Source organism: Pseudomonas sp. QTF5 (assembly GCF_000512695.2).
In the GTDB taxonomy this organism is placed as follows: domain Bacteria; phylum Pseudomonadota; class Gammaproteobacteria; order Pseudomonadales; family Pseudomonadaceae; genus Aquipseudomonas.
Genome location: NZ_AZRW02000047.1, coordinates 1 through 45,537 on the forward strand (window position 1 = coordinate 1; position 45,537 = coordinate 45,537).

Below are 45,537 nucleotides of genomic sequence, written 5' to 3' on the forward strand. Positions count from 1 at the left end.
GCCTTCAACAAAGGTTGAGTCGCCAGCGCGTGGGGCGCCGTAGGTGTAGAGGAGGATGTTGTAATCCTCATCCGGAAATCGACGGAGTGCTTCGGCCAGCAGCAAGGCGATGGCTCCACCGAGACTATGCCCGCAAATGATGATTTTTTGACCCGCATAGAATCGGTCCAAATAGCTATGTACGAACTCGCTGAGCGCCTGATATGCGCTGTAAAACCCCTTATGAACCTGCCCGACACCTTCCTCGAACGGAACCTGAAGCGCATGCACATCACGTAGTGCATCTTTCAGACTGGCCGTGCCGCGCACCGAAATCAAAACGCCTTCGTCGTGATGACACATGAACGCCTGGGTATCACCGCCATCTTCCTGATCATCGAAAAAATGCTGGTTGGCCGGGTGTTCCTGATCCTTGCCTTTGTCCGGGTGGTTTTGCTCATACAGCGTCGGGTCGAACGGCAGGATTTCCAGCCGCTTTGAATAGGGCACGTCTTCGTACAACGGGTAAAACCTTTGGGACTGGCTCTTATCGATTCGCCAATTTTCCCGGTAGCTGGCCAATGCCTCGCCAAACAGATTGCCGATGCTCGGGTCCTCAGGAAAGCGCACTTTATCCAGCGGTTTTTCGCGCGGGTCCTGGGCGAAATCGGTGTAACTCAAGGTCGCCATCAACGCCAGTTGATAAAGGTTCAGCGCACAGAATTTGTCATCGGTGGACAGCAGTGGCCGCAAGGCGCGCATCGGCCGCACTTCCAGCACGTTGTGTTGGTTGGGGCTCAGCGCAATGCCGAACGAATGCTCGGGGCCGAAACCCAGTTCGCTCATGGCCCGAAGCAGTGCGCTTTGGGGTTCGTAGAAGCGCTGGGCCACCGGTGGCAAATGCGCGCCATCACGGACCAGGTCCCGCACCTCGACCTGGACAAAGACATCGGCGTCCTTGATGGCCGGGTTGTGTTCACGACGAAATCCGTCTTCGTGGAAAAAGCGGGTTTGTTCGGCGCGGTACTGGAGTTCGGTGATGGGGAGAGGGTAGTAGTCTCGTTTTATCAACCGTTCATAGGGTGTATCGAGTCCGCTGTACCGCTTGTCAAAGTTGAGTACGACAGCTCCTCGGTAATGGTTCTCTAGTTTTGCAAATCCCTCACCATCCAATCGTCCGGTATATTCCTGGCCGACACTGTCCACAACGGTGTAAGGCAAACCACCATAGGGTTTTCCGTCACCCTGCTCGTCAACTAATCGAAAGCTCGTCCAGTGCCCCCGTAGCGGGCAAACCAGCATTTTGCTGCTGAAACAAGAGTGATCTCGCTCCTGATGTGCCATATCTGATTTCCTTATTCAGTGCAGTTGGGGTAGACGGTGCACTCGCGACCATCCGGCATTTTGAAAGACTTGAAATCGACGGTGTTACCACGGCAAAAAGCGTCTTGATCCTCAAGGTTTTCACCCAGGCAACGTTTCCAACCTTGCGGAAAGCGGATCCAGGTGTCCTGCCCAAAGGGCCGCTCCTCGGCCGCCATCCCGAACACCATCCTCACCGTCCTGCCCGGCAACTGATCGCGCTGCAATACCCCGCCCGCCATGCGTTTCACCATCTGTCCACTCGCGTCGACAGCCCGGCAGTGCAGGATTTTTCGAATATTGCGTTTGTGCCCCATAGTGCGAAACAGCCACTGGCATTGCCCTTGAAACGCCTGAATACCGGAGGCTGGAAAATCTGGACGGTCATCTGCAAGTGCGTCGTAAAAGGACAGGCTGGCAAAATCATTACTGCCATCGAGCCGAGCCGGCCCCCATTTCCCTCGCAAATTCAACCTCAAACTACTCAACACCAACGGACAGCCGCCCGCGCGCGTCGTCAGCGGGATCTGAAACTCGGCCGTGCGCGCAATGCTTTGGAATTCGCTGGTGAAAAACTTGCGGTTGGGCGCCACCTTTCCGCGCTGACGCGGCGGCGCCTCACAGGTTTCGCCGCTGGCCGGCTCGTAATAGGCATCGGCCTTGACCCTGAAATCGGCCGGCACTTCGGCCTGCAAGGTAAAGCGCTCTGCCGGTGCAAAAACACAACCGCCAGCGGCAAGCGCCAGCGCAATGATTGCCAGTGCGCGAACAGATTGCCGGCTCGCGAAACACAACGAAGGAGCGTTGTTGAGAATTGGCTTTTCCCATTCCTGGAGTACCGTCACTTGATGCCCCTGTCAAAAAACCACGCTGAAAAACGAAGTATCAACAGGGGTATAGCCGTCATCCAGAGCTGTCTGAGGGGCCAGGAAACGTTTGGGACCGCGCCTACGCCAATCTCTGAAATATCTGACATTTGCAGCCCTGCCTGGGAGGGTTGTCACGCTCCTGAGCGAAACCTTTGGCGCTCGTCATCTCGCCGAACCGGCCGGTGGCCGCGCTGAAGGCTGGAAAGCTTCGTCAAGACGCTCGATGGGCTGGCGCCGAGCGTGCAGGAAGAAGCCTTTAAAGGCGCAATCGATGCGTTCAACCGCTTTACTGTACTGCTCGAACAGGCCTACGCCACCACCCCCGAACTCGCTCGATCACCCCGCCCTTGTAGGAGCGAGGCTTGCCCGCGAAGAACGATAACGCGGTCTGTCTGAAGTACCGCGTCGTACCATTCGCGGGCAAGCCTCGCTCCTACAGGTGACATTTTGATCTATGCTCGGGCCTCTCGCTCCGGAGGGCCTTCGATGACTGATTTACTCACGTCCATTCAAGCCGCACTCGGCTTGCCCCACACGCCAATCCCGTTCACCTCGGTTGGTGCCCTGCCCTCGGCGTTTGCCGTGACTGACCTGGCCTGCGCCAGCATTGCCGCCGCCGGTCAGGCTGTCAGTGAATTGCTGCAACAACACACCGGCCGTTTGCCTAACCTTGAAGTCGACCGCCGCCTTGCGTCGTTCTGGTTCGCCACCTCGATCCGCCCTGTGGGCTGGAGCGTCCCGCCGTTGTGGGACGCGGTTGCCGGCGACTATGCGACCAAGGACGGCTGGATCCGCCTGCACACCAACGCGCCTCATCATCGTGCCGCCGCTGAAAGCGTGCTCGGCGGCTGTGCCGACCGCGCCGCGGCGGCGGGCAAAGTAGCTCAGTGGGCGAAAAGCGATCTGGAACAGGCCGTGATCGAGGCCGGTGGTTGCGCCGCCGAGATGCAAACCTGGACACAATGGCAGGTTCACCCCCAGGGGCAGGCCGTGAACGCCGAACCGCTGATTCAGTTCAGCGTCGACGACAGCCAAAACGCCAAACCGTGGCAGGGTTCGGTGGCCCAACCGCTGGCAGGGATCAAGGTGCTGGACCTGACGCGGGTACTCGCCGGCCCGATCGCCAGCCGCTTCCTCGCAGGGCTCGGCGCCGACGTGCTGCGCATCGACCCGCCGACCTGGAACGAACCGGGCGTGGTGCCGGAAGTCACTTTGGGCAAACGCTGTGCGCGCCTGGATCTGCACGACAAGACCGATCGCGCAGTGTTCGAAAGCCTGCTCAAGGACACCGACATTCTGCTCCACGGCTACCGCGCCGATGCATTGGAAAGGTTGGGGTACGGCGTCGCCGTGCGTCAAAAACTGGCGCCGGGCCTGATTGATGTATGCCTCAACGCCTACGGTTGGAGCGGCCCATGGCAGAACCGTCGAGGGTTCGACAGTTTGGTACAGATGAGCAGCGGGATTGCCGAAGCGGGGATGCAGTGGAAGAAGGCGAACAAACCGACGCCGCTGCCGGTGCAGGCGCTTGATCACGCCACCGGGTATTTGATGGCAGCTGCGGCGATCAAGTTATTGGGATGTGGCGGGTCGGCCAGGTTGTCGTTGGCGCGGACCGCCAGGTTGCTGATTGAACATGGCGCGGGGACCGACGAGGCGTTGCGGGCGGAGGATCAAAGCGATCAAGGGATGTTGGTTGAGCAGACACCTTGGGGTCCGGCCCACCGGCTGCAGGTACCACTGAAAATCACCGGGACACCGCTGCAGTGGGCACTGCCGGCCGGGGAATTGGGTTCCCATCGCGCGCAGTGGTGGTGACTGTTCGGGCCCCTTCGCGAGCAAGCCCGCTCCCACAGTTGACCGAGTTTCCTTGGAGGAATGCGATCAAAATGTGGGAGCGGGCTTGCTCGCGAAGGGGGCCGAAAAGTCACCACACATCTCGGCTCAGTTCAATCCGGTCGACTCAACGATGTCCAAAGCACCTGCGCCGCATACCCTCGATAGGGCCGCCAAGCCTCGGCCCGCACCCACAACTCCCGAGCCGTCACCGCTCGACCTTCCAGCGCCACCAGCGAATTGATCAACCCCACATCCCCACTCGGAAACGCATCCATCTGCCGCAACTGCCGCAAGGCAATGTATTGCGCCGTCCAGTCGCCAATCCCGTGCAATGTCAACAACCGCGCCACACCGCCTTCCCGTCCCGGTTCAAACAACAGGGGATCATCCAGCAACGCCTGAGCCACGCTGGACAAGGTCCGACCGCGACTTTTCGGCATCCCCAACGTAGCCAGATCCGCTGCTGCCAATGCGCCAGCATCAGGAAACACATGACTCAACCCCGGCATCGGCGACTGCAATGGCTGTCCATATTGCACCACCAGTTTCCCCGCCAACTTGATCGCCGCGACCACGCTGATCTGCTGCCCCAACACCGCACGAATGGCCAACTCCAGACCATCCCAAGCCCCGGGCACGCGCAGCCCCGGACGTGCGGCAATCAAGCGTGCCATCAACGGATCAACCGCCAGTTGTCGATGAATGGCGGGCAAATTTGCGTCCAGATCAAACATCCGCCGTAGCCGCGCGACAATCTCCGGTACTGCCGCTGAATCAGGAAAATCCAGCGTCACTTCCAGCACATCGCCCACCCCTGGCCTGACCGAAATCACTCCGTGAATACCGTTCAATGCGATGCTGCGCGAGTACACCCCATCGACCACCGTTTCCATCCCCACCACCGCCCGCGCCGACAAAAAACCCAGCATCGCCGACCAGTCATAAGGCGGTTGATACGCCAGCAATAACCTCACAACGACAACAATCCGCTGTACAACCCATAGGCCGCCAACCCCGCCCCGGCAACCACACAGCTGAAAATCCCCTTCTCAACCAACGTAAACAGCGGTTTGCCCTGTTCCCGCTTGGCCTTGGCAAACAGTATCACCCCCGGTGCATACAACAACGCCGAGAGCAGCAGGTATTTCACGCCGCCGGCATACAACAACCACACCGCGTAACTCAGGGCGATGCCGCCGATCAGCAAGTCTTTCGTGCGCTCGGCCGAGGCATGCTCATAGGTTTCCCCTCGCCCGCTCAACAACACCGCATACGCCGCCGACCACAGATATGGCACCAGAATCATCGATGAGGCGAGGTAGATCAGGCTGGTGTAAGTACCGGCGGAAAACAGGGTGATCAGCAGAAAAATCTGGATCATCACATTGGTGAGCCACAGTGCGTTGACTGGCACATGGTTGGCGTTTTCCTTTTTCAGGAAGGCTGGCATGGTCTTGTCTTTCGCGGTGGCGAAGAGGATTTCGGCGCACAGCAACGCCCACGACAACAAGGCCCCCAGCAGCGAAACCGCCAGGCCGATGCTGATCAGCAGCGCGCCCCAAGGGCCGACGATATGTTCCAGCACCGCCGCCAGCGACGGGTTCTGCAACGTGGCCAATTCGGGTTGGCTCATGATCCCGAGGGATAACACGTTCACCAGCACCAGCAGCGCCAACACACCGATAAAACCGATAACCGTCGCCCGGCCCACGTCCGAACGTTTCTGTGCCCTCGCCGAATACACACTGGCGCCTTCGATGCCGATGAAGACGAACACGGTGACCAGCATCATGTTGCGCACCTGGTCCATCACGCCGCCGAAATTCGGGTTGCTGCGGCCCCAGATGTCGCGGGTGAAGATGTCCGCCTTGAAGGCCACGGCGGCAATCACGATAAACATGATCAGCGGCACAATCTTGGCCACGGTGGTCAGTTGATTGATGAACGCCGCCTCCTTGATTCCACGCAACACCAGAAAATGCACGGCCCACAGCAGCACCGACGCGCAGCCGATGGCGATGGGTGTGTTGCCCCGGCCGAAGACCGGAAAGAAATAACCGAGAGTACTGAACAGCAATACGAAATAACCGACGTTGCCCAGCCAGGCGCTGATCCAGTATCCCCAGGCAGACGAGAATCCCATGTAATCGCCGAAACCGGCCTTGGCGTAAGCGTATACACCGGAGTCCAGTTCAGGTTTGCGATTGGCCAAAGTCTGAAAGACGAAGGCCAAGGTCAGCATGCCAACGGCAGTGATCGCCCAACCAATCAATATCGCCCCGGCATCGGCACGCGCCGCCATGTTTTGCGGCAAGGAAAAAATCCCACCGCCAATCATCGATCCCACCACCAAAGCGATCAGCGCACTCAGGCGAAGCTTTTGCGTCGGTTGCGACATTCGTGCATCTCCATTTCCCTGTCGCGCTATGGCCGCGAGATCTTCACATAGTCGGTTTTTAACTAAATAGATAAAGCGTAATAACGTTTATCAATTAACGCTAATATTTGTCTTTATTTATAACTGACCACGCTATTGCAGCCATCCGAAAATAGCGGTTTTGTCGGTAGATCCTAATAAATCAATATCACTGCAAAATCAAATGACCAATACTTGCCAAAACAAAAAAACAAACTAGCGTCTAAACCTCAACTGATACGCTTTATTTCTTTAACTTTTATCAGAGGTCTCTGCACAGGGCTTTGCGGGCAATAGCCCTATGCCTATAAAAGACCCATAAGTCTTTAATCAACAACGGAATGTGACCATGCATTGATCCAAGTCAGATGATTGAACAGCGAACGAAACTAACCTGTTTTCTCTCTTCTCCTGCACTGGAGTCATGCAATGTCCGAATCCCCCGGAAAACTGAAACTCGGCGCCCTGGTTGCATTGGTTGTCGGCTCAATGATTGGTGGCGGGATCTTCTCTTTACCCCAGAACATGGCCGCCAGTGCAGACGTCGGTGCCGTTCTTATCGGTTGGGCCATTACCGCGGTGGGCATGTTGACCCTGGCCTTCGTCTTCCAGACCCTCGCTAATCGAAAACCTGATCTGGACGGCGGTGTTTACGCCTACGCCAAAGCCGGTTTCGGCGACTACATGGGTTTCTCGTCTGCCTGGGGTTACTGGATCAGTGCCTGGCTGGGTAACGTTGGTTACTTCGTTCTGTTGTTCAGCACCCTCGGTTACTTCTTTCCGATCTTCGGCGAAGGCAACACGGTTGCTGCCGTGATCGGCGCGTCTGTGCTGCTCTGGGGCGTACATTTCCTAGTGCTGCGGGGCATCAAGGAAGCGGCATTCATCAACCTGGTGACCACCGTCGCCAAAATCGTACCGCTGCTGCTGTTTGTCCTGATCGCGATTTTCGCGTTCAAACTGGACATCTTCACTGCCGACATCTGGGGCGTGAAAAACCCTGACCTGGGCAGCGTGATGAAGCAGGTGCGCAACATGATGCTGGTCACCGTCTGGGTGTTCATCGGCATCGAAGGCGCGAGCATCTTCTCGGCCCGTGCGGAAAAACGCAGCGACGTGGGTAAAGCCACCGTCATCGGTTTCATCACGGTTTTGCTGTTTCTGGTGCTAGTGAACGTGCTCTCGCTGGGCATCATGACCCAACCGGAATTGGCAAAACTGCAGAACCCGTCCATGGCCGCGGTGCTGGAACACGTGGTCGGTCATTGGGGCGCGGTGCTGATCAGCGTCGGCCTGATCATTTCGTTGCTCGGTGCGCTGTTGTCGTGGGTGTTGCTGTGCGCGGAGATCATGTTCGCCGCCGCTAAAGACCACACCATGCCGGCCTTTTTGCGCAAGGAAAACGCCAACCATGTGCCGGCCAATGCGCTGTGGCTGACCAACGCCATGGTCCAGCTGTTCCTGATCATCACGCTGTTCTCGGCCAGCACTTATCTGTCGCTGATCTACCTCGCCACCTCGATGATTCTGGTGCCGTACCTGTGGTCGGCGGCTTATGCGCTGCTGCTGGCGGTGCGCGGCGAGAGTTATGAAAACGCCGCGGCCGAGCGCAGGAAAGACCTGTTCATCGGCGCCGTCGCGTTGATCTACGCGGTCTGGCTGATCTATGCCGGCGGCGTCAAATACCTGCTGCTCTCCGCCCTGCTCTATGCGCCCGGCGCGATCCTGTTTGCCAAAGCCAAACTTGAAGTCAACAAACCGGTTTTCACCAACGTCGAGAAGCTGATTTTCGCAGCGGTCGTCGTGGGCGCCCTGGTGGCAGCTTACGGGCTGTATGACGGCTTCCTGACTCTGTAACACCTGACCCATTTGTCATCTGGAGGATCACTGTAATGACCACCGAAAAAGTTAAGTACGGCGTCCATTCCGAAGCCGGCAAACTGCGCAAAGTCATGGTTTGCTCCCCCGGCCTGGCCCACCAGCGGCTGACCCCGAACAACTGCGATGAACTGCTTTTCGATGATGTGCTGTGGGTTGCTCAAGCCAAGCGTGACCACTTCGACTTCGTCACCAAAATGCGCGAGCGCAACGTCGACGTGCTGGAAATGCACAATCTGCTGACCGACATCGTCGCCATTCCAGAAGCGCTGGACTGGATTCTGGAACGCAAGATCACCGCCAACTCGGTCGGCCTTGGGCTGGTCAACGAAACCGCTTCCTGGCTGCGTAGCCTGGAGCCGAGAAAGATTGCCGAGTTCCTGATTGGCGGCGTCTCCGCCGATGACCTGCCGGACAGCTTCGGCGGCAAGACCATTCAGATGTTCCGCGAATTTCTCGGTCACTCCAGCTTCATTCTGCCGCCGCTGCCCAACACCCAGTTCACCCGCGACACCACCTGCTGGGTCTACGGCGGCGTGACGTTGAACCCGATGTACTGGCCGGCGCGCCGTCAGGAAACGTTACTGGCCACGGCCATCTACAAGTTCCACCCGCAATTCGCTAACGCCGACTTCCAGATCTGGTACGGCGACCCGGACCAGGACCATGGCAGCGCCACCCTTGAGGGCGGCGACGTGATGCCGATCGGCAACGGCGTGGTGCTAATCGGCATGGGTGAGCGCTCGTCCCGCCAGGCCATCGGCCAATTGGCGTTGAACCTGTTCAAGAACAAAGCAGTGGAAAGAGTGATCGTCGCCGGCCTGCCAAAGTCCCGCGCAGCGATGCACCTGGACACCGTGTTCAGCTTCTGCGACCGCGACCTGGTGACCATTTTCCCGGAAGTGGTGAACCAGATCGTCGCCTTCAGCCTGCGCCCTGACGAAAGCAAACCGGGCGGCATCGACGTGCGCCGCGAAGAAACCAGCTTCCTCGACACCGTGGCCAAGGCTCTCAACCTGCCAGTGCTGCGCGTCGTCGAAACCGGTGGCAACAGCTTCGCCGCCGAACGCGAGCAATGGGACGACGGCAATAACGTGGTGGCTCTGGAGCCGGGCGTGGTCGTCGGCTATGACCGCAACACCTACACCAACACCCTGCTGCGCAAGGCCGGTGTGGAAGTCATCACCATCAGCGCCGGCGAGCTGGGACGGGGCCGTGGCGGCGGCCACTGCATGACCTGCCCGATCATTCGCGACCCTATCGACTATTAATTTGCCCACCTCGGCCCCGCTTATCCAGCGCGGCCGAGGGGATAACCGAAACCCAAGGAGATCCCATCATGGCTTTCAATATGCGCAACCGCAGCCTGCTCTCGCTGATGCACCACACCACTCGCGAGCTGAACTACCTGCTGGACCTGTCCCGTGACCTCAAACGCGCCAAGTACACCGGCACCGAGCGTCCGCACCTGCAAGGCAAGAACATCGCGCTGATCTTCGAAAAAACCTCGACCCGCACCCGTTGCGCCTTCGAAGTCGCGGCCCATGACCAGGGCGCCCACGTCACCTACATCGACCCGGTGTCGTCGCAGATCGGCCACAAGGAAAGCATGAAAGACACCGCTCGCGTGCTGGGGCGGATGTTCGACGCCATCGAGTATCGCGGCTTCGAACAGGAAATCGTCGAAGAGCTGGCGAAGTTCGCTGGCGTGCCGGTGTTCAACGGCCTGACCGCTGAATTCCACCCGACGCAAATGATCGCCGACACCCTGACCATGCGTGAACACAGCGACAAACCGCTGCACGACATCAGCTATGCCTACCTCGGCGATGCCCGCTACAACATGGGCAATTCGCTGTTGATGATCGGCGCCAAACTCGGCATGGACGTGCGCATCGCCGCGCCGAAAGCGCTGTGGCCACATCAGGACTTCATCGATCAGTGCAAAGCCTTCGCCGCCGAAAGCGGCGCGCGCCTCACCATCACCGAAGACCCGAAAGAAGCGGTCAAGGGCGTGGACTTCATCCACACCGACATCTGGGTGTCGATGGGCGAGCCGGTTGAGGCGTGGGACGAGCGCATCGAGCAACTGCTGCCGTATCAGGTCAACGCCGACATGATGAAGGCCTCGGGCAACCCGCGCGTGAAATTCATGCACTGCCTGCCGGCGTTCCACAACAGCGAAACCAAGGTCGGCAAAGACATCGCCGCGCGGTATCCGCACCTGGCCAACGGCGTCGAGGTGACTGAGGAAGTCTTCGAATCGCCGGCCAACATCGCCTTCGAGCAAGCGGAGAACCGCATGCACACCATCAAGGCGATTCTGGTGTCGGCGCTGGCGGATATCTAACGGCTCACTCGGCTCGCCCTGACGAAACACGGTCAATGTGGGAGCGGGCTTGCTCGCGAAAGCGGTCTGACAGGGACATTGATGTCGACTGACACACCGCCTTCGCGAGCAAGCCCGCTCCCACACCGACCCGATTCCCACAGCAAGATCGAGCTACCCGCCCTCTATTTAGAAGGACTGCATTATGCGTATCGTCGTTGCTCTGGGCGGTAACGCCCTGCTCCGCCGGGGTGAACCCATGACCGCGGACAACCAGCGCGCCAACATCCGGATCGCCACCGAACAGATCGCCAAGGTTTATTCCGGCAACCAACTGGTGATCGCTCACGGCAATGGTCCGCAGGTCGGGCTGCTGTCGCTGCAAGCGGCGGCCTACACCCAGGTTTCCGCTTACCCGCTGGACGTGCTGGGGGCCGAAACCGAAGGCATGATCGGCTACATCATCGAACAGGAAGTGGGCAACCTGCTGGACTTCGAAGTCCCGTTCGCCACCCTGCTGACCCAGGTCGAAGTCGACGCCAACGACCCGGCGTTCCAGACTCCCAGCAAACCCATCGGCCCGGTCTACACCAAGGCCGAAGCGGAAAAACTCGCTGCCGAAAAAGGCTGGGCGATTGCTCCGGACGGCGACAAATTCCGTCGCGTGGTGGCCAGCCCGAGACCCAAACGCATCTTCGAAATCCGCCCGATCAAGTGGCTGCTGGAAAAAGGCAGCATCGTGATTTGCGCCGGTGGTGGCGGCATCCCGACGATGTACGGCGCCAGCGGAAAACTGCAAGGCGTGGAAGCGGTAATCGACAAAGACCTGTGCTCGGCGCTACTGGCCGAACAGCTTGAAAGCGATCTGTTGGTGATCGCCACCGACGTCAGCGCGGCGTTCATCGACTTCGGCAAACCCACCCAGAAAGCCATCGCCCAGGCCCACCCGGACGAAATGGAAAAACTCGGCTTCGCGGCCGGCTCCATGGGACCAAAGGTCCAGGCAGCCTGCGAGTTCGCCCGCCATACTGGCAAAGTCGCGGTGATCGGTTCACTCTCGGACATCGAAGCGATCGTCCAGGGCAAGGCCGGCACGCGTATCAGTACGGCGACACCTGGCATAACTTATTTATAAGGAGAGACGTCAATGGCAACGTTTGAGCCCGGTCATCTGCACATCGAGCGCCACGCGCTGACCCCGGATGATGTCAACTACAACGTGCACCTCGACTATGAGGTCACGCAGGATCCCAAGAAAGGCAAAGGGATGCTGTTCACCATGCACGGCAGCATGCAGGGAAAGGACATGACGGAGACCTTCTTTCTGCCCAAGGAGGAGGCTTACAACTTCGCCAACAACGTGACGAAAATCGCCGAGAAGTACGGAATCCCGAAGACACATAGCCAGATCGGCTCGGTTCACAAGCATTACGATTTAATGTTTGAAGACATCCGGAAGCAGCTGGATATGAAATCCGGCGACCCGGTAAACCTCGAGAACTTCGAATAACCCACTGACCTTGTGGGAGCGGGCTTGCTCGCGAAAGCGGTGTGACAGGCAATACTAATGTCGACTGATACTCCGCTTTCGCGAGCAAGCCCGCTCCCACAGGGGATCATCGTTGCCCTGAAGTCCTGCGCAGGATTTCACCATTGGCCCGCCCCAAGGCATACTTGCCACCCTCCGCACTCCAGAACCCAACCGCCCCATGCGTATCCACGTCAGCTTCATCGACCGCGTCGGAATCACCCAGGAAGTCCTGGCCCTGCTCGGTGGGCGCAATCTCAATCTGGATGCGGTGGAAATGGTGCCGCCCAACGTCTACATCGACGCCCCGACCTTGAGCCCGGCAGTGCTCGAAGAGCTGCGCGACGCGCTGTTCAGCGTGCGCGGCGTGCAAGCGGTGACGGTGGTCGACATCCTTCCCGGCCAACGCCGTCACTTGCAACTCGATGCGTTACTCGCGGCCATGACCGACCCGGTGCTGGCTCTGGACAGTGCTGGCAAGGTGCTGCTGGCCAACCCGGCGCTGATTGCCCTGTACGGCCGCGAACCGGCGGGTGAAAGCATCAGCGAGCTGTTTGCCGACCCGGCGCTGCTCGACGCGTTGCTGGAAAACGGTTTTCGCCTGCCACTGCGTGAGATCACCGTCAACGGCCAGACCCTGCTGCTGGACGCCACGCCGATCACCGATGCCGGCGCGCTGCTGACCCTGTATCAACCGAACCGCATCGGTGAACGCCTCTCGGCGCTGCACCACGACCACGCCGAAGGGTTCGATGCCCTGCTCGGCGAATCCCCGGCGATTCGTACGCTCAAGGCGCGCGCTCAACGGGTCGCCGCCCTCGATGCACCGTTGCTGATTCAGGGCGAAACCGGCACCGGCAAAGAACTGGTGGCTCGCGCCTGCCACGCCATCAGCGCTCGCCATAGTTCGCCGTTCCTGGCCTTGAACTGCGCGGCATTGCCGGAAAACCTCGCCGAAAGCGAGCTGTTCGGCTACGCCCCCGGCGCCTTCACCGGCGCGCAACGGGGCGGCAAACCGGGGCTGATGGAACTGGCCAACCAGGGCACGGTATTTCTCGACGAGATCGGTGAAATGTCGCCGTACTTGCAGGCGAAATTGCTGCGTTTTCTGAATGACGGCAGCTTCCGTCGAGTGGGTGGCGATCGCGAAGTGAAGGTCAACGTGCGGATCCTCAGCGCGACCCATCGCGATCTGGAAAAAATGGTCAGCGAAGGCGCCTTCCGCGAAGACCTTTTCTATCGCCTCAACGTCCTGAATGTCGAAGTCCCGCCCCTGCGCGACCGTGGCCAGGACATTCTGCTGCTGGCGCGCTACTTCATGCAGCAGGCCTGCGCGCAGATCCAGCGCCCGGTCTGTCGCCTGGCCCCCGGCACCTACCCGGCGTTGCTGGGGAACCGTTGGCCGGGCAACGTGCGGCAATTGCAGAACGTGATTTTCCGGGCCGCGGCGATTTGCGAAAGCAGCCTGGTGGACATCGGCGACCTCGACATCGCTGGCACCTCCGTGGCGCGCCAGAGCGACAGCGAGGTCGACAGCCTTGAACAGGCCATGGAAGAGTTCGAGAAAACCCTGCTGGAAAAACTCTACGTCAGCTACCCCTCGACCCGCCAACTGGCCAGCCGCCTGCAAACCTCCCACACCGCGATTGCCCATCGGTTGCGTAAGTACGGGATTCCTAACAAGCCTTAAAGCATCACTCAGTCAAATGTGGGAGCGGCGGTGCGGCGATCCGACTTGCTCGCGAAGGCGGAGTGTCAGTCGACATCAATGTTGCCTGTTATACCGCTTTCGCGAGCAAGCCCGCTCCCACAGGGTACTGCATCAGGATTCAAAAACGACCTCCGCCTGTACTGAAAGCGCTACGGCGGAATGAAATCGCTACACCCCCTCTTGATCACCGCTGTGCAAGGCTTTGATCCACCTCAGCTTTTTTCTTCAGTCCCTGCTGTAGCGATTTCGCTACAGTCAGGTCATTTCAGTCTTCTGTAAAAACAACTAACTAATTGATTTGTAAGAAATAAATAACATTGGCCGCGATTTTGCTTAGCTTGTATAAAAAGCAGCGCCCATAAATCAGGGCATTGCCCCAGCATTCAATCGCGTCCACCAGACGAGTCTGGCCCCCTTAGGAGTTTCCATGAGCGAGTTGCGTTTTACTGAAGATCACGAATGGCTGCGCACCGAAGCTGACGGCACCGTCACCGTCGGTATCACCGCTTTCGCGCAGAACGCCTTGGGCGACGTGGTTTTTGTACAACTGCCTGAGCTGCAGTCCTACGACAAAGGCGCAGAAGCCGCCACCGTGGAATCGGTAAAAGCCGCCAGCGGCGTGTACATGCCACTCGACGGCGAAGTGCTGGAAGTGAACCCGGCGCTGGACAGCAGCCCTGAACTGGTCAACGAAGATCCGCTGGGCGAAGGCTGGTTCTTCCGCTTCCAGCCAACCGATGCCTCGGCTGTCGGCCAACTGCTGGATCAAGACGCTTACGACCGTCTGATCGCCCAAGCCTGAGGAGCGCCGACATGACTCAAGTACTTCCTGTTTCTGTAAATGTCAGCACCGCCAACGAATTCATTGCGCGCCACATCGGCCCGCGCTCGGGCGACGAGCAAGCCATGCTCAACAGCCTCGGCTTTGATTCCCTGGAAGCCCTGAGCGCCAGCGTCATTCCCGACAGCATCAAGGGCACCAGCGTCCTCGGCCTGGAAGACGGCCTGAGTGAAGCGGATGCCCTGGCGCTGATCAAAGCCATCGCCGGCAAAAACCAGCTGTTCAAGACCTACATCGGCCAGGGCTACTACGGCACCCACACGCCGTCGCCGATCCTGCGCAACCTGCTGGAAAACCCGGCCTGGTACACCGCTTACACCCCGTACCAACCAGAAATTTCCCAGGGCCGTCTCGAAGCGCTGCTGAACTTCCAGACCCTGATCAGCGACCTGACTGGCCTGCCAATCGCCAACGCCTCGCTGCTCGACGAAGCCACCGCCGCTGCCGAAGCCATGACCTTCTGCAAACGCCTGAGCAAGAACAAAGGCAGCCACGCGTTCTTCGCCTCGGTTCATTGCCACCCGCAAACCCTCGACGTGTTGCGCACCCGTGCCGAGCCTTTGGGCATCGACGTGGTGGTCGGCGATGAGCGCGAACTGACCGATGTCAGCGCATTCTTCGGTGCTTTGCTGCAATACCCGGCCAGCAACGGTGATGTGTTCGACTACCGCGAGCTGACCGAGCGCTTCCACGCCGCCAACGCACTGGTCGCCGTCGCGGCTGACCTGCTGGCCCTGACCGTGCTGACTCCGCCGGGCGAATTCGGCGCCGACGTGGCCATCGGTAGCGCTCAACGCTTTGGCGTGCCGCTGGGCTTCGGTGGTCCGCACGCGGCCTACTTCTCCACCCGTGATGCGTTCAAGCGTGACATGCCGGGCCGTCTGGTCGGCGTTTCCGTGGACCGTTTCGGCAAGCCGGCCCTGCGCCTCGCCATGCAGACCCGCGAGCAACATATCCGCCGCGAGAAAGCCACCAGCAACATCTGCACCGCCCAGGTTTTGCTGGCCAACATCGCCAGCATGTACGCCGTGTACCACGGCCCGAAAGGCCTGACGCAGATCGCCCAGCGCATTCATCACCTGACCGCGATCCTCGCCCAAGGCTTGAGCGCATTGGGCCTGACCGTCGAGCAAACCAGCTTCTTCGACACGCTGACGGTTAAGACCGGCGCGCAAACAGCTGCTTTGCACGACAAGGCTCGTGCTCAGCAGATCAACCTGCGTGTTGTAGATGGCGAGCGTCTGGGCCTGTCCCTGGACGAAACCACCAGCCAGGCTGACGTTGAAACCCTGTGGAGCGTGCTGTCTGAAGGCAAGGCGCTGCCAGACTTCGCTGCGCTGGCCGCGAACGTTGCAAGCACCATTCCAGCCGCGCTGGTGCGCCAGTCGCCGATCCTCAGCCACCCGGTGTTCAACCGTTATCATTCGGAAACCGAGTTGATGCGCTACCTGCGCAAGCTCGCCGACAAGGACCTGGCCCTGGATCGCACCATGATCCCGCTGGGTTCCTGCACCATGAAACTCAACGCCGCCAGCGAAATGATCCCGGTGACCTGGGCTGAATTCGGTGCCCTGCACCCGTTCGCCCCAGCCGAGCAAAGCGCCGGCTATCAACAGCTGACCGATGAACTGGAAGCGATGCTCTGCGCCGCCACCGGTTACGACTCGATCTCCCTGCAACCAAACGCTGGCTCCCAAGGTGAATACGCTGGCCTGTTGGCGATCCGTGCCTACCACCAGAGCCGTGGCGAAGACCGTCGCGACATCTGCCTGATCCCGTCGTCCGCCCACGGCACCAACCCGGCCACCGCCAACATGGCTGGCATGCGCGTGGTGGTGACCGCCTGCGATGCCCGCGGCAACGTCGACATCGAAGACCTGCGCGCCAAAGCCATCGAGCACCGCGAACACCTCGCTGCGCTGATGATCACCTACCCGTCGACCCACGGCGTGTTCGAAGAAGGCATCCGCGAAATTTGCGGCATCATTCACGACAATGGCGGCCAGGTGTACATCGACGGCGCCAACATGAACGCCATGGTCGGCCTCTGCGCACCGGGCAAGTTCGGCGGCGATGTGTCTCACCTGAACCTGCACAAAACCTTCTGCATTCCACACGGCGGTGGCGGCCCGGGCGTCGGCCCGATTGGCGTCAAGTCGCACCTGACCCCGTTCCTGCCGGGCCACGCCCAGATGGAACGCAAGGAAGGCGCGGTCTGCGCGGCACCGTTCGGCAGCGCGAGCATTCTGCCGATCACTTGGATGTACATTCGAATGATGGGTGGCGCGGGTCTCAAGCGTGCTTCGCAACTGGCGATCCTGAATGCCAACTACATTTCCCGCCGCCTCGAAGAGCATTACCCAGTGTTGTACACCGGCAGCAATGGTCTGGTGGCGCACGAATGCATCCTTGACCTGCGTCCGTTGAAAGACAGCAGCGGCATCAGTGTCGATGACGTCGCCAAGCGCCTGATCGACTTCGGCTTCCACGCCCCGACCATGTCGTTCCCGGTGGCCGGCACGTTGATGATCGAGCCGACCGAAAGCGAATCCAAGGAAGAACTGGACCGCTTCTGCGACGCCATGATCCGCATCCGCGAAGAAATCCGCGCGGTGGAAAACGGCACGCTGGACAAGGACGACAACCCGCTGAAAAACGCGCCGCACACCGCCGCGGAAATCGTCGGCGAGTGGACTCACCCGTACAGCCGCGAGCAAGCGGTTTACCCGGTAGCGTCGCTGATCGAAGGCAAGTACTGGCCACCGGTCGGTCGCGTCGACAACGTCTTCGGCGATCGCAACCTGGTCTGCGCCTGCCCGTCGATCGAAAGCTACGCTTAAACCTGTGTGGGGCGGTTAATCCGCCCCACTCAAGAACACCGCATATCCCCTTGTGGGAGCGGGCTTGCTCGCGAAAGCGGTGGGTCAGACAACTTTGATGGTGACTGACCCACCGCTTTCGCGAGCAAGCCCGCTCCCAAGGGATTTGTGCCAAGCCTCAAGTTCCGCCAATTCCTATAACAAGAAACCGGAGAACAACCATGTCGTTAAGCGTGTTCGACCTGTTCAAAATTGGTATCGGCCCCTCCAGCTCCCACACCGTCGGCCCGATGCGTGCCGCTGCACGTTTTGTCGAAGGTCTGAGCCGTGAAGGGCTGTTGCCTGCAACCGCCTGCGTCAAAGTCGAGCTCTACGGATCACTCGGCGCCACCGGCAAAGGCCACGGCAGTGACAAGGCCGTGTTACTGGGCCTGGAAGGCGAACACCCGGACACCGTGAACACCGAAACCGTCGCCGCCCGCCTGCAAGAAATTCGCAGCAGCGGACGTCTGAACCTGCTCGGTGAGCACTCCATCGAATTCAATGAAAAACTGCACCTGGCGATGATCCGCAAACCGTTGGCTTATCACCCCAACGGCATGATCTTTCGCGCCTTCGATTCCGCAGGGCTGCAAATCCGCAGCCGCGAGTACTACTCGGTCGGCGGTGGTTTTGTGGTCGATGAAGACGCCGCCGGCGCCGACCGTATCGTCGAAGATGCCACGCCACTGACCTTTCCGTTCAAAAGCGCCAAGGACCTGCTCGGTCACTGCGCCACCTACGGCCTGCCCATCAGCCAGGTGATGCTGACCAACGAAAGCGCCTGGCGCCCGGAAGCGGAAACCCGCGCCGGCCTGCTGAAAATCTGGCAAGTGATGCAGGATTGCGTCGCGGCCGGTTGCCGCAACGAAGGCATCCTGCCCGGTGGCTTGAAGGTCAAACGCCGCGCGGCAGCGCTGCATCGGCAATTGTGCAAGAACCCGGAATCTTCGCTGCGCGATCCGCTGTCGGTGCTGGACTGGGTCAACCTGTACGCCTTGGCGGTCAACGAAGAAAACGCCAATGGCGGACGCGTCGTGACTGCCCCTACCAATGGCGCCGCCGGAATCGTCCCGGCGGTTTTGCATTACTACATGCGCTTCATCCCCGGTGCCAATGAAGACGGCGTCGTACGTTTTCTGCTGACGGCCGCCGCCATCGGCATTCTCTATAAAGAAAACGCCTCGATCTCCGGCGCCGAAGTCGGCTGTCAGGGAGAGGTTGGCGTCGCCTGTTCCATGGCGGCCGGCGCCTTGTGTGAAGTGCTGGGCGGTACGGTACAGCAAGTGGAAAACGCTGCGGAAATCGGCATGGAACACAACCTCGGCCTGACCTGCGACCCGATTGGTGGGCTGGTGCAAGTGCCTTGCATCGAGCGTAACGCCATGGGTTCGGTCAAGGCCATCAATGCGGTGCGCATGGCCCTGCGCGGCGACGGTCAGCACTTCGTCTCCCTCGACAAAGTCATCCGCACCATGCGTCAGACCGGCGCCGACATGAAAAGCAAATACAAGGAAACCGCCCGTGGCGGTTTGGCGGTCAACATTATCGAGTGCTGATGCGCGCATCTGCACTATTTTCAGGAGCTGGATATGTCCACCGAACAATTGTTGAAAACCCCGTTGCATGCACTGCACCTCGAACTCGGCGCCCGCATGGTGCCGTTTGCCGGCTACGACATGCCGGTGCAATACCCGTTGGGTGTGATGAAAGAACACCAACACACCCGTGATCAGGCCGGGCTGTTCGATGTCTCGCACATGGGCCAGATCCGTCTGACCGGCACCAACGCTGCCAAGGCCCTGGAAACCCTGGTACCGGTGGACATCATCGACCTGCCAGTGGGCATGCAGCGTTACGCGATGTTCACCAACGAGACCGGCGGCATCCTCGACGATCTGATGGTCGCCAACCTCGGTAACGACGAACTGTTCCTGGTGGTCAACGCGGCCTGCAAGGATCAGGACCTGGCGCACTTGCGCAAGCATATCGGTGACCAGTGCACGATCGAGCCACTGTTCGAAGAGCGCGCGTTGCTGGCTCTGCAAGGTCCGGCCGCCGTCACCGTGCTCGCACGCTTGGCGCCTGAAGTTGCGAAGATGACCTTCATGCAATTCGCCCGCGTGAAGCTGTTGGGCGTGGACTGCTTTGTCAGCCGTTCGGGCTACACCGGTGAAGACGGTTTCGAAATCTCCGTACCGGCGGCCAACGCCGAAGCCCTGGCTCGCGCCCTGCTGGCCGAACCGGAAGTGGCGGCCATCGGTCTAGGCGCTCGCGACTCCCTGCGCCTGGAAGCCGGCCTGTGCCTCTACGGCCACGACATGAACACCGAAACCACCCCAATCGAAGCGAGCCTGCTGTGGGCCATCTCCAAGCCTCGTCGTGCCGATGGCGCGCGGGCCGGCGGCTTCCCCGGCGCTGAAACCGTGTTCGCCCAGCAGCAAGCCGGTGTCAGCCGCAAACGCGTTGGGCTGCTGCCGCAGGAACGTACGCCAGTGCGTGAAGGTGCGGAAATCGTCAACGAAGCCGGCGAAATCATTGGCAGCGTGTGCAGCGGTGGCTTCGGTCCGACCCTCGGCGGTCCGCTGACCATGGGCTACCTCGACAGCGCTTATATCGGTCTGGATACGCCGGTTTGGGCAATCGTGCGTGGGAAAAAGGTGCCTTTGCTTGTAAGCAAAATGCCATTTGTTCCACAACGCTACTATCGCGGTTGATTGACTGTTTCTATAAGTAACGCGACTGCGTTAACAGTGCACTAATCTGTAACGCAGCCGCCATAAAACAGTGCGGACGTTTCGTTTATGAACGTTACTTATAACGATCGAAAACAACTGAACAACTCTATCGAATAAGCCTGCGCTAGTTCCCCTCTGATTGTCACCAACCCGAGGAAATGCGGGCCTTCGCAGGGCTTGTTTTTTCTCCCGTAGTTGGCGTAGAGTTTGTTCACTGTGTTTGCATGGGTCGCTTGGAATCGTGACCTGGGCAGTAGCCTACAAGTTAGCTACATCCCGTTCGACGTCTTCTTACTCTCCTGCAACCAGCCCCAGTACTCTTTCACGAGAAGGAGACTGTCATTCATTTTTGCGTCAAAGGAAATAAGAAATGTCCCAACGTCAGAGCGGTACCGTCAAGTGGTTTAACGACGAGAAAGGTTTTGGTTTTATCACTCCAGAAAGCGGTCCGGATCTGTTCGTACATTTCCGCGCTATTCAGGGCAACGGCTTCAAGAGCCTGAAAGAAGGCCAGAAAGTGACGTTCGTTGCTGTGCAAGGCCAGAAAGGCATGCAGGCTGACGAAGTACAAGCAGAAGCCTGATCTTCTGTAACGAAAAAGCCCCTGATACTGATATCAGGGGCTTTTTTGTGCGCGTAAATCCGTAAAATGGCTTCTTTTTTCTGCTCTGAGGCTGCCATGTCGAAACACCTGCTCAACCCACAAGGCGACTTTCCCGCCGTCGGCCTGGGTCGTCACCTGGCAGCGATGTTCTACGACTTCCTGTTATGCACCGCCCTGCTGATCGTCACCAGCGGCATTTACAAGATGATCCAGATGGCAATCATCGGCGAAGAACAAATGCGCGCCCTCACCGAAGCCGGTGCGCTAGACGGTGATCCGCTGCTGTCGACGGTGCTGCTGTTTGTGCTGTTTGGCTTCTTCGCCAAGTTCTGGACCTGGTCAGGGCAGACGCTGGGCATGCAGGTCTGGGGCATCCGCGTGCAAAACGCCGATGGCTCATCCATCAGCCTGTGGCAGGCTCTGTTGCGCTTTGTGGTGTCGATCGCGTCTTGGCTATGCCTCGGGCTGGGATTCTTCTGGTCGCTGTTCGACAAGCAGAAGCGCAGCTGGCATGACATCTATTCCAATACCCAGCTCGTACGCATTCCGAAGAAGACCAAGTAATTGCACAGTATGAAAATCACTGTGGGAGCGGGCTTGCTCGCGAAATCGGTGTGTCAGACAACATCAATGTTGAATGATATGCCCTCTTCGCGAGCAAGCCCGCTCCCACAGTTTTTGCAACTTGCCTGACAGACCTTAAGCGTTCCCCGCCAACTTCATCCGCGCCGCCTGCGTGAAATCAAGCATCCGCTTCAACGGCCGCACCGCCTGCGGAATCAACGCCGGATCAACGAAGATCTCGTTGGTGCCCTCGCGCAAGCTCTTCAGCGTGCGCTCAAGCGTATTCATCGCCATCCACGGGCAATGCGCGCAACTGCGGCACGCTGCGCCGTTACCGGCCGTTGGCGCTTCGATGAAGACCTTGTCCGGGCACAGCTGCTGCATCTTGTAGAAAATACCGCGGTCGGTGGCGACGATCAGAGTCTTGTTTGGCAGGCTCTGCGCAGCAGCGATCAGCTGACTGGTGGAACCCACCGCGTCGGCCAACTCGATCACTGCGGTCGGCGACTCCGGATGCACCAGGATGGCCGCATCCGGGTACAGCGCTTTCATGTCTTCGAGCTGCTTGGCCTTGAACTCTTCGTGGACGATGCAGGCACCGTCCCACAGCAGCATGTCGGCACCGGTCTTGCGCTGGATGTAAGTGCCCAGGTGCTTGTCCGGAGCCCAGATGATGGTTTCGCCGTTATCCATCAGGCTTTCGACGATTTCCAGCGCACAGCTGGAAGTCACCACCCAGTCCGCCCGGGCTTTGACCGCCGCCGAAGTGTTGGCATACACCACCACCGTACGTTCCGGATGCTGATCGCAGAACGCCGAGAATTCGTCCACCGGGCAACCCAGGTCCAGCGAGCAGGTCGCTTCCAGGGTCGGCATAAGCACGCGTTTTTCAGGATTGAGGATTTTCGCGGTCTCGCCCATGAACTTCACGCCGGCGACCACCACAGTCTTGGCCGGGTGAGCATTGCCGAAGCGGGCCATCTCCAGAGAGTCGGAGACGCAGCCACCGGTTTCTTCGGCCAGAGCCTGAATGACCGGATCGCAATAGAAGTGGGCAACCAGCACCGCGTCCTGAGCCTTGAGCTCGGCAGCGATGGCAGTACGGTAATAAGCCTCCTCCTCGGCCGTCAGCGGCTTGGGCTGCTTGGCGTCGAGGTGGGCTTGAACCAGAAGGCGTTCGGAAATCTGCGTCATGTTCGCAAGACCTGCAGGCGCTTTCGCGCGAAAGTCGAGTATACACCCGGCTCCGGACCCTTCGGGGTACCGCCGGGAGAGTGAGTATTCATCAGGCGTGGATAGCGTTGAAGTTGCGCAAGGCTACAGAATATCCCGTGGATGCAAAAGATGATTCTGACCTGCGTCACCCGGACTGAGTCGACCTCAAATCGCGGGCAAAAAAAAACCCGGAAATCCTCACTTACGTGGGCCTTCCAGATTTTTTAAAATGGTGGGTCGTGTGGGATTCGAACCTACGACCAATTGGTTAAAAGCCAACTGCTCTACCAACTGAGCTAACGACCCGCTGTGTGGTGGCGCGTATAATACTGATTTTTAAGGACTATTCAACACCTAATTTGAAATAAATCAAAAATAAGGTGTTGGGTCAGTCACACCGGCCGCCGCGAAGCCTTCTGCACGCAGGCGGCAGCTGTCGCATTTACCGCAAGCGCGGCCATTATCGTCTGCCTGATAGCAGGAAACAGTCAGCCCGTAATCGACGCCAAGCTTCACCCCCGCCTCAACGATCTCCGCCTTGCTCAGGTTCTGCAGTGGCGCCTGGATACGGAAGCCCTGCCCTTCTACCCCGGCCTTGGTCGCCAGATTGGCCATGCGCTCGAAGGCTTCGATGAACTCGGGACGGCAATCCGGATAACCGGAGTAATCCACCGCGTTGACACCGATAAAGATGTCACGCGCGCCCAGCACTTCGGCCCAGCCCAGCGCCAGGGACAGAAACACGGTGTTGCGCGCCGGCACATAAGTCACCGGGATACCTTCACCCGGCGTTTCCGGCACATCGATGCTAGTGTCGGTCAGGGCCGAGCCGCCGATACCGTTCAGGTTCAGGCCGATCACCTTGTGCTCGACCACACCCAAGTCTTGGGCGACACGTGCCGCGGCGTGCAATTCGGCGTGAGACCGCTGACCATAATCGAAGCTCATGGTGTAGCAGCTATAGCCTTCGGCACGGGCCATGGCCACGACGGTCGCCGAGTCGAGGCCGCCAGACAGCAGGATGACCGCACGTTTCTCAGCAGTGTTCGTTTGTTCAGTCATTTCAGCGCCCCGGCTCGTCATTCCAAAGATATTTATGCAGCTGCAATTGCAGACGCACAGGCAGATTGTCCGCCACCACCCAGTCCGCCAGATCACGCGCGTTCAGGTCATGGTGGCTAGGTGAGAACAGGACTTCGCCGGCACGCTGGTCAAGCCCGTACTGAATCAGCTTGGACACGGCCCAGTCGTAGTCTTCCCGCGAGCAGATGACAAACTTCACCTGATCGTTAGGCGTGAGCAGTTCGATGTTCTCATAGCGGTTGCGGTGCGCTTCTTTCGAACCCGGGGTTTTCAGGTCGACGACGCGACTGACCCGAGGATCGACCGCCGAGATGTCCAGCGCGCCACTGGTTTCCAGCGACACTTCGTAGCCGGCGTCACACAACTGCTTGAGCAAGGGAATGGCATTCGGTTGCGCCAGGGGTTCGCCACCCGTGACACAAACATAACGCGGGCGAAAACCGGCCACTTGCTCGAGGATGTCGTCGAGCGTGCGAATGGTGCCGCCAGTGAAGGCGTAGGCGCTGTCGCAGTATTGGCAACGCAATGGGCAACCGGTCAGGCGCACAAAAACAGTGGGCAGCCCGGCAGTCCGCGTTTCACCCTGCAACGAGTAGAAAACTTCGGTGATTCTCAATGTGTCTTGCATAGTCGCCACGGGCGTAACAGCTAAACAGGCTGTCCGCCTCCGTCAGGCACTTCAAGGAACCCCGCCAACGCGCAGATCCCAAAAAGCGTGTTTCAGAAAAAGGGGGTGAATTCTAACGAAAAAACCCGCGACAAGCGCGGGTTTCTTCGAAACGGTCAAGCAGGCTTACATGCGCTGCAAGTCGCGTTGTGCCAGCTGAGCGGCCGAAGTGCCCGGATATTGGGACACGACCTGTTGCAGAATGCCTTTGACCCGGTCGGTATGACCGAGGCGGCGCTCTACATCAGCGAGTTTGTACAGCGAGTCTGGCACTTTGTTGTGCTTTGGATACAGCTGCGAAACCTTGGCAAATGCCTGACCTGCACCTTGCAGATCGCCTTTGGCCAGGTTCACTTCGCCCAACCAGTACTGGGCGTTGCCCGCGTATTGGCTGTTCGGGTATTTGCGCAGGAATGCGGCGAAAGCCTGGCTGGCCTTGTCGAAATCCTTGGCCTTGATCAGGTCGAAGGCTGCATCGTAATACAGCTTTTCCTTCGCCGGATCAGCCGGTTCGCCTCCCGCTGCTGGGGCTTGAGCGGCGGCCGCTCCTGCACCTGCACCGGCTGCTGCACCGGGGGCGTTCAGATCGCCACCGGTGGAAGAATTATCAGGAGTCGCGGCTGGTGCAACACCGGTTCCTATGCGCCGATCAAGATCCTGATATCGCTCCAGGTTCTCTTGCTTCATGCGCGCTACATCATTTTGCAGTTCTTCGATCACACCCTGTTGGCGCGAGATCTGATCCTGCATTTGTTGCAGTTGGTTGAACAGCTGGCCCTGTGCCGAGACAGGGGCCGAAACCCCTCCCCCGGCATAGGCGCCGTTCGTACCGTAACCCGCAGGCGGATAACTACTCCCGCTATTGTTATAGCCGGAGTTGTCCTCGACCACAGGAACCGCAGCCCACACCGCAAGCGGTGCGAGGCTGAGAGCCAAAACAGTTACAGCACGACGGCACGTTCGCATGACGAATTACTTACGCAGTTCGACGCGACGGTTTTGAGCCCAGGACTGCTCGTCGTTGCCGGTAGCAACTGGACGCTCTTCGCCGTAGGAAACCAGTTCCAGCTGAGCTGGGGAAACACCTTGCAGTACCAGGTAGCGCTGAACGGCTTTCGCACGACGCTCGCCCAGTGCCATGTTGTACTCACGAGTACCACGTTCGTCGGTGTTGCCTTCCAGAACAACGCGAGCGCCGTTTGCTTTCAGGTCTTTGGCGTGAACGTCCAGAGCGCGCATGGCTTCTGGCTTCAGGTCCGAGCTGTCGTATTCGAAGTAGAAGGTGGTGATTGCGCGCAGAGCAGCTTCTTCGCTCAGGGAGCCGTCAACAGCACCAGTGTTAGCGCCGTAACCAGCGTTTGGATCAACAGCGCCTTCACCGGCGTTGTCGCCGCCTTTGGACGAGCAACCTACAGCTACAGCCATGGCCAGAGCCAGCGCAGCAAATTTACCAAACTTCAGCATTTCCATCGTGAAACTCCTAATGAACCCCAGTGTGTTAAGTACAACGTGTAGCGCCGCGTCAGTTCAGGTAAGGGGACCAGGACGGTTCTCTGACTTCGCCTTGTGCGGTAGGAAGCGGGAGCCTCACGCGTCCATTAATGGACACGAGCATCAAGACTCCCCGGCCCTGCTGGCGGGTGGCGTAGATTACCATGGTGCCGTTGGGCGCAACAGTAGGCGACTCGTCCAGAGTGCTATCAGTGAGGATCTTTACACTACCGCGCTGCAAATCCTGGGCCGCCACCTTGAAATTGGTGAAGCCTTCCTGACGATGGATCATCACCAGGGTCTTTTCATCGGCCGACAGTTTAGGGTTGGCGTTGTAGTTACCGATGAAGGTCACACGCTCCGCACCACCACCGCTTGCGCTGGTTTTGTAGATCTGTGGCTTGCCGCCACGGTCGGAAGTGAAGTAAATGGTCGAACCATCTTTACCCCAGAACGGTTCGGTGTTGATGCCTTGACCGTTGGTGACGCGACTGATCTGACGCGAACCCAGGTTCATCACGTAAATGTCCGGGTTGCCGTCTTTCGACAGTACAAATGCCAGGCGCTGACCATCCGGCGACCATGCTGGCGCACCATTCAGGCCTTCGAAGTTGGTGATCTGCTCACGGCGACCGGTGTCGATGTTCTGCATGAAAATGCGCGGACGCTTCTGCTCGAACGAGACGTAGGCAATGCGCTTGCCATCCGGTGCAAAACGCGGCGACAGGATCGGCTCGCGCGATTGCAGCAGGGTCACGGCACGGGCGCCGTCATAGTCCGAACGTTGCAGCGTGTAGCGAGTGTTCTTCTCGGAGAACCGCTCGGCCGTCACGTACAGCAGACGAGTCGAGAACGCACCTTTGATACCGGTGAGTTTTTCGAACGACTGGTCGGAGATGTAGTGCGACATATCGCGCAATTGATCGACGCTGCCCGACACGCTGCCGGTCAGCACTTGCTGCTCGGTGGCGACGTTGAACAGTGCGTATTGAACCTGCAGGCGACCGCCCGCCGGAACAATGCTGCCGACCATGACGTACTGGGCACCCAGCGCCTTGAAGTCACGGAAGATGATTTCGCTGGCCTGGCTTGGCTGGCTGATCATGTTCTGTTTTGGAATCGGCGAGTAGTAACCCGAGTTGCGCAGGTCGTTACCGATGATTTCGGCCATGTCATCCGGCAGTACGCTGCCGCCCTGGTTGCCGAACGGAACGACTGCAATCGGGGTGGCCCGATCACTGCCGCTGGTGACCAGAATGTTTTTTTCATCGGCTGCCGCTATCCCTGCCAGGCAGCAGATAACGACAAGCATTCCTCGAAGAAGGTTTCTCACAAGGCTAGATCCTCAGGTGTGAATGTCATCTTGAATGAACGATAGGGAGCGAAATCGCTCGGCTTCATTCCTTGCATTTCTGTCAAACGTCCAATGTTCTTGACCGCCGCTACAGCGGAGGCGTCAAACGGACCATCGCCGCTGGACTTGGCCACGCCAACCGAAGTCACCGTACCATCCGGCAACATGCCGATTTGCAACACGACCGTCATGCCTTTGCGTGCCGAAGGTGGACGAGCCCAGCCTTCCGCTGCACGAGCACGAATCAGATCATCGTAACTGCCGGCGACTTCGTCACCCTGCTCATCGGCCAAGGCCTGCTGACGCTGCGGCGTGTCGGAAAGCAAATCTGCCAGGGCCTGGGCCTTTTTGTCTTCGGCGGATTTACGTGCCGCTTCCTGCGATTTTTTCTTCGCAGCATCGGCAGCAGCTTTCTTCTTCGCGTCTTCGGCGACTTTCTTCTTCGCCTCTTCAGCTTCAGATTTCTTCTTGGCGTCTTCGGCTGCTTTCTTCTTCGCGTCTTCGACGATCTTTTTCTTCGCTTCTTCAGCGGCCGCTTTCTTGGCCTCTTCTTCAGCAGCTTTCTTGGCTTCTTCTTCAGATTTCTTCTTGGCTATATCAGCCAATTGTTTCTCTTCGGCCTTTTTGGCTTCGGCGGTCTTCTTCGCTTCATCGGCTTTCTTGGCTTCATCAGCCTTTTTTGCCTCTTCCGCTTTCTTCGTCTCGTCGGCCTTCTTGGATTCTTCGGCCTTTTGAGCCGCATCTTCCTTCTTTTGTTCCGCGGCCTTGATCGCTTCCTGTTCGATCTTCTTCTGTTCCATCTGTTCGACTTCGGTCTGGCGCGCAGCGGATTTCTGCGCCTCACCCGCAATCTTCTGATTGGTCTGGGTGGTCGCCCGACTTTTCGATTTCAGTTGGTACAGGGTCGCCTGGACAATCGGCTTGGCCGGCGGCAATTCCGGTGTGAAGGCGAAACTGACGAACAGCATGCCGAACACCAGCACGTGCAAGACAATCGCCCAGACACTAGGCCAGAAGTAGCTTTCCGAGGCGGACGGCTCTCGCATTTGCTGCATCAGGGTGCCTCGGTAATCAAGCCAACATTACCGACCCCGGCTTTCTGCAACCCACCCATCGCGCCCATGACGGCGCCGTAATCGACGGTCTTGTCGCCGCGGATGAACACTTGGGTCCGCTTGCCGCCTTCAGTACCGGCGCGAACGATCTTGGTCACGGCGTCGGTCATTTGCGGCAAGGTCATGGCCTTGTCCTGCTGCTTATCGGTGTCGACTTCGCTGCCAAGGTTCCAGTAGTAGGTCTTGTCAGCCTTGATCGAAATGGTCAGGACCTGAGTGTTGTTGTCCTGCGGCAAGGCTTCGCTGGAAACCTTGGGCAGATCAACTTTCACGCCCTGATTGAGCATCGGTGCGGTCACCATGAAGATGACCAGCAGTACCAGCATCACGTCGATGTAAGGCACCACGTTCATCTCGGCAACCGGCTTGCGCTTTTTGCGAGCTCGAGCGATTAAAGCCATTGGAAATTACCTGCTTATTCTTCGCTGGTGTGCACTTTGCGGTGCAGGATCGCCTGGAATTCATCGGCGAAGGTGTAGTAACGGCCCAACAGGGTTTCGCTGCGGGCAGCAAAACGGTTGTACGCGATAACGGCCGGAATGGCGGCGAACAGACCGATCGCGGTAGCAATCAGTGCTTCGGCGATACCCGGGGCCACAGTGGCCAGGGTCGCTTGCTGGGCAGTTGCCAGACCACGGAAGGAGTTCATGATGCCCCAGACCGTACCGAACAGACCGATGTACGGGCTGACGGAACCGACGGTGGCGAGGAACGGCAGGCTCTGCTCGAGCTTTTCTTCTTCGCGGGAAATGGCCACGCGCATGGCACGGGCCACGCCTTCCATGACCGCTTCCGGATCAACGCCTGACTGCTGACGCAGACGGGAGAATTCCTTGAAACCGGCACGGAAGATCTGCTCGACGCCCGAATCCGGATCAGGGTTGCTGCCGGCCTGACGGTAGAGTTTGGATAGGTCGATACCCGACCAGAAGCGCTCTTCAAAGCTCTCCAGGGCACGTCGACCGGCGCGCAGCAAGTTGCTGCGCTGAAAGATCATGATCCATGAGGTTACCGATGCGGCTACCAGGGTCAGCATTACCAGTTGCACCACGATACTGGCATTGCTGACCAGGCTCCACATGGAGGAATGGTCGACGACGTTAGCTTCCACGCTTTATCTCCTGCGTTGAGTGTGTACCCGCGCCGCTCACGCCGGCAAAGGCCGCACGTAGAGCTTCGGGAATGGCCCGGGGTTTCAAACTGTTGGTGCGCACACAGGCCACCAGAAACTGCCCTTCGCAGAGCAGCACATTATCCGTAGCCCGCCTGACCTGCTGTTTGAAGCGCAGGCTGACCCGGTTCAATTCAATCACTTCAGCGCTTACCAGCAATTCGTCGTCCAGTCGCGCCGGCGCGTGGTAACGCGCTTCGCTGGAATGCACGACGAACAACAGGTCCTCCCCTGCCAGCGCCGACTGGGCAAAGCCCAGCTCCCGGAGCCGCTCGGTTCGAGCCCGTTCCATAAACTTGAGGTAATTGACGTAATACACGATGCCGCCCGCATCGGTGTCCTCGTAATAAACGCGACAACGATGTGTGAACGGCTCAAGCCCGTTTTGCGCGCGCATACTCTAGTGCTTACTCCTCAGGTTGCCAATCCGGCCAGGCAACTGTTTTTCATTGATTCGCGGCTTTCTGGCGAAAGTACGGTCCTGGGACAGCACAAACCCCGAATAAATCAGCGCGCAAAGGCTATTAATCGTCCACGGCATCGAGAAACTCGTCTACCACAGGCATCTCGCCTAATCGTGACGGGATGTTTAAACCGAAGTGCAGGTACGCATGCCGAGTGACCACCCGCCCCCGGGGAGTGCGCATGATGTAGCCCTGCTGGATCAAATACGGCTCCAGCACATCTTCAATGGTATGGCGCTCTTCGCTGATGGCGGCCGCCAGGTTATCGACCCCCACCGGCCCACCGTCGAACTTCTCGATCATGGTCAGCAGCAGGCGTCGGTCCTGATGGTCGAAGCCACGCTCATCGACATCCAGCAGGTTCAGCGCCAGGTCGGCGACCGGTTTGGTGATGTGGCCCTTGGCGCGAACTTCGGCGAAATCACGGACCCGGCGCAGCAAGCGGTTGGCGATTCGTGGCGTGCCACGGGCACGGCGGGCGATTTCGAAGGCACCTTCCGGGTCCAGTGGCAAACCGAGAATGTTCGCCGAACGGCTGACAATCGTTGCCAGGTCGGCGGTGCTGTAGAACTCCAGGCGCTGGACGATCCCGAAACGGTCGCGCAACGGGTTGGTCAGCATGCCGGCACGGGTGGTTGCTCCGACCAGGGTGAACGGCGGCAGATCGAGTTTGATCGAGCGCGCGGCCGGCCCTTCGCCGATCATGATGTCGAGCTGGAAGTCTTCCATGGCCGGGTACAGCACTTCTTCGACGATCGGCGACAACCGATGGATCTCGTCGATGAACAGCACGTCATGGGGTTCAAGGTTGGTCAGCAACGCCGCCAAGTCCCCCGGACGCTCGAGGACCGGCCCCGAGGTGCTTTTGATCGACACGCCCATTTCCTGGGCAATGATGTTGGCCAGAGTGGTTTTACCCAGGCCCGGAGGGCCGAAAATCAGGGTGTGATCCAGGGATTCATTGCGCCCTCGCGCAGCCTGGATGAACAACTCCATTTGCTCGCGAACGGCCGGCTGGCCAATGTATTCGGCCAGGCTGACAGGACGAATCGCCCGGTCCTGGACTTCCTCGCGGTCACGGGGACCACCCGTGGCGGCGATCAGACGATCAGCTTCAATCACTTAGATCATTCCCTTAAGGGCACGACGAATCATGTCTTCACTGCTCAAACCTTTCTCCTTGATCGCGGAAATCGCCTTGCTGGCCTCTTGCGGCTTGTAGCCCAGGGAAATCAGCGCGCTGACCGCGTCATTTTCGGCGGTGGCGACCGGAGCTGGCGCATCTGGCCCACCCGGCTGGTTTGGCACCAACGCGAACATCGCCGGCACGGTTTCCCACGCCTTGAAGCGGTCCTTGAGTTCCACCAGCAAACGCTCGGCCGTCTTCTTGCCCACTCCCGGCACCTTGGTCAGCGCCGAAGTGTCCTGGGACTGCACGCAACGAACCAGCTCGTCGACCTCCAGGCTCGACATCAAGGCCAGCGCCAGTTTCGGCCCCACACCATTGAGACGGATCAACTCGCGAAAAAAGTCTCGCTCGCGCTTGCCAAAGAAGCCATAGAGTAACTGCGCGTCTTCGCGTACGACCAAATGGGTGTGCAAGGTCAGCGGTTCACCGACCGACGGCAAGCGATAAAGCGTGGTCATGGGCACTTCCAGCTCATAGCCCAGACCATTTACATCCAGAATCAGGTGCGGCGGCTGTTTCTCAGCCAAAGTGCCGCGCAAGCGTCCAATCACGTTTCAGATCCTTGAGCCTTGGCCAGATCAGTGCTGGCGACTGACAGAACAAGGGTTTTGCGCCGACAACACAGGCGCAAAACCCTCATTCCATAAAAAATGATTGCTGATGCTATCAGAGACGCAGGCGCCCGCCACGACTGCGTGCCGTGCCCAGACCATGAGGCAACAGGCTGGAACGGGTGTGAGCGTGACAAATCGCGATGGCCAGGGCATCCGAAGCATCGATTTGCGGCTTGCTGGTCAATTTCAGCATGTGCATGACCATCATCTGAACTTGTTCTTTGTTCGCCGCGCCGGTGCCGGTCACCGCCTGTTTGACCTGGGTCGCGGTGTATTCGGCGATTTCCAGGCTTTCCTCGGCACCGGCCACGATGGCTGCGCCGCGGGCCTGACCGAGTTTGAGGGCGGAATCGGCATTGCGGGCCATGAAGACTTTTTCGATGCCCATGGTCACCGGGCCGTAGGTCTGGATCACTTCACGCACGCCACGATAGACGATTTGCAGGCGCTCATGCAGCTCGCCGGAGCCGGTGCGAATGCAGCCCGACGCCACGTACACGCAGCCACGCCCGGTATCACGTACCACGCCATAACCGGTGATACGCGAACCAGGGTCGATTCCAAGAATTAAAGTCATAACGCCTGCGGGTTAAGTAAAAGCACGATGTTCAATACAACGAATAACAAATGTGGGAGCGGGCTTGCTCGCGAATACGGTTTCACATTCAGCAACTATGTTGCCTAAAAATCCGCATTCGCGAGCAAGCCCGCTCCCACATTGAATATTAGTTGCCCTTAACCGAGCTGTGCGGCCACCGACTCCGGAATGTCGGCATTGGAATAAACGTTCTGCACGTCATCCAGGTCTTCAAGCATGTCGATCAGCTTCAGAACCTTCTCGGCGCCTTCCAGGTCCAGTTCGGCACTGGTGGTCGGCAACATCACGATTTCCGCGTCATCGCCCTTGAAGCCTGCGGCCTCCAAAGCGTTGCGCACGGAATAGAAGCCGGCGAACGAGGTGAACACGTCGATCGAACCGTCTTCGTGGGTCACCACGTCATCGGCATCGGCCTCCATGGCGGCCTCCATCAGCGCATCTTCATCAACGCCTGGCGCGAAGGAAATCTGTCCCTTGCGCTCGAACAGATAAGCCACCGAACCGTCGGTGCCAAGGTTGCCGCCGCACTTGCTGAACGCATGGCGAACAGCCGCTGCGGTGCGGTTGCGGTTGTCGGTCATGCATTCGACCATCACCGCCACACCGCCCGGGCCGTAACCTTCGTAGGTCAGCTCGACCATGTCGTCGGTATCGGCGGCGCCGGCACCACGGGCAACCGCGCGGTCGATGATGTCGCGGCTCATGTTCGCACCCAGCGCTTTATCCAGCGCCAGACGCAAACGCGGGTTGGAGCCTGGTTCCGCGCCGCCCTGACGAGCAGCAACCGTCAGTTCACGAATCCACTTGGTGAAAATCTTGCCCTTCTTGGCATCCTGACGTTCTTTGCGGTGCTTGATGTTCGCCCACTTGGAATGACCCGCCATAACTCGCTCCGAATTATCTTTGAAACATTGCCCGCCACGCCATGACACGCCAGCCAGCAAATAAAAATCTCGACCATTCTATAAAGAAAGGGCGCATCCGAAGATGCGCCCTTCTGGTCAGCCTTACTCAGCTTTAGGTGTTTCGCGCAGACGAATGTGCAGTTCGCGCAATGCCTTGGCATCCACCTGACCCGGCGCCTGAGTCATGACATCCGCCGCGCTCTGGGTTTTCGGGAAGGCGATCACTTCACGGATAGACTGGGCGCCGGTCATCAGCATCACCAGACGATCCAGACCAAAGGCCAGACCACCGTGTGGCGGTGCACCGTACTTCAGTGCATCGAGCAGGAAGCCGAACTTCTCTTCCTGTTCCGCTTCGTTGATACCCAACAGGCGGAACACTGTCTGCTGCATTTCCTTACGGTGGATACGGATCGAACCGCCACCCAGCTCGGTGCCGTTCAGTACCATGTCGTAGGCACGGGACAGAGCCGTCGCCGGGTTGGCTTCGAGTTCTTCCGGAGTGCACTTCGGTGCGGTGAACGGGTGGTGCAACGCGCTGAAGCTACCGTCGTCGTTTTCTTCGAACATCGGGAAGTCGACGACCCACATTGGCGCCCACTTGCAGGTCAGCAGCTCCAGGTCGTGGCCGAGCTTGATCCGCAGAGCCCCCAGGGCTTCGCTGACGATCTTCGATTTATCAGCGCCGAAGAACACGATGTCGCCATCGACTGCACCCACGCGATCGAGGATCACGTTGAGGTTGGCCTCAGGGATGTTCTTGACGATCGGCGATTGCAGACCTTCAACGCCTTTGGCGCGCTCGTTGACCTTGATGTACGCCAGGCCCTTGGCACCGTAGATGCCGACAAACTTGGTGTAGTCGTCGATTTGTTTGCGCGGCATGCTCGCCGCGCCTGGAACGCGCAAGGCGGCGATGCGGCATTTCGGGTCATTGGCCGGGCCGCTGAACACCTTGAAGTCGACTTCTTTCAGTTGGTCGGCAACGTCCACCAGTTCCAGCGGGTTACGCAGGTCCGGCTTGTCGGAACCGTAACGACGCATGGCCTCTTCGAAGGTCATGTGCGGGAAGTCGCCGAATTCCAGATCCAGCACTTCCTTGAACAGGTTGCGGATCATCTGTTCGGTGATGCCCATGATCTCTTTTTCATCGAGGAAGCTGGTCTCGATGTCGATCTGGGTGAATTCCGGCTGACGGTCGGCGCGCAGGTCTTCGTCGCGGAAGCACTTGGCGATCTGGTAGTAACGGTCGAAGCCGGCGACCATCAGCAGCTGCTTGAACAGCTGTGGCGATTGCGGCAAGGCGAAGAAGCTACCTGCGTGAGTACGGCTCGGCACCAGGTAGTCGCGAGCGCCTTCTGGCGTGGCGCGGGTCAGAATCGGCGTCTCGACATCGAGGAAGCCGTTCTCGTCCAGGAAGCGACGGATGCTGGTGGTCATGCGCGAACGCAGACGCAGCTTCTCGAGCATTTCCGGGCGACGCAGGTCGAGGAAGCGATAACGCAGGCGGGTTTCTTCGCCGACGTCGGAGAACTCGTTGAGCGGGAACGGCGGGGTTTCCGCTTCGTTCAGCACTTCAAGCTCGTAGCCCAGCACTTCGATCATGCCCGACGCCATGTTGGCGTTGGTGGCACCGGCCGGACGCAGGCGGACCTTGCCGGTGATCTTGACCACGTATTCGCTGCGCACGCGATCGGCGGCGGCGAAGGATTCAGCGCGGTCCGGGTCGAACACCACCTGGGCCAGACCGTCACGATCACGGATATCGAGGAAAATCACCCCACCGTGGTCACGGCGACGGTGAACCCATCCGCAAAGGGTAATTTCCTGGCCTTCCAGGCTTTCGTTCAGTTGGCCGCAATAATGGCTGCGCATCATGGTAGTGGTTTCACTTCTCGTAATTCGAAATTCGGTTGGAGGCCTTGCCGCCCCCCCGCACTTAAGTAAGGTGCCGGATGATGCAAGAACTCGCGCGTGTCATTCAGCCCGGGCGCTAGACCCTAGTCAGCTTTGTCGCCACCGGCCAGATTTTTCTTGGAACCGGTCTTGAAGTCGGTTTCGTACCAGCCGTTGCCGCTGAGGCGGAAGCCCGGCATGGACAACATCTTTTTAAGCTCTGGCGCCTGGCAGGCAGGGCAGTCGACCAGCGGTGCTGCGCTGATCTTTTGAATGGCTTCCAACTGATGACCACAGGAAGCACATTGATAGTCGTACATCGGCATGGGGGGTTGTCTCGGCGATCAGATTGCTACCGCGCATGCTGAGCTTTGCGGCAAAGGGCGGGATTATAGCCATTAAATGCGGCCTGTGCAGCCGTAAGACTGCACAGACCGACACTCGACACGATCAACCTCCGCTAAGCCACGATGAGGCAACCTCCCTCCTTCAGGCTGTGCACGACACAGACAACCCGCACCAGCCCGGTGAAGTTCTTCACCCCGCCATGACGCAAATGCACTTCGCGATCCACGTGGGACAGCAGCGCACTGACCGAGCAGCAATTGACCTTGGCCATATCACCCAAAATATCCCAGTAGACCTGTTCAAGCCGCAAACAAGTCGCAAAGCCATTCAAACGCACTGACCGGGATAATGGCTGGGCCAGGCCCATATCGAATTCGCTGACTAATGAGTCAATCCTTACATCCCTGAGCGGACCGACCCTCCCCTCGCTTCGCCTGTCTTGATAAACCATAGCGTTGACACTCCTTTGCCATCCTTGCTGCTTATAAGAGTCATATTCCGTTTCCTTATAAAAGCGCAGGCGCACAGGCATATCCAGATGACTTTTTGACCATCCACGTAGGATAAGCCAACAACGGAGGGGAGATCATGGAGCACGTCCTAGGCCGGACGGTTTCCTACAAAAACTGACGCAACATCACTCACTGAAAAGGTAAAAGATCCGAGGAACACAGCGCCCGAACAACACTCAGCAAGCGTCATCCGCATTCCGGCCAGTAAAAGCGCCGCTGGACCGCCTGATTTGAGTAGCCGCGGGCTTTGCTGTTAAATAGGCAGTGTGTCGCTACCGCCTATTTTCCGGGGGTTGCGCATAGGCTGATAGCGGGTACGTGTCCAACGCCTCTTATTGTTCTGAAGCGAACCGAACTCCATCAGCTCTTCCTTGTGATCCGTCTTAACGTGAGTTAATCAAAATGTTGAAAATCGTCCACCTGCTAATGGGCGCAGCAGCCCTGCTGCTGTCCTTCATCCCTAGCCTGCGATCCGAAGCGGTACCTTACCTGCAACAACCCGATGCGCTGTACCTGGCCTTTTTCGGCCTGCTCAACCTCACCCTTGCCCCTGTTATCCCTTACTGGAACAAAGGCCCGCGTCATCAACTGCAAAACCTGGTCAGCGCCTTGCTGGTTCTGGCTGTAGTACTGCAAACACTGACATTGTTCGCCCCGATGCCTGTCATCGCCGGTCAACCTGCTGTTCTGTTCAGTCTGGTCGTTGCCCTGATCGCCGTACTTTTGCACCTGGCCGTCAGCTTCTACAAATCTTCACCGGCCGCCGCCTCGCCAAGCTATGACATGAGCAACCGCGATACCGGCACCGTCAAGTGGTTCAATACCTCCAAAGGCTTCGGCTTTATCTCCCGTGATTCCGGCGATGATATTTTCGTGCACTTCCGGGCGATTCGCGGCGAAGGCCACCGTGTTCTGGTCGAAGGCCAGCGCGTGGAGTTCTCTGTCATGAACCGTGACAAAGGCCTGCAAGCCGAGGATGTGATCGCCGCCCTGCCGCGTCGCTGACTCCAAGGCTAAAAAAAAACCGCGAACAGCCCAGGCTGTTCGCGGTTTTTTATGGCCTGCCTTTTTCAGTAATGCGGCGGTGGAGCCTCTTCTTCGAAGGACTCGAACTGACCGACCATTTCCTCCTGCCGCTTGAGCAGCGCAGCCATTTGCAGTTGCAGGCGCTCGACCACCCGCTGCTGCGCCACCAGTACATCATTCAATGCCTGGATGGTGTCATCCTGAAACGCCAGCCGGCTTTCCAGATCGGTAACGCGCTCTTCCAGGCTCATGACTCAACCCTCCAGAAACGTAAAATCATCGGTCAATACCAGACGCAGCCGTTCGCGAATCGTCGCGATCTGCTCTGGACTGTATGGCTTGGACTGCTGCTTGCCCCAGACCGGGGCTGGCCAGGCGGCGTCCTCACGCTTGCGCACAATTACATGCATGTGCAACTGACTGACGACATTGCCCAGGGCCGCGACGTTCAGCTTGTCCGCGTCGAACGAGTCCTTGAGCATTTCCGCCAGCGCGGTTGTTTCCTGCCACAGCTGCTGTTGATCTGCGACATCTAACTGAAATATTTCACTGATATCCTCGCGGCGGGGCACGAGGATGAACCAGGGGTAGTTCGAATCATTGGACAACAGCAACCGGCAGAGCGGGAAATCGCCGATCGGCAACGTGTCTTGTTGAAGTCGTGGATCTAAAGCGAACACAGTGCACACTCCCGTCTGGTCATCTTTTTCAGCTTAGCGCCCATACCGAAAAACGGCGCACCAAGCGACAGGACGGCAGCATACCTGCGAACGCCGCGCGCTTCACGATGAACTGTCGACGCCATCGCCCCTCTATGAGACATTTTGAAGCAGGACGCACCACAACAGCACCAACCGCTACACAAAAGATACCGAGATGACCGAAAAACAAGGCGCCGTTCGGATTCATCACAAAGCGACACTGTGTGAATTCGGTACAGCCATTGAAATTTTTTGCACCAAAACCGCACAACGCGTCTACGCTCAGTGCGTCAGCATCCGCCAACTACTCACTGATGGGGTGAACCGGTAACGTTTTTTATTGTCGCCCCCACTGGTTTTAAGTGGCAACCACGATGCATAGCATGGCGTCAAGCCTGTACAAAAGGAGCTTGAAGCCCCCGGTTTTATGAGGTTTTTACAGCGACAGACAGGTCTTCAGAAAAAAAACCGCTATGAAATTCTGATTTGTGCACGTTTGTTGCATTCACACCCATATGGGCTATAAGGATCCGCTGGAAGTGGACCCCTTGAGGCCAATAAAAACAGTGGCAGGGTTGCCCGATGGAGATTCAAGTGCAGGACAAGGGACTCTTTTTTACCGATGTTCAAGCCCTGAAAAACAACACTGAAGTTGCCAGTGCGATTGCGTCGGGACTGTGAATTTGCGACATCTACCCAGCCATACGCGACAGGGTCGTAAAGAAGCTGAAAGGTTAGATACGCAAGTATCGCCAACATTGTCGGCGTGATATAAGTTTGCGCCGACACAAAAAGAAAGAGCCGCCCAGATAATAAAACAGGTGGGACGGCAGTAACTCTTCTAAAAACCAAAGGAGCAAATCACGATGCGCGTGATGAAGTGGAGCATGATCGCACTGGCAGTTGCAGCAGCAGCCAGTACTCAAATGGCTACGGCCGCACCTTTCGTAAGTGACCAGGCTGAAGCCAAAGGTTTTGTTGAAGACGCCAAGTTCGACTTGCTGCTTCGCAACTATTACTTCAACCGCGACCGCAGAGACGGCGCAAGCGACCAGAAAGACTGGACACAGGGCATCTGGGGCAACTTTAGCTCCGGTTACACCCAAGGAACCGTAGGCGTCGGCGTTGATGCATTCGGTTATCTGGGGATCAAACTGGACGGTGGCGACGGCACAACTGGTTCGGGTAACCTGAGCCGCGACTCCCAAGGCCGCAACCACGACGACTTCGGCAAAGCCGGTGCCGCCGTTAAAGTTCGCGTCTCCAAAACTGAACTGAAGTTCGGCGAGATGCAGCCAAGCACCTCTCCAGTATTCGCTATCGGCGGTTCCCGTCTGGTGCCTCAAACCGCTACCGGTTTCCAACTGCAGAGCAGCGAAATCAAGAACCTGGACCTGGAAGCCGGTCACTTCTACTCGGCCTCCAGCCAGGATGAGATGAACAGCGATGGCGAACTGTGGGCGAACTACGCCGGCGTTACCGCTGACAGCGCAGACTATGCTGGCGGCAAGTACGCATTCACCGACAACCTCAGCGCATCGTTGTACGGCGCCCAGCTGGAAGACATCTGGAACCAGTACTACGCGAACCTGAACTACACCATCCCAATGGGTAGCGATCAGTCGATTAACCTGGACGGTAACATCTACAACACCCAAGATACCGGTTCCGCCAAAGCAGGCGAGATCAGCAACACCACGTTCTCGCTGGCTGCTGCTTACTCGTTCCTGAAAGCACACACCGTTACCGTGGCCTTCCAGAAAGTTAACGGCGACGTCCCGTTCGACTACATCGGCGTGGGTGACAACAACCGCGGCGGCGACTCGATCTTCCTCGCCAACTCCATCCAGTACTCTGACTTCAACGGCCCTAACGAGAAGTCTGCCCAGGTTCGTTATGACCTGAAAATGGCTGAGTACGGCGTTCCAGGTCTGAGCTTCATGACCCGTTACGTAAAAGGTTGGGACATCGACGGCAGCAACACTCCAACGGGCAGTGCTTACGCCGGTCTGTACGGTGAAGATGGCAAGCACAACGAAACCAACCTGGAAGCCAAGTACGTTGTTCAGTCTGGCCCGGCAAAAGATCTTTCCTTCCGCGCTCGTCAAGCATGGCACTTCGCTAATGGCGACCAAGGCGAAGGCGATATCAAAGAGTTCCGTCTGATCGTCGACTACCCGCTGTCGATTTTGTAATTGTCGTTAGCTAGTTCGCGGTAATCAAAAAAAGGCCCATCTTCGGATGGGCCTTTTTTATTGACTACAGCAATGTGTTTAACAAATCGGGCTCTTGCAAAACAAGTCTGACCGAAAGGTCAAACATAATCGAAAGACCGATCCTTACACCGTTGCCGATTCCTGAACCACTCGAATAACCCGCTGCGGAAACGGAATATCGATTCCTGCTGCTTTCAAACGATCACGGGCGTGCTCGTTAAACATGAACAGCACATTCCAGTAATCAGCGGTCTTGACCCACACTCGCAGCGAAACAGTGATCGAGCTTTCGCCCAGCATGGAAATGACCGCTTCCGGTGCCGGGTCAGTCAACACCCGCTCATCCCTGGCCAGTTCCAGCAACACTTCACGGGCCTTTTGCAGATCCGCGTGGCAATCCACACCGACATCAAACACTACTTTACGTGTCGTTTGACGGTTGGTGTTAGTGATGATGCCGTTCGACAGATTACCGTTAGGCACGATGATGGTTTTGTTATCGCCGGTGCGCAGTACGGTATGGAAGATCTGGATACTGTCGACAGTACCCGCCACACCTTGGGCTTCGATCCAGTCACCGATGCGGAACGGACGGAACAACAGAATCAGCACGCCGCCGGCGAAGTTCGCCAGGCTGCCCTGCAAGGCCAGACCGATGGCCAGGCCGGCCGCACCGATAGCCGCGACAAACGAGGTGGTTTCTACACCGATCATCGATGCCACGCTGACGATCAGCAGAACCTTGAGGATGATGTTCGCCAGGCTGCTGATGAAGCCTTGCAGCGCCAGGTCGGCGTTACGCAGCGCGATCAGGCCGCCGAGTTTTTGCGTGACTTTGTTGATCAGCCACCAGCCGATGGCCAGGGTGATCACCGCCAATAGCACGCGGCTGCCGTATTCCATAATCATCGGAATCCAGGCTTGAGACACCTTGACCAGGTTGTCCACTTCAGCATTCAAATCCATCTTCTTTCTCCTGATTTCCGGCTACCCGGCACGCAAAAAATGAGCGGCAGAAAGACCCGCCGGGTTAAGCACAATAAGGGTGGGAGCGGCGGTGCGACGATTCGACTTGCTCGCGAAAGCGGTGTGTCATTCAACAGTGATGTCGACTGATACGCCCTCTTCGCGAGCAAGCCCGCTCCCACAGGTTCCCGCTTGAAAAGTCAGTCGCGGAAGTTATTGAACTGCAGCGGCATGTCGAACGTCTTCGCGCGCAGGGCTGCAATCGCCTCCTGCAAATCGTCACGCTTCTTGCCGGTGATGCGCACTTGCTCGCCCTGAATGGCGGCCTGGACCTTGAGCTTGGCGTCTTTGACGTGAGCGACGATTTTCTTCGCCAGCTCTTTGTCGATGCCTTCCTTGAGGACTGCTTCCTGCTTCATCAATTTGCCCGACGCGTAGGCATCCTTGACCTCAAGGCACTGCACGTCGATCTTGCGCTTGACCAGGGCCAGCTTGAGGATCTCGATCATCGCCTCGAGCTGGAAATCGGCTTCCGCGGTCAGGTTGACGGTCAGGTCCTTCTCCTTGAACTCGAAGGTGCCTTTGCCTTTCAGGTCATAGCGACGATCGAGTTCCTTGACGGCGTTCTCGACCGCGTTGGTGACTTCGTGTTTGTCCAGTTCGGATACCACGTCGAACGACGGCATGTAATCTCTCCAGTAAAAAGGCGCGCTCGATAACGATGGAGCGCGCTTGGCTTGCGGTTAAAATCGGGCTCATTATAACGGGTCTTTTCCAACCGATACTGCGAGCCTCACATGCCAGCGACAAACCGAGCAAAAAACTGATGTCCACCCCTTGGCATGTTTTGGGCGGCGGGAGTCTCGGCACCCTTTGGGCCACACGTCTGGCGCGGGCCGATGTGCCGGTCAGGCTGATCGTGCGGGACGCGGCGCGCTTGCAGGCCTATCAGGCGACGGGCGGGCTGACGCTCGTGGAACACAGCGAAGCGAAAACCTATGCCGTGCCCGCGCAAACGGCTGACAGCGACGAGCCCATCAGCCGTTTGCTGGTGGCCTGCAAAGCCTATGACGCCGAAGAAGCCGTGGTCCGGCTAGCGCACCGTCTGACACCCGACGCCGAACTGATCCTGTTGCAGAACGGCCTTGGCAGTCAGGACGCAGTTGCCGCACAGGTGCCTCAGGCGCGCTGCATCTTCGCCTCCAGCACCGAAGGCGCGTTTCGCGATGGCGACTGGCGTGTGGTGTTCGCGGGTCATGGCTACACCTGGCTGGGGGATGCCGGCCACCCGGTGGCACCGATCTGGCTGGAGGACTTGAGCGCCGCCGGCATTCCCCATGAGTGGAGCACCGACATCCTCACAAGGCTGTGGCGAAAACTGGCACTCAATTGTGCGATCAACCCGCTGACCGTGCTGCACGAATGCCGCAACGGCGGTTTGCAGCAACATCATTGCGAAGTCGCCACCCTGTGCGCCGAGCTCACCGAGCTGCTGGAGCGCTGCGGCCAGCCGGCAGCGGCGCAAAACCTCCAGGAGGAAGTCGAACGGGTGATCCAGGCCACTGCCGCCAATTTCTCCTCGATGTATCAGGACGTCGCGAATCAGCGCCGCACCGAAATCAGCTACCTGTTGGGTCATGCCTGCAAAGTCGCGTCGCGGCATCAGTTAAACCTGCCCCACCTCAATCAATTGCAGCAGCGCTTGATCGCCCATCTGCACAGCCTTGGATTGCCCAGCGACTGAGCAGCGGCTACGCTGGCCACTTGTTCCTTTGCAGCGATGAACCTGATGCCATTGCGCCAGCGCCTTGAAAACCTTCCAGTCGGCCAGAAATTGCTGGCCGCCCTGCTGGTGCTGTTGACCACCGTTTTGCTGGTCGCCAACCTGACCTTTATCAGCGCCGCCTATTACATATCCCAGGAAAGCATGGCCCCCCAGGCCCTGCAGACCATCGGCCGACTGATATCCAACCCGAGCCTGATCTCCGAAGCCCTCAAGTCGCCGCAAACCGCCGAACGCCTGCTCAACGAACTCAACAGCTATACACCGCTGCGCGCGGCAGCCCTCTATGACGGTAAAGGTGTGCTTTTGGCGCAGTTGCAGCAGGGAGACAAGCTGAACCTGCCGGAGCACTTCCGGCACCTCGACGCCTGGCAAGCCACGGAGTTTCGCAGCAATCAAGTGATCACCCTGCCCCGCCCCGGCACCGCGCCGGGGCATTTGCTGCTGGTGGCCAGCAGCGAATTGCCGATGGCGTTCTACACCGGGACCCTGACCGCCAGCCTGGGGATTCTCATCTTCAGCGTGCTGTTGTGGCTGGTGATCGCCCGGCAGATCAAACGCCTGATTACCCGGCCGATCCATCAGCTCGAAGAGTTGTCCCGGCAAGTCACCCGGGAAGAGAACTACGCCCTGCGCGCCTCCCGTGGCAACCACGATGAAATCGGCAGCCTCGCCGAAGCGTTTAACACCATGCTCTCGCGCATCGAAGCCCGGGAGCAGCAGCTCAAACGCGCCCGCGACGATTCCCAGGCTGCTTACGACCAGGCCCAGGGGCTGGCCGAAGAAACCCGCCACACCAACCGCAAGCTGGAACTGGAAGTTCAGGTGCGCAGCAAGATCGAGAAGAAACTCACTGGCTTTCAGAACTACCTCAACAGCATCATCGACTCCATGCCGTCGGCACTGATCGCCCTCGACGAGCAGCTCTACGTGACCCAGTGGAATCAGGAGGCAAGCGCCCTGTCCGGCACGCGTCTCGACGAAGCTTTGAACCAGCCGATCTTTCTTGCCTTCGAACCGCTCAAACCGTTTCTGCCGCAGCTCAGGCAAACCGTCGAGCAGCACACCGTGGCGAAGATCGAACGCGTTACCTGGCTCAAGGACGATGAATCCAAGCATTACGCCCTGACGTTCTACCCGTTGATGGGCGGGGCCGGGCGCGGCGTGGTGATCCGGATCGACGACATCACTCAGCGTCTGTCCCTGGAAGAGATGATGGTGCAGTCGGAAAAAATGCTCTCGGTCGGTGGCCTCGCCGCCGGCATGGCCCACGAGATCAATAATCCGCTGGGCGCGATTCTGCACAACGTGCAGAACATTCGTCGGCGCCTGTCACCCGATCTGCCGAAAAACCTCGAACAAGCGGAGCAACTCGGCATCGAGCTGGAAATGGTTAACCAGTACCTGCAAGCTCGCGAAGTGCCACAGTTACTCGACGGCATTCAACAGGCCGGTGCGCGGGCAGCGAAGATCGTGACACACATGCTCAGTTTCAGCCGCCGCAGCACCCGGCAAATGGCCCCGTGCGATTTGCCGGCGTTGATCGATCAAGCGGTGGAAATTGCCGGCAACGACTTCGACCTGGCCATTGGCTTCGACTTCAAGGGTCAGGCAATCATTCGCCAGTTCGATCCGGCACTGGGCCCGGTGCCCGGCACCGCCAACGAACTGGAACAAGTACTGCTCAACCTGTTGAAAAACGCTGCGCAAGCCATTCATCAGCGTACCGACGACCGCGAGCCGGGACGGATCATTCTGCGTACGAAACTGAACCCGCCGTGGGCAGAAATTCAGGTCGAGGACAACGGCATCGGCATGAGCGAGAACGTGCGCAAACGCACGTTCGAGCCGTTCTTCACCACCAAGGAAATCGGCCAGGGCACCGGCCTTGGGCTCTCGGTTTCGTATTTCATCATCACCAACAACCACAAGGGCCAGATGGAAGTGCAATCGACGCCGGGCCAAGGCACCTGTTTCACCTTGCGCCTACCGTTGTCGGGCACTCTGGTGGTCTCTCAAGAACTCAATCAGCTGTCGAGGTAACCATGGGCTTTCGCTTGTCGAAGATTTACACCCGCACTGGCGACAAAGGCGAAACCGGGCTCGGCGATGGCCGTCGGGTGCCCAAGGACCATCCGCGAATCGAGGCCATTGGTGAAGTCGATACGCTGAACAGCCAGGTGGGTGTGCTGTTGGCCGGGTTGGCGGCGCAAAGTGATACGTATCCGGGGTTGAACGAAGTGATCGAGGTGTTGGCGCCCTGCCAGCACCGGTTGTTCGACCTCGGTGGCGAACTGGCGATGCCGGTGTATCAGACACTGAACACGGCAGAAATCGAGCGACTGGAAGCAGCGATCGATGTGTGGAATGAAGAGTTGGGGCCACTGGAGAATTTCATTCTGCCCGGCGGTTCGGCGCTGATCGCCCAGGCTCACGTATGCCGCTGTCTGGCGCGCAGTGCAGAGCGGCGGTGTCAGCAGTTGAATGCGATCGAGCCGTTGGCCGGGGTTGGGCTGGCGTATATCAATCGGTTATCGGATTTGTTGTTTGTGGTGGCGAGGTTGATTGCCAAGCGTCAGGGGGTTGCCGAGATTTTGTGGCAGCCGGCGGCCAAGCCCGGGGTTTAGTCAGGAAGACATTTTTCGTCTGACTAGCAGCCTTCGCGAGCAAGCCCGCTCCCACATCTATGGTTACCCCCTTTTCTGCA

At 58.6% G+C, this 45,537-nt stretch carries 42 protein-coding genes, 1 tRNA gene and 2 pseudogenes; 19 read left to right on the plus strand and 26 right to left on the minus strand.

The window, feature by feature from the left end; translation table 11 throughout:
• Together IC37_RS25605 and IC37_RS25610 are read right to left on the minus strand one after the other, a co-directional pair.
• A pseudogene (locus IC37_RS25605) lies at positions 1 to 1,323 on the minus strand (lipase family protein); the annotation flags it as partial.
• A gap of 11 nt (positions 1,324 to 1,334) precedes the next feature.
• On the minus strand, positions 1,335 to 2,186 hold the full coding sequence (locus IC37_RS25610) for a hypothetical protein (RefSeq protein ID WP_256580791.1): 852 nt from the start codon (positions 2,184 to 2,186) through the stop codon (positions 1,335 to 1,337).
• A gap of 163 nt (positions 2,187 to 2,349) precedes the next feature.
• On the opposite strand from IC37_RS25610, the pseudogene IC37_RS25615 reads away from it, so the two are divergent.
• Positions 2,350 to 2,606: pseudogene (locus tag IC37_RS25615) on the plus strand (hypothetical protein); the annotation flags it as partial.
• A 90-nt stretch (positions 2,607 to 2,696) separates the two neighbouring features.
• On the plus strand, positions 2,697 to 4,028 hold the full coding sequence (locus IC37_RS25620; protein ID WP_030131849.1) for a CoA transferase: 1,332 nt from the start codon (positions 2,697 to 2,699) through the stop codon (positions 4,026 to 4,028).
• A 131-nt stretch (positions 4,029 to 4,159) separates the two neighbouring features.
• On the opposite strand, the gene IC37_RS25625 is transcribed toward IC37_RS25620, so the two are convergent.
• Both IC37_RS25625 and arcD (IC37_RS25630) read right to left on the minus strand, forming a co-directional pair.
• A complete protein-coding gene (locus tag IC37_RS25625) occupies positions 4,160 to 5,023 on the minus strand; it encodes a DNA-3-methyladenine glycosylase (RefSeq protein WP_030131848.1) in 864 nt (287 codons plus the stop codon).
• Positions 5,020 to 6,447: an arginine-ornithine antiporter gene (arcD, locus tag IC37_RS25630; protein WP_030131847.1), complete on the minus strand. Its 1,428-nt coding sequence runs from the start codon at positions 6,445 to 6,447 to the stop codon at positions 5,020 to 5,022. Before arcD (IC37_RS25630) ends, IC37_RS25625 begins: the two co-directional genes overlap by 4 nt.
• Positions 6,448 to 6,894: 447 nt before the next feature.
• Between arcD (IC37_RS25630) and arcD (IC37_RS25635) the strand changes: the two genes are divergently transcribed.
• The 12 genes from arcD (IC37_RS25635) (at position 6,895) to IC37_RS25700 (ending at position 21,516) form a co-directional block, all read left to right on the plus strand.
• Positions 6,895 to 8,322, plus strand: coding sequence for an arginine-ornithine antiporter (gene arcD, locus IC37_RS25635; protein WP_030131846.1), 1,428 nt, complete (start codon positions 6,895 to 6,897; stop codon positions 8,320 to 8,322).
• A gap of 35 nt (positions 8,323 to 8,357) precedes the next feature.
• The gene (gene arcA / locus IC37_RS25640; RefSeq protein WP_030131845.1) at positions 8,358 to 9,614 is read left to right on the plus strand and encodes an arginine deiminase; all 1,257 of its coding nucleotides are present in this window, start codon (positions 8,358 to 8,360) and stop codon (positions 9,612 to 9,614) included.
• A 68-nt stretch (positions 9,615 to 9,682) separates the two neighbouring features.
• Entirely contained in the window at positions 9,683 to 10,693 is a 1,011-nt protein-coding gene (locus IC37_RS25645; RefSeq protein WP_030131844.1) for an ornithine carbamoyltransferase, read from the plus strand.
• Between the two features lie 184 nt (positions 10,694 to 10,877).
• A complete protein-coding gene (gene arcC / locus IC37_RS25650) occupies positions 10,878 to 11,807 on the plus strand; it encodes a carbamate kinase (RefSeq protein ID WP_030131843.1) in 930 nt (309 codons plus the stop codon).
• A gap of 12 nt (positions 11,808 to 11,819) precedes the next feature.
• Positions 11,820 to 12,182: a DUF5064 family protein gene (locus IC37_RS25655; RefSeq protein ID WP_030131842.1), complete on the plus strand. Its 363-nt coding sequence runs from the start codon at positions 11,820 to 11,822 to the stop codon at positions 12,180 to 12,182.
• Between the two features lie 199 nt (positions 12,183 to 12,381).
• A complete protein-coding gene (locus IC37_RS25665) occupies positions 12,382 to 13,890 on the plus strand; it encodes a sigma-54-dependent transcriptional regulator (RefSeq protein ID WP_030131841.1) in 1,509 nt (502 codons plus the stop codon).
• A gap of 448 nt (positions 13,891 to 14,338) precedes the next feature.
• Entirely contained in the window at positions 14,339 to 14,713 is a 375-nt protein-coding gene (gcvH, locus tag IC37_RS25675; RefSeq protein WP_030131840.1) for a glycine cleavage system protein GcvH, read from the plus strand.
• A gap of 11 nt (positions 14,714 to 14,724) precedes the next feature.
• Positions 14,725 to 17,592, plus strand: a complete 2,868-nt coding sequence (gcvP, locus tag IC37_RS25680) for an aminomethyl-transferring glycine dehydrogenase (RefSeq protein ID WP_030131839.1) — start codon at positions 14,725 to 14,727, stop codon at positions 17,590 to 17,592.
• A gap of 200 nt (positions 17,593 to 17,792) precedes the next feature.
• Positions 17,793 to 19,169 carry an L-serine ammonia-lyase gene (locus IC37_RS25685; protein WP_030131838.1) on the plus strand — a complete coding sequence of 459 codons (1,377 nt, stop codon included), beginning with the start codon at positions 17,793 to 17,795 and terminating at the stop codon, positions 19,167 to 19,169.
• Positions 19,170 to 19,202: 33 nt separating this feature from the next.
• Entirely contained in the window at positions 19,203 to 20,327 is a 1,125-nt protein-coding gene (gene gcvT / locus IC37_RS25690; RefSeq protein WP_030131837.1) for a glycine cleavage system aminomethyltransferase GcvT, read from the plus strand.
• A gap of 391 nt (positions 20,328 to 20,718) precedes the next feature.
• On the plus strand, positions 20,719 to 20,931 hold the full coding sequence (locus tag IC37_RS25695; RefSeq protein WP_003175786.1) for a cold-shock protein: 213 nt from the start codon (positions 20,719 to 20,721) through the stop codon (positions 20,929 to 20,931).
• A gap of 96 nt (positions 20,932 to 21,027) precedes the next feature.
• Positions 21,028 to 21,516, plus strand: a complete 489-nt coding sequence (locus tag IC37_RS25700; RefSeq protein ID WP_030131836.1) for an RDD family protein — start codon at positions 21,028 to 21,030, stop codon at positions 21,514 to 21,516.
• 135 nt (positions 21,517 to 21,651) lie between these two features.
• On the opposite strand, the gene nadA is transcribed toward IC37_RS25700, so the two are convergent.
• The 18 genes from nadA to IC37_RS25790 form a co-directional block, all read right to left on the minus strand.
• Positions 21,652 to 22,710, minus strand: coding sequence for a quinolinate synthase NadA (gene nadA / locus IC37_RS25705; RefSeq protein WP_008072916.1), 1,059 nt, complete (start codon positions 22,708 to 22,710; stop codon positions 21,652 to 21,654).
• Between the two features lie 251 nt (positions 22,711 to 22,961).
• A tRNA-Lys gene (locus IC37_RS25710) sits at positions 22,962 to 23,037 on the minus strand.
• Positions 23,038 to 23,100: 63 nt separating this feature from the next.
• Positions 23,101 to 23,793, minus strand: a complete 693-nt coding sequence (gene queC, locus IC37_RS25715; protein WP_030131835.1) for a 7-cyano-7-deazaguanine synthase QueC — start codon at positions 23,791 to 23,793, stop codon at positions 23,101 to 23,103.
• Between the two features lies 1 nt (position 23,794).
• Positions 23,795 to 24,442: a 7-carboxy-7-deazaguanine synthase QueE gene (gene queE, locus IC37_RS25720; protein ID WP_008072914.1), complete on the minus strand. Its 648-nt coding sequence runs from the start codon at positions 24,440 to 24,442 to the stop codon at positions 23,795 to 23,797.
• Positions 24,443 to 24,607: 165 nt separating this feature from the next.
• Positions 24,608 to 25,447, minus strand: coding sequence for a tol-pal system protein YbgF (ybgF, locus tag IC37_RS25725; RefSeq protein ID WP_030131834.1), 840 nt, complete (start codon positions 25,445 to 25,447; stop codon positions 24,608 to 24,610).
• Between the two features lie 6 nt (positions 25,448 to 25,453).
• On the minus strand, positions 25,454 to 25,951 hold the full coding sequence (gene pal, locus IC37_RS25730) for a peptidoglycan-associated lipoprotein Pal (protein ID WP_003178634.1): 498 nt from the start codon (positions 25,949 to 25,951) through the stop codon (positions 25,454 to 25,456).
• Between the two features lie 52 nt (positions 25,952 to 26,003).
• On the minus strand, positions 26,004 to 27,305 hold the full coding sequence (gene tolB, locus IC37_RS25735; protein WP_030131833.1) for a Tol-Pal system beta propeller repeat protein TolB: 1,302 nt from the start codon (positions 27,303 to 27,305) through the stop codon (positions 26,004 to 26,006).
• Positions 27,302 to 28,381 carry a cell envelope integrity protein TolA gene (gene tolA, locus IC37_RS25740; RefSeq protein WP_030131832.1) on the minus strand — a complete coding sequence of 360 codons (1,080 nt, stop codon included), beginning with the start codon at positions 28,379 to 28,381 and terminating at the stop codon, positions 27,302 to 27,304. Before tolA ends, tolB begins: the two co-directional genes overlap by 4 nt.
• The gene (tolR, locus tag IC37_RS25745) at positions 28,381 to 28,833 is read right to left on the minus strand and encodes a protein TolR (RefSeq protein WP_176466929.1); all 453 of its coding nucleotides are present in this window, start codon (positions 28,831 to 28,833) and stop codon (positions 28,381 to 28,383) included. Before tolR ends, tolA begins: the two co-directional genes overlap by 1 nt.
• A gap of 23 nt (positions 28,834 to 28,856) precedes the next feature.
• Entirely contained in the window at positions 28,857 to 29,552 is a 696-nt protein-coding gene (tolQ, locus tag IC37_RS25750) for a protein TolQ (RefSeq protein ID WP_007977321.1), read from the minus strand.
• The gene (ybgC, locus tag IC37_RS25755) at positions 29,542 to 30,009 is read right to left on the minus strand and encodes a tol-pal system-associated acyl-CoA thioesterase (RefSeq protein WP_030131830.1); all 468 of its coding nucleotides are present in this window, start codon (positions 30,007 to 30,009) and stop codon (positions 29,542 to 29,544) included. Before ybgC ends, tolQ begins: the two co-directional genes overlap by 11 nt.
• 127 nt (positions 30,010 to 30,136) lie before the next feature.
• Positions 30,137 to 31,198 carry a Holliday junction branch migration DNA helicase RuvB gene (gene ruvB, locus IC37_RS25760; RefSeq protein WP_030131829.1) on the minus strand — a complete coding sequence of 354 codons (1,062 nt, stop codon included), beginning with the start codon at positions 31,196 to 31,198 and terminating at the stop codon, positions 30,137 to 30,139.
• Positions 31,199 to 31,816, minus strand: a complete 618-nt coding sequence (ruvA, locus tag IC37_RS25765; RefSeq protein ID WP_007897033.1) for a Holliday junction branch migration protein RuvA — start codon at positions 31,814 to 31,816, stop codon at positions 31,199 to 31,201.
• Positions 31,817 to 31,931: 115 nt separating this feature from the next.
• Complete coding sequence (gene ruvC, locus IC37_RS25770; protein ID WP_008147379.1) at positions 31,932 to 32,456, minus strand: crossover junction endodeoxyribonuclease RuvC; 525 nt, start codon at positions 32,454 to 32,456, stop codon at positions 31,932 to 31,934.
• 158 nt (positions 32,457 to 32,614) lie between these two features.
• Positions 32,615 to 33,361, minus strand: coding sequence for a YebC/PmpR family DNA-binding transcriptional regulator (locus tag IC37_RS25775; RefSeq protein WP_030131828.1), 747 nt, complete (start codon positions 33,359 to 33,361; stop codon positions 32,615 to 32,617).
• Between the two features lie 123 nt (positions 33,362 to 33,484).
• The gene (gene aspS / locus IC37_RS25780; RefSeq protein WP_030131827.1) at positions 33,485 to 35,260 is read right to left on the minus strand and encodes an aspartate--tRNA ligase; all 1,776 of its coding nucleotides are present in this window, start codon (positions 35,258 to 35,260) and stop codon (positions 33,485 to 33,487) included.
• A gap of 122 nt (positions 35,261 to 35,382) precedes the next feature.
• Positions 35,383 to 35,604 carry an FmdB family zinc ribbon protein gene (locus tag IC37_RS25785; RefSeq protein ID WP_003209804.1) on the minus strand — a complete coding sequence of 74 codons (222 nt, stop codon included), beginning with the start codon at positions 35,602 to 35,604 and terminating at the stop codon, positions 35,383 to 35,385.
• A 134-nt stretch (positions 35,605 to 35,738) separates the two neighbouring features.
• Positions 35,739 to 36,077, minus strand: coding sequence for a ribbon-helix-helix domain-containing protein (locus tag IC37_RS25790; protein ID WP_030131826.1), 339 nt, complete (start codon positions 36,075 to 36,077; stop codon positions 35,739 to 35,741).
• A 463-nt stretch (positions 36,078 to 36,540) separates the two neighbouring features.
• On the opposite strand from IC37_RS25790, the gene IC37_RS30800 reads away from it, so the two are divergent.
• On the plus strand, positions 36,541 to 37,143 hold the full coding sequence (locus IC37_RS30800; protein WP_030131825.1) for a cold-shock protein: 603 nt from the start codon (positions 36,541 to 36,543) through the stop codon (positions 37,141 to 37,143).
• Positions 37,144 to 37,208: 65 nt separating this feature from the next.
• On the opposite strand, the gene IC37_RS25800 is transcribed toward IC37_RS30800, so the two are convergent.
• Positions 37,209 to 37,415: a SlyX family protein gene (locus IC37_RS25800; protein ID WP_007977339.1), complete on the minus strand. Its 207-nt coding sequence runs from the start codon at positions 37,413 to 37,415 to the stop codon at positions 37,209 to 37,211.
• Positions 37,416 to 37,418: 3 nt separating this feature from the next.
• Positions 37,419 to 37,844 carry an HIT domain-containing protein gene (locus tag IC37_RS25805; protein ID WP_030131824.1) on the minus strand — a complete coding sequence of 142 codons (426 nt, stop codon included), beginning with the start codon at positions 37,842 to 37,844 and terminating at the stop codon, positions 37,419 to 37,421.
• A gap of 887 nt (positions 37,845 to 38,731) precedes the next feature.
• Between IC37_RS25805 and IC37_RS25810 the strand changes: the two genes are divergently transcribed.
• Positions 38,732 to 40,060: an OprD family porin gene (locus IC37_RS25810; RefSeq protein ID WP_030131823.1), complete on the plus strand. Its 1,329-nt coding sequence runs from the start codon at positions 38,732 to 38,734 to the stop codon at positions 40,058 to 40,060.
• 144 nt (positions 40,061 to 40,204) lie between these two features.
• Here the strand turns inward: IC37_RS25810 and IC37_RS25815 are convergent, their stop codons facing one another.
• Together IC37_RS25815 and IC37_RS25825 are read right to left on the minus strand one after the other, a co-directional pair.
• Positions 40,205 to 41,047: a mechanosensitive ion channel family protein gene (locus IC37_RS25815; protein WP_030131822.1), complete on the minus strand. Its 843-nt coding sequence runs from the start codon at positions 41,045 to 41,047 to the stop codon at positions 40,205 to 40,207.
• Positions 41,048 to 41,247: 200 nt separating this feature from the next.
• Positions 41,248 to 41,733, minus strand: a complete 486-nt coding sequence (locus IC37_RS25825; protein WP_007906601.1) for a YajQ family cyclic di-GMP-binding protein — start codon at positions 41,731 to 41,733, stop codon at positions 41,248 to 41,250.
• A 140-nt stretch (positions 41,734 to 41,873) separates the two neighbouring features.
• Between IC37_RS25825 and IC37_RS25830 the strand changes: the two genes are divergently transcribed.
• Genes IC37_RS25830 through IC37_RS25840 form a run of 3 tightly spaced genes read left to right on the plus strand, consistent with a single transcriptional unit; the run spans position 41,874 to position 45,457 of the window.
• Positions 41,874 to 42,791, plus strand: coding sequence for a putative 2-dehydropantoate 2-reductase (locus IC37_RS25830; RefSeq protein ID WP_030131821.1), 918 nt, complete (start codon positions 41,874 to 41,876; stop codon positions 42,789 to 42,791).
• 45 nt (positions 42,792 to 42,836) lie between these two features.
• On the plus strand, positions 42,837 to 44,873 hold the full coding sequence (locus IC37_RS25835; protein ID WP_030131820.1) for a HAMP domain-containing sensor histidine kinase: 2,037 nt from the start codon (positions 42,837 to 42,839) through the stop codon (positions 44,871 to 44,873).
• 2 nt (positions 44,874 to 44,875) lie between these two features.
• Positions 44,876 to 45,457 (plus strand): cob(I)yrinic acid a,c-diamide adenosyltransferase, encoded by a 582-nt coding sequence (locus IC37_RS25840; protein ID WP_030131819.1) that lies wholly within the window; start codon positions 44,876 to 44,878, stop codon positions 45,455 to 45,457.
• The last annotated feature ends 80 nt before the right edge of the window (positions 45,458 to 45,537 follow it).

Excerpts from the sequence above, each read along its gene's own strand:
- IC37_RS25620 (WP_030131849.1), top strand. The coding sequence starts at position 2,697 with ATGACTGATTTACTCACGTCCATTCAAGCCGCACTCGGCTTGCCCCAC.
- arcD (WP_030131847.1), bottom strand. The coding sequence starts at position 6,447 with ATGTCGCAACCGACGCAAAAGCTTCGCCTGAGTGCGCTGATCGCTTTG.
- arcD (WP_030131846.1), top strand. The coding sequence starts at position 6,895 with ATGTCCGAATCCCCCGGAAAACTGAAACTCGGCGCCCTGGTTGCATTG.
- arcA (WP_030131845.1), top strand. The coding sequence starts at position 8,358 with ATGACCACCGAAAAAGTTAAGTACGGCGTCCATTCCGAAGCCGGCAAA.
- IC37_RS25645 (WP_030131844.1), top strand. The coding sequence starts at position 9,683 with ATGGCTTTCAATATGCGCAACCGCAGCCTGCTCTCGCTGATGCACCAC.
- arcC (WP_030131843.1), top strand. The coding sequence starts at position 10,878 with ATGCGTATCGTCGTTGCTCTGGGCGGTAACGCCCTGCTCCGCCGGGGT.
- IC37_RS25655 (WP_030131842.1), top strand. The coding sequence starts at position 11,820 with ATGGCAACGTTTGAGCCCGGTCATCTGCACATCGAGCGCCACGCGCTG.
- IC37_RS25665 (WP_030131841.1), top strand. The coding sequence starts at position 12,382 with ATGCGTATCCACGTCAGCTTCATCGACCGCGTCGGAATCACCCAGGAA.
- gcvH (WP_030131840.1), top strand. The coding sequence starts at position 14,339 with ATGAGCGAGTTGCGTTTTACTGAAGATCACGAATGGCTGCGCACCGAA.
- gcvP (WP_030131839.1), top strand. The coding sequence starts at position 14,725 with ATGACTCAAGTACTTCCTGTTTCTGTAAATGTCAGCACCGCCAACGAA.
- IC37_RS25685 (WP_030131838.1), top strand. The coding sequence starts at position 17,793 with ATGTCGTTAAGCGTGTTCGACCTGTTCAAAATTGGTATCGGCCCCTCC.
- gcvT (WP_030131837.1), top strand. The coding sequence starts at position 19,203 with ATGTCCACCGAACAATTGTTGAAAACCCCGTTGCATGCACTGCACCTC.
- IC37_RS25695 (WP_003175786.1), top strand. The coding sequence starts at position 20,719 with ATGTCCCAACGTCAGAGCGGTACCGTCAAGTGGTTTAACGACGAGAAA.
- IC37_RS25700 (WP_030131836.1), top strand. The coding sequence starts at position 21,028 with ATGTCGAAACACCTGCTCAACCCACAAGGCGACTTTCCCGCCGTCGGC.
- nadA (WP_008072916.1), bottom strand. The coding sequence starts at position 22,710 with ATGACGCAGATTTCCGAACGCCTTCTGGTTCAAGCCCACCTCGACGCC.
- queC (WP_030131835.1), bottom strand. The coding sequence starts at position 23,793 with ATGACTGAACAAACGAACACTGCTGAGAAACGTGCGGTCATCCTGCTG.
- queE (WP_008072914.1), bottom strand. The coding sequence starts at position 24,442 with ATGCAAGACACATTGAGAATCACCGAAGTTTTCTACTCGTTGCAGGGT.
- ybgF (WP_030131834.1), bottom strand. The coding sequence starts at position 25,447 with ATGCGAACGTGCCGTCGTGCTGTAACTGTTTTGGCTCTCAGCCTCGCA.
- pal (WP_003178634.1), bottom strand. The coding sequence starts at position 25,951 with ATGGAAATGCTGAAGTTTGGTAAATTTGCTGCGCTGGCTCTGGCCATG.
- tolA (WP_030131832.1), bottom strand. The coding sequence starts at position 28,381 with ATGCAGCAAATGCGAGAGCCGTCCGCCTCGGAAAGCTACTTCTGGCCT.
- ybgC (WP_030131830.1), bottom strand. The coding sequence starts at position 30,009 with ATGCGCGCGCAAAACGGGCTTGAGCCGTTCACACATCGTTGTCGCGTT.
- ruvC (WP_008147379.1), bottom strand. The coding sequence starts at position 32,456 with ATGACTTTAATTCTTGGAATCGACCCTGGTTCGCGTATCACCGGTTAT.
- IC37_RS25775 (WP_030131828.1), bottom strand. The coding sequence starts at position 33,361 with ATGGCGGGTCATTCCAAGTGGGCGAACATCAAGCACCGCAAAGAACGT.
- aspS (WP_030131827.1), bottom strand. The coding sequence starts at position 35,260 with ATGATGCGCAGCCATTATTGCGGCCAACTGAACGAAAGCCTGGAAGGC.
- IC37_RS25785 (WP_003209804.1), bottom strand. The coding sequence starts at position 35,604 with ATGCCGATGTACGACTATCAATGTGCTTCCTGTGGTCATCAGTTGGAA.
- IC37_RS25790 (WP_030131826.1), bottom strand. The coding sequence starts at position 36,077 with ATGGTTTATCAAGACAGGCGAAGCGAGGGGAGGGTCGGTCCGCTCAGG.
- IC37_RS30800 (WP_030131825.1), top strand. The coding sequence starts at position 36,541 with ATGTTGAAAATCGTCCACCTGCTAATGGGCGCAGCAGCCCTGCTGCTG.
- IC37_RS25800 (WP_007977339.1), bottom strand. The coding sequence starts at position 37,415 with ATGAGCCTGGAAGAGCGCGTTACCGATCTGGAAAGCCGGCTGGCGTTT.
- IC37_RS25810 (WP_030131823.1), top strand. The coding sequence starts at position 38,732 with ATGCGCGTGATGAAGTGGAGCATGATCGCACTGGCAGTTGCAGCAGCA.
- IC37_RS25815 (WP_030131822.1), bottom strand. The coding sequence starts at position 41,047 with ATGGATTTGAATGCTGAAGTGGACAACCTGGTCAAGGTGTCTCAAGCC.
- IC37_RS25825 (WP_007906601.1), bottom strand. The coding sequence starts at position 41,733 with ATGCCGTCGTTCGACGTGGTATCCGAACTGGACAAACACGAAGTCACC.
- IC37_RS25830 (WP_030131821.1), top strand. The coding sequence starts at position 41,874 with ATGTCCACCCCTTGGCATGTTTTGGGCGGCGGGAGTCTCGGCACCCTT.
- IC37_RS25835 (WP_030131820.1), top strand. The coding sequence starts at position 42,837 with ATGCCATTGCGCCAGCGCCTTGAAAACCTTCCAGTCGGCCAGAAATTG.
- IC37_RS25840 (WP_030131819.1), top strand. The coding sequence starts at position 44,876 with ATGGGCTTTCGCTTGTCGAAGATTTACACCCGCACTGGCGACAAAGGC.